Source organism: Galbibacter marinus, assembly GCF_000300875.1.
In the GTDB taxonomy this organism is placed as follows: Bacteria; Bacteroidota; Bacteroidia; order Flavobacteriales; family Flavobacteriaceae; genus Galbibacter; species Galbibacter marinus.
The window spans coordinates 1-57,671 of sequence record NZ_AMSG01000019.1 but is presented as its reverse complement, the minus strand read 5'-3'; the positions used below and the strand labels follow the sequence as shown (position 1 = coordinate 57,671).

The following is a 57,671-nucleotide window of genomic DNA, read 5'->3' as shown; positions in this document are numbered from 1 at the left end:
GAAGTCAAGTAACTGTGACTGATACCGATTATATGGAAGGGATGATTCCACATCATTCAATTGCCATATTGACAAGCGAAAGAGCAAAAATCAAAGATATAAGAGTTCGGAAACTTGCGGATGAAATTATTAAAGCTCAACGCAGAGAAATTATGGAAATGGAATGGTTGATTAAGGATATTAAGGAGAACGGAATTGTTGAAACGGAATTAGAGAAAAAGGAGAGACCAGTTCCAAATTTTAAAGGCAAGTTAGAACAAGAAACTAAAGATATTGAATAAAAAGCCAGCAGCTAACAATGTATATAAAAAATAGGCGAGATAGTAGTAAATTTAAGGGTTTTAGCTCATATCAAACTTTGTGCTTAACCGAAAGTGAAGTGCTACGTAATCGCCTACTTTTCATATACTAACCCTTTTATTAATCAGAAAGCAAACATACGAGCCGAGACCGTTTGTGGTGAAAATCGATAGACGGCTAACAATTAATTTCAATAATTTAGTTACCTTTAAGGTTAAGCCTAGAATTTTAATGTGGTAGATTTATGGAAATTCTAATCATCGGTGCAACGGGGAGGACAGGTCGTCTTATCATGAGGCTTGCTTTAGAGGAGGGTCATCATGTCACGGCATTTGTACGCTCGGCCGAGAAATTAAACAGACCCTTAACAGGGGTTCGTATTGTCCAAGGTGACTCGACAGATGAAAAGGAAATTCAAAATGTGATATTCCAACATAAATTTGATGCCGTTGTTGTTGCCGTTGGATCTGAAACCTTCAAGTCTTCTAAGGTTAGAACTCAGACAACACGAAATGTTGTAGATGCTCTTGAGAATAGAAGTTCCTCTACCAGACTATGGATTGTCAGTTCGGCAGGAAGTAACGAAAGCATGGATCAATTAGATTTTTTTAGTAGAACCTTTATAAAAAATATTTTAAAGGGACATATTTCTGACCATAACAAACAAGAAAACCTCGTTCAAAAAAGCATTCTACCATATACCATTGTTCGCCCGACTGGACTTAAGGAAACGGGAATGATTAATGACCATGATTATATAGTCATAACCAAAGGACCCATTCTCACAAATAGTATTAGAAGAGGTGATTTAGCCCATTTTATTGTTAGCAATATCGGTTCACAGGAATATATTGGAAAAGCTGTAGTAGTGACCTCAAAGCCAAAAAATGATAAGCCTAATGAGCTTTAAGGAGGTGGTGATATAGAATGTCCATAGCTTCAAGTAAAGGCACTTTTTGAAAATAATATTACCTACTAATTTTTGAGATGTTGTAGGTAACCTTTATTATTGTATTCATAGAAATAATATTATGCTCTCACGCAAAGCAAAATATGCCATTAAGGCACTGTTGTACATTTATGATCACCATGACCAGGTGCCAATTTCTGTAAAGGAAATTTCAGAAGCAAAGAAGATTCCTTATAAGTTTTTGGAATCAATAATGAATATTCTAAAACAAAATAGAATAATCAAAAGTCATCGGGGGCCAAAAGGAGGGTATAGCTTTGTTATGGATCCCAAAGATATCACTGTGGTGACCATTGTGAGAATGATGGACGGTCCAATCGCACTAACTACCTGCACCTCTGAAAATTTCTACGAAAAGTGTGAGGAATGTATCGATGAAGATACCTGTAGAGTTCGTAAGATATTCCTAGACCTGAGAGCGCAAATGATTCCTGTCTTGGAGCGATCTATTATCGAGTTGTAATCCAATCGGTTGACCATTCATTAATTTTTGATAACTCTTTCGGAAAACATGAATTAATAGCACAAAAGAAGGATCAACAAAAACTGTCTATTATCAACAAAGAAAAGATGAATCAATTAATGTATTATTATGACTGAGGAAGAAAAAAATAATGAGTTTACAGAAAAAATAATCAAAGGACTTGAACTATCCTTCGAGCGATTACTTGATTCCAAAAGGCGCAACAATGGTAAATTGGTGGTAATGCGAGATGGTTAAATTGTGACCATTAGTGCAGATGAGTATATACAGTATGAAAAGAAACTTCAAAAACCTCCTAAAAATTAAAACTGAACACATCCTAAATTGGTTATAATTTATCAAAAACAACTTTCCTTTTATATGTAGATTCTAGTCGCTTACCCTCCAATAAAACTATGATATATATTTAAAGATGAGGTTAGAATGATAACCAAACTCACCACGATCATTAACAGTCGTTTGTTTATTTTAGAAGCTACCAAAGCTCCCAGTGGAGCTGCTAACACTCCTCCGATAATAAGACCTAAAACGACTTGCCAGCTGTCGACTCCAACATAAAAGAGAAAGACTCCAGTGGCAAAAAAAGTAACAAAAAACTCAGCTGTATTCACTGTTCCAATAGTTAATCTAGGATCTTTCCCTTGGTTGAGGATATTGGAGGTCACAATTGGACCCCAACCTCCACCGCCAAGTGCATCGAACATACCTCCAACTAATGCCAAAAGACCAGCTTTTCTCACCTTTTTATGCTTTTTAAAATTGTTTCGTATCCCTTTTAGTAAAATGAGAATACCTAAAATCAATAGGTACGCTGAAATATAAGGCTTTATAAAACCACCATCCAATACTGCTGACAACAAATATGCACCCACAACAGCACCAATTACTCCAGGTATAACTAGTTTTATTAAAAGCTTTTTGTCAATATTTTTAAATTTTAAATGTGATAGTCCAGAAACTCCTGTGGTAAACACTTCGGCCATATGTACACTTGCCGAGGCTATTTTTGGTGAAACCCCAAAATGTAGTAATAGGGAACTGCTACTAGCGCCATAGGCCATACCCAAAGCGCCATCTATTAATTGGGCGCAAAAACCAATAGCGATAAAGGTGTAAAAGGTATTGTCAAAAGCAAAAAGAAATTCATCACTCTGCTGAATGATGAATACGAAATACACTATCAAAAGGAGGTTCAGGGTCAAAATAGTCCAACCGATTTGCTTAAAGCTGATTTTTTGAATATTGTGTTTTAAAAGTTGAATGCTAGTCATTGTCAATTTCTTACAATTAATTTTTGGGCTAAGGTATAAAAAATATTAATTCTATAGGGTTGGTAGGATATAAAAAAATATTCAACTATTACTTAATTTAAAAGAGTAGAACAAACCATCTTTAAATACGCCCAATCCTGCTCCAAGTTATGCTCTACTCAATTCCAGAGTAGGTTTCAGGGCCTATTAGGGTCTCACTGTTTTTCTCTGGTGGTAGGATCTTTTTAGCCCAGGGCATTTTGCTGCGGTATTGGGTGATCCAGGAACCTATGGTATTACATTAAAATATAACTTTTTGTAAGTCATATTGAGAAGGATTTTCACCATAAAGAAGAAGAATAAATACAAATAAAATAATCGGTTAGGTTTTTAAATACATCACTCTTATTTGAATTTGTATTTAGCTTCCTTAACCGATTGTTTTTTTAGTCTTAATCAAAAAAGAAGTCGTGGATACTGATAATGTCACCTCTTCCTATTTGTACTAGATCATTGGAGTGTTTTAAAAATATACCCAGTGATCTTTCATTGTAGATGAGTTTCATATCAGCGGAATAATCGCTAACCACATACATATCTCCAGATAATTTGAAGAAGGGAACTGCAAGTTTTCCACCCACCCTAATACCTTTGTTCACTACTTTTCCTTCCTTTAAAATAGATTTTAATTGTGTTTGATCTTTAATCTCAGAGGATAAACTAGCGTAAGCTATCATCATATTCATCCATTCCGTCGCATCGATAAGATGCCATTTCACTTTTTCGTAATCGATACCATATTCATTGATCCACCCATGACTGGTAAATCCGAAAAGTACTTGTTTTTTTCCATCAAGCTCTGGTTTTTCTGAAGGGGTAAACTCTTGAATTTTAAAAGAAATCACAGAGGTTGTGGACATGTCTTTTAATTTTTTTCCATCAAAATCCAAGGTCTTTAAAGAAAAACTGGTCAACTCAGGATTGTTAGCCAGTACCCATTGAGTAGCCGTAAGCTCAGCGTTCTCTTTCATCTGTTCCACAGCCGCTATGCCAACTCCAATAGCAACAAGTCCACCAACAATGCCTGCAGCGGCATCACCTTCTTGTCCATTAGAGGTTTTTGGGGTTAAATACATCACAAGAATCAATACAATAAGTAGTTTCTTCATTTCTTTGAGGTTTAATTTAAATTAGTTTTTGGCAAATTTAATTAGGCAAATACAAAAAACTTTACGGTTAACCACATTGCTTAATCCTTTAAGAATGGTGGTTGTACTATGGTTTAAACCTTAGTTTTGATTCATACCTACTTTGAAATAAAAAGCACCCTTACATTTGAGGGTGCCTGGATTTTAATGGTTTAAGTAAACTATTATTTTGAGGGAAAATTTTCGGCCTTTTTAATCTCTTCGATTTGAAGAGTATGACGCGCCGTATGACCTGCCACATAGAGTAAAGATTGATAGGTATCTGTTGCACCCATAGGAGAATCATTCACCCTGTTCCTGAGCTCTTTAATTGGGGTGTTTTTAATAAATGATAAGATTTCTTTTCGTTGTTGTTTCAAATCCATTATAGCCTTATCTGCATTGTTGTATTTACCTGTTCCAATCAAATTTTTAGGAGCTTTAAATTTTGCACTTCGATCTGTAATCATGTTGATGATGTCTTGATCGCTAAGTTTGATTTCTTTTTTGCGCTCAGGATTAGTTGGCTGCTCCATACTGGTTTTTACCATTGTAAAAAGCAAAGGTTCAGTTTTGTTTATATGTTCCAAACATTGACTTATGGACCAGCTGCTATCGGATGCTTTAAATTGTAATTGCTCTTGACTTAGTCCGTTGACATCTTGCTGAAGCTTCTCTAGAGTTTCATGAAAATAAGTTAAAACATACGCTTTGTCTTCTTGGGATTCAGCTTGTGAATTCCCTACTAAAGGCAGGCAGAGAAGAAGCGTTACAATAAGAAAGTTTTTTTTGAGGTTCATTTTAGTTGTTTTTAAGGTTGTTGGGTTATGATTCTGATAATTCTTTTAATTTGTTTAAGGCCTTTGGCCAGGTGTCATCAAAGTGGTCAATGTATTTTTCATTGGTGTCAATTTCAACTGTGACCCTTGTCAGGCCATTATTTTGAGTGTAGGTGTAGTTTTCTTTAGAACCCGCCCATTGTTCTACTTCGGGTCCTTGAGTTATTTCTTGATCATTTTCAATGATACCACAATGTTCTATGGATACAAATTTGTTTGGAATGTTTTCTGCTATTTTGGATAACATTCCTGAGGTATTCCCCTGGTCGTCTGTTCCTAGAAAGAATATTTTTGATCCCTTTTCCCAGCTACCCTCGAAGGTGGAGGTTGGATTAAAGGAAGCCGTCCAGCTCTGATAGGTTTTTTTATCTTCAAGTCCTAACATAATGTTGTACACTTTGCTAGCTTCTGCACTAATGTCAATGGAATAGGTCTTTGTTGTCATTGTTCGGTGTTTATCAATTAATTTTTTGTCTTTAATTGTAATTTATTAGATATCAGCAGTTAGGGTATGATTGTAAAGGTAAATAGATGATTGATTTTTTTTCTTGCCATAGGACAAGAAAAGAACTTTAGCGAGAAATTTCTTTTCGTATTCTACTAAATGAGGAATCCGTAATTCCCAAATAACTTGCAATGTTTTTCAAAGGTGATTGTAAAATTATCTGGGGCTTCTCTTTAATGAGTTGTAAGTATCTTTCTTTGGCAGAAACAGTCACCATTTCCAGTGAACGCTTCTTTAACTTAAATAAGCTTTTGGCCATCCAAATGCGTCCCCATTCTGAAAACCCTGGGATGGTATGGTAAAGGCTCTGAAAAACATCAAAATCTAATTCCCAGCACTGACAATTGGTCAGCGCTTGAATATTTTCTGTTGAGGGTATTCTTTGAAATAGCGATATGGCTTCAATAACGATATCCTTACTAGAGAAAAACTCCGTGGTAATGTCATTGCCTTTATAATCATTGACATATGATCGTATCAAGCCGCTTTCAAGGATTAAATATCCATTTGCGATGCTGTCTTGTTTTAATATCAAATCCCCCTTTTTGAAACTCACTTTTTTATGTGCGTGAATCAACTTTTCAAGCTCAGTACTGTCAATTAGCGGATGCTTGTAGGTTTGTGTGAGAAGTTCATTTTCCATATCGACCTAGGGTATATACTGATTCAAGTGGCTTTGATCTTGGAAATTGGGTAAGGTTATAATATGTTTGAAAGTGCTTAACTGTTTCGATATCAGGGTTTATTCCATCTAAAGGTACGATAATTTCTTATAACTCAAACCAATGATACGCATGTAAATTAATAAACATTTAGATGGATTAATTTTATAATGTTCTGATATTCAATGTAATTTTTATGATTTGTTTTTGATTTTTAGGTTGTTTTTTCTGTGATATTAGATTTTGGTCATTTTTTAAAAAATTATGGTTAGCCAAAGGGTGCATCTCTACTTTAATTTTGTCCTTAAATAATAAACCGTAGAGAACCATATTATTATGAAGTTGAAGTCAAAAACACAGAAAGTAGGCATTTATGCTGCTATAGGCGTTGTAGTCGTTCTATTAGTTTTAGCATTTATTCCAAATGGTGTAAGTGCACAAGAAGAAGGCCAACAAGCTGCCACTCCAGTTCTTGAGGTCGAAACATCCCTGCCTTTATATGAGTCCATTACAGAATGGGATCAGTATACAGGAAGATTTGAAGCAAGTAATCACGTGGATGTACGAGCAAGAGTCAGTGGCTTTTTAGAAAAAGTAAATTTCACCGACGGGCAACTAGTTAAAAAAGGACAAGTCCTTTTTGTAATTGATCAAAGACCATACAGGATTGCATTAGATCAGGCCAAAGCAAATTATGCTCAAACTCTGACTACTGTGAAAATAGCGGAAGATAATTACAGTAGGGTAGAGTCCTTAAGAGCTACAGGAGCGGTTTCCATCGAGGAATACGACCAAAGAAAACAAGCCTTAGCGCACGCAAAGGCAAGTTTACAATTGGCAGAGGCCAAAGTTGATCAGGCCCAACTTGATTTAGAATTTACCAAAGTTAAGGCGCCTATATCAGGACTCGTTAGTAGGGACCGCGTTAATCAGGGGAACCTAATTGATGGTGGTAGTGCCAATTCAACATTGCTGACAACCATAGTGGCAACAAGCCCTATTCATTTTTATTTCACTGCCAGTGAGTCGAGTTACTTAAAGTATGTTCGTTTGGCCAATAATGGAAAGCGTACAGACCCACGCAAAAAAGGAATTCCTGTAGAGATCCAATTATTGGATGAAGAAGATTTCGTGCATAAGGGAAAGCTAGACTTTATAGACAATCAGATTGATATGCAATCAGGGACTATTGAAAGTCGTGCAGTACTAGAGAACGAGGATCAATTGTTGGAACCTGGAATGTTTGGCAAAGCACGAGTTATTGGTAGTGCTATGCACGATGCTATTATGATTCCTGATCATATTATCGGAACCAATCAATCTGTAAGATTTGTATATGTTCTAAATGACAGTAGTGAAGTGGTTAGTAAAGCAGTTGAATTAGGACCCTTACACTCCAATGGACTTCGAATTGTCAGAGAAGGCTTGAGTAAGGATGATAAACTAATCACCAATAACCTTCAGAAAATTAGACCAGGAATGTTAGTACATACCTCTGAGACAAACGTAGTAAAAGGAGAATCCGAACTGGCTTCTTTGGAGCACTCACAAAACCTGTAGAGGAAGTACCGATTGACGGTTAAGGGAATTACGCTCTTATAGGGTAAAAGTTATAAAACTGTTCGTTGTTCATTTAATTCTTTTAGGCAGAACCCTCTAGTCTACAACAGAATTCCTTCAATGAAACTGCTCCTTTTTTAAATATAAAACAAGGAGCAGGGGACAGTTATTTGAAAATCTGAAACAAAAAAATAATGAAATTTAGTCACATATTTATACAAAGACCCATTTTTGCAGCGGTATTAAGCGTGCTTATTCTTATCGTGGGTGGATTGGCATATTTCACCTTGCCAACTTCTCAATTCCCAGATGTGGCACCACCGACCATTCAGGTTGTGGCAAACTATCCAGGGGCGAATGCACAGACGCTTTCACAGACCGTTGCTGGTCCTATCGAGAAAGAGATCAATGGGGTGGAAGATATGATCTATATGACTTCCCAATCCACATCCGATGGACGGGTAACTATTCAAATCGCATTTGAATTGGGTACAGATCTAGATAAAGCCCAGGTACAGGTTCAAAACAGGGTTGCCACTGCAGAACCCCGTTTGCCAGAAACAGTTAGGCGATTAGGAATCACCACCAAAAAAGTATCTCCAGATATTCTTATGGTTGTGAACCTTTATTCACCCAACCAAACTTATGACCCTACCTTTATTGGAAACTACGCAGTATTACAAATAAAGGATCAATTAGCCCGTATTAAAGGTATTGGAGATATACAACTCTTTGGTGCCGCGGAGTACGCAATGCGTATTTGGTTGGATCCTGATAAAATATCAAGTTTAGACCTTACAGCTTCCGAAGTGGTAGCGGCATTAAGGGCACAAAACGTTCAAATTGCTGGTGGAACACTTAATGCATTGCCTTCTGGCAAACAAACAGCCTTTGAGGTGAACATTCAAACTCAAGGGAAGCTCAATACTATTGAGCAATTTGAAAATGTTATTATAAAGGCTAAGGAAAATGGCCGAATCGTACGATTAAAAGATGTCGGTAGAGCTGAATTAGGCGCTCAAAACTATGCCACAAAAGGTTACCTTGGAAAGATGCCAGCTATTGCGATGCCAATTCTCCAACAACCTGGAGGTAACGCTTTGCAGACATCAGCTTCGGTGGAAGAAACCATGGAAGAAATTTCAAAGAATTTCCCAGCGGATCTCGAATATAAGATTGCCTATAACCCAACAAAATTTATCCAGAAATCCATCGACCAAGTATATACTACGATTTTGGAAGCTGTAATTCTGGTAGTGCTTGTTATTTTATTGTTCTTACAGTCTTGGAGAGCGGCGATCATTCCAATTTTGGCCATACCAGTATCGCTCATAGGAACTTTTGCTGTGATGCAAGCCATCGGATTTTCCTTAAACACCCTGACATTGTTTGGGTTGGTTCTTGCCATTGGTATTGTGGTCGATGATGCCATTGTGGTGGTAGAAAATATGGAACGGTATCTGCAAAAAGGATTTTCTCCTAAAGAGGCTGCTAAGAAAACCATGGATGAAGTTGGAGGTGCATTAGTGGCAATTGGGCTTGTGCTTATCGCCGTATTTATCCCAACTGCATTTTTAGATGGAATCTCAGGGCAATTTTACAAACAATTTGGGATTACCATCGCTGTGGCAACCTCCATTTCAGTATTTGTGTCTCTGACCTTGAGTCCTGCTATGGCAGCCTTACTGATGAGACATGAAAAGCAAAAAGAAGTTAAAGATACCTTTATACTTTTTAGACCCTTTGTTTATATAGGAGCGAAATTTAATGTTTTCATGGAATTGCTTTCCGAAAAATATGGAAACGGAGTTCGCAAATTAGTTCGTACCTCTTTAATGGTCATGGTCGTGTATTTTGGATTGATTCTGCTTACTGGGTTTGAATTCAACAAAGTTCCCAAAGGATTTATTCCCTCCATGGATCAGCAGTACTTTATTACAGTAGTGCAGTTGCCACCAGGGGCATCCCTGTCAAGAACTGATGATGTGGTGAAAGAGGTGTTAGATCGATCTTTGGATATCGATGGGGTAGAAACGGCTATCTCTTTTACAGGTCTTGATCCAATTTCATTTACAAATGCCTCGAATGCCGCGGTGGTATTTCTGACTTTGGAAGATTTTGATCTAAGAGAGGATAAGGGGCTCGAATACACAGATCTCTTGGCGACTATTCGAGGTAAATTAGCCGCAGTAGACGATGCAATTGTACTTGTTATTCCACCACCATCTGTAAGTGGAATCGGTAATGCTGGTGGGTTTAAGATGATGGTTCAAGATAGAGGGAATTTAGGTACAGACCAGCTTTTAGAGGCTACCAATGCCTTGGCCATGGCTGCTAACCAAGACCCTATGCTTAACAATGTATTTACCTTTTTCAATAACCAAAGTCCACAATTGTATTTGGATATCGATCGGGTAAAGGCAGAGAAATTGGGAGTTGATGTGCAAAACGTTTTTCAATCTTTAGAGATCTTTATGGGATCCGCTTTTGTGAATGAATTTAATTATTTAGGGAGAACCTTTCAGGTAACGGCACAGGCCGATGCTCCCAACAGACTAACTCCAGAGGATCTGACCAATATAAAAATACGAAACAGAGATGGCGCTATGGTTCCTCTAGGTTCTATTGCCACTCAAAAGGATATTTCTGGCCCAGCGAGGATTCCTAGATTTAATATGTATCCATCTGCAGCGATTAACGGGGATATTACACCAGGATTTAGTTCCGGTCAAGCCATGGAGCGTATGGAACGATTGGCTGATGAGGTCTTACCTGATGGTATTTCATACCAGTGGACAGAATTAGCGTACCAGGAGAAAGCTGCTGGTAATACTGCAGGGATGGCATTTTTTATGGCTGTAGTGTTTGTTTTCTTGTTATTAGCTGCTCAGTTTGAAAGCTTGGTATTACCCTTATCGGTAATTCTTATTGTTCCCATGGTATTATTGTTTGCCATGATAGGAGTAGACCTTGCAGGACTGGATAACAATATAATGGTGCAAATTGGTCTAGTTGTCCTAGTTGGACTTGCCAGTAAGAATGCGATTCTGATTGTGGAATTTGCCAAGCAATTAGAAGAACAGGGTATGGAGCTCAAAGCCGCGGTAATTGAGGCTTCGAAATTACGACTACGTCCAATTTTAATGACCGCTATGGCATTTATACTAGGTGTAGTACCATTAGCCCTATCAACAGGTGCTGGTGCAGAACTTCGGGTTGCCCTTGGTGTAGCTGTATTTAGCGGAATGTTAGGGGTGACGGTATTCGGTGTATTCTTAACCCCTGTATTTTATTATTTGGGTAGAAAATGGAGTCAGTCAAAAGAGAAAGTGATATCAAAAAGTGAATTAACCACATTAAAAACCACAACAAAATGAATGCAATAGTTAGAATGCTGTTATTATCTCTAGTTTGGTTAGTTGTTTCCTGTGGTGTACAAAAAAGGGATTACGAGGTTGTACTTCCACTTACTGTAAATGAGGATTTATTAAAATCAGATGTGTCTGATACATTGTTCAGTGAGTCGGATGTTACCATCAGTTGGTGGTCAGCTTTCAAGGATCCTGTTTTGGATAGCCTAATTAAAAAGGCACAACAGCACAATCTAGATATTAACACGGCGGTTGCAAATTATCAAGCCGCCAAGGCCTTAGTCAAAGAACGAAAATTTGACCGCTGGCCAACCATTACAGCCAACGCTGGGTATACCAGAGAGCGAATGGGGGAAAATGTGTTCGTTCAGGGAGAAAATCCTACATACAGCACCTATAGTGGAAGCTTAGACGCAAGCTGGGAGGCGGACCTATTTGGTAGAGTGACCAATAGAATTAAAGGTGCCTATGCCACAAAACAACAGGCTGTGGCTGACATGCACGGTGTATACCTGAGTATTTACGCTGAGGTTGCTACCAATTATTTAGCCCTAAGAGGAACACAATATCGCATTGATATTGCTAAAAGAAACCTTAAAGGTCAACAAGAAACATATGATCTCACTTTACAGTTGGCAGAGGCTGGGACTAGTAATCAGCTGGATGTCTCTAGGGCACTTGCGCAACTGGAAGCCACACGGGCTACCATACCACAATTAAAAGCCCAATTAGAGGCGCTTAAAAATAGCCTAAGTGTTCTTGTGGGTGAGGTCCCTGGTGGTTTGGAAGATGAAATTATATCACCACAACCACTACCGAGTTTGCCAAAAACCGTTTCTTTAGGGAATATAGAAGAATTGCTACGAAGGAGACCTGATGTTAGAAGGGCGGAGGCAGCCTTGCAAATAAGAATATCCGAATATAATATCTCTGTAGCTGATTTATATCCTAAAATTAGCTTCAATGGTTCCATTGGATTTTCTGCGGTAGATTTTTCAAATTTTGGAAGTAACTCCTCCTTTACCTGGAGTGTAATTCCAAGAATTAGCTGGGCTGCCTTTAACCTTGGAAGAGTTAAACAACAAATAAATAGCAATGACGCTAAAACACTTGCAGCATTAAGCCAATATGAGAAAGCTGTTTTACAAGGATTGGAAGATATTAAAACGGCTATGAGTGATTATGGGTACGAATTAAAAAGGAGAGAGATTTTAAGAACCTCTTCTAAGGCTAGTTCAGAGGCTGCTCAAATTGCTCAGCAACGCTATAACGCTGGTCTGGATAATTTTATCGATTATCTAAGTGCAGAGAACACTTTACTGGTCTCACAAAACGCATTAGCCTTAAGTGAAATTGCATCGGCAACTTCCCTGGTGTCCATCTATAAAGCACTCGGTGGAGGATGGGAATTATTAACCCCAGAGGATTTGGATCAAAAGTACGAATCCATGAAAGTTGCTGAAAAAAAATGGCAAACTCAAAAGTAATGTAAGTGTTTGAATAAAAAAAAGACCAATATAGCAGTAGATTTTTGAAGGTAACTGTGCTTTGCACATTGTAAAAAAGCAAAATAAATTAAGTTGTAAGCATTATTAATGATCGAGACCAAAATTCCAATTTTTGAAACTTTTAATGATTTTTACCAGGGTATTGGCTTAGAACATCAAAGCCAAATACCAGATTTCGATATTTTTACTATCGAAAGTTTAGAGCCTTCTGCTAGGAGATGTATGCCTCCTTATAGACAGGGGTTCTACCAGATCGCACTAATGAGTAATTACGGGGAAACCGAGTTTAATCTCAATACGGATTTACTTAATTTAGAAGGTTTCCCCTTGTTATTTGTAGTGCCTGGCCAAGTATTTTCATGGGTAAGGGACAAACGTATGACGGGTTATTTTATGTTGTTTAGAAAAGAGTTTCTTGGGAACTCTTTCTCTGATTTGATTACAGATTTTCCATTTTTGAAAATTTCTGAAAAGAACATGCTCTTACTTAATGAAGTGGAGCATAAATCCTTGGTTTTTGATATGAAGCGTATGTATTCAGTTTCTAGGAATCCACACCCATATCAAGGCAAGATGTTGGAAGGAATGTTAGCTTCTTTATTGTATTATTGCAAGGCGATTTTTGAACGAAGTAAAACACAGGAATATCAGTTATCAAGATCACAGACCATAGCCAATCAATTTGAAATACTCGTAGATAAGATGTATGTAGATACTAAGAACGTAAGCTCCTATGCCGAGGCCTTAAATATAACGCCAAATTACCTGACAACCACGGTAAAAAGCCTTACAGGTAAGAGTGCAAAGGATATTATAAATGAACGTTTATTTACCGAGAGTAAAAGTTTGCTGAAATATTCGGACCTAGATATCGCAGAGATATCGCACCGATTAAATTTTGATGAACCCACGCATTTTACAAGGTTCTTTAAAAAACAATCTGGATCCACACCTAATCAATTCAGAAAATCATAAATTAAAAAGGCCAGCTACTATGAAACCAAAAACTAGTAAACCAACCCCTTAAAATAAAAATGTATTCGTTATGGCAAAGTGTTTGATAAATTTGTAAATTAAAACATGGTGAATGTTATGGAGGAAAAAAGAATAGCTCTGGTTACAGAGGCGGGGAATGGGCTTGGTAAAATATTTGCCGACCTACTGCTTGAATATAACTATAAAGTTATACTTGCTGCAGCAGGAAAGAGTTATGAGTTACTTACAAAGACCTATGTAGAGGCGCAGGATTGTAGAGTTATTGAGGTTGATTTCTGCTCTAAAGATAGTTTATATGAGTTAAAACAATTCTTAGATTCTAAGTTTGGAAAATTGGATTTACTGATCAATAATGCCGAAACGGTAAATGGTTTTGGACAAAAAATTAGTCAAATAAAAATGGATGAGGTTAAATGCTTGTTTGATATTAACTTTTTTGCTGTCTTACGCTTGGTTAAAATAACAAAACCCCTATTAGAAAAGGGTGAATCCCCCAGAATTATTAATGTTTCCAGTGCTTTGGGTGATATTAATAAGATGAAGGATAAAACCTTTTGTTACTCAGATTACAGCCTGACAGCCTATGCTACCTCAAAAGCTGCCTTGAATATGTTTACCGTCTTACAGGCTAAGGAATTTAAACCCTCTAAGATTGCTATTCATTCTTTTGACCCTGTAATTCGTGAATATTGTACTTATAATTCTGTAACCTTTGGGGAAGATGTGCGAAATGAGTTTGTAGAACTCATATCTTAATCCATCCGCCAACGAATCCCCATAAATCCTCTAATGCCCTGATTCGGTCCATAAACATAAGAGGGGTCAAAGGTTAATCCATATGGATTTTGATCAGTCACTAGGGCCTTGCCATTGGAATCAAACTCCACATTTTTATCAAAAGGATCATGGGAACGAGCAATGATAAAAGGACTGTCCTTCCAAGGAGTCCAATTCAGTAAGTTCTTCACCCCACCATAGAGTTCAAAGCCAGTACCAATATTTTTTGTGAGCTGTAGGTTCTGAATACTCCACCATGGGGAGTTTTCTTTTCTCGGATCTGTATCACTAAGCAGCGGTAGAGCCATGGGACCGTAAAGATTTCCGGTATAGTCAAGCTTTAATTTCAATGCACTAAATTCATAGCCAACATTCCATACTGCGGTAAATTTCTCGGTAAATAACTGTGGTGTACGCTTAGATTGCTCTATGCTGTATACATCCATGAGGGTTGCACCCGCTAGTACCTTTAATCCACTAGCTAATACCCAATTTGTATTTAAAGAAATACCTTTGGATACCGCATAGCCATCAAGGTTATCATAGATGATCTTATTGGGGTCTGTATTGTAATCCGCAATGATTTTGTTTTCAAAATAGGTGTAAAATACACTTGCATCAAATTGTATAAATGTACCCTTGTCCGTGTAAAGCTTTTTTACCAAATTAATATTGGCATTCCACGACTTTTCAGGTTTTAAGTCGTCCAGAAACACCACTGACCTCGCCCCTGTTAAAGCGGCATGATCTTCGGTAAAAACATTGGCTACACGGTAGCCGTTGCCTATACCTAAACGAATAATGTTGTTTTGATCTTTAGAATGCCATTTGTAGTTTAACCGCGGTGTTAGTATACTTCCGTGAATGGAGTTATAGTCATAGCGCAATCCGACCAATATTTTGTGGTTTGAAGGAAAACTAATCTGATCCTGCATAAACAATCCTGGTAAGTGGGTATGGCTAGGTTGATTAAAATTCGGATCACTAAAGGAAGCTGTTGCAGGGGTATTGTCATCATAATAAGTGTATCGGTAGGTCAATCCAGCGAGTATATCATGCCGATTAAATATCTTATTCCAGGTGAGTTGACCAAAAGCTATTTTTTGATCAGCCATATATGAGAGATTCCCATAGGCACTATTTTGATTATGACCATTGAGGCTAAACTGAAAAAGTAACTTTTCATCAAAGGGTAACTGGTAATTTCCAAAAAGTTCCCAACGACTGGTATAAATACTTTCCCCATAAATTTCTGTTCCGCCCCGATATTCTTTAGACCAATCCATTTCTCCACCCCATCGATCTTCGTACACATAGCGACCTGCGAAAGAAAATTGACGATTATGATTTCGCTTAATATGCCATTTATTAAAAACGGAAATACGATCCTGCAAAGTAACATCAGTAAAGTTATCCCCGTTTTTATCTATGGGGTTTTGATACCTAAAGTAATTGACCCCGAGAAGCGATTGAACCTTTTTGTTTATTTGAATCTTGGATGATATATCTAGGTTGAGTTCTCCCCATGAACTACCAAAGGTATCAACAGTTAATTTTGGTGTTTGAGAAGGTGTTTTGGTAATAATATTAATAAGCCCACCTACAGCTTCACTCCCGTAAAGAGTAGAAGCTGGTCCTTTTACAATTTCTACCCTATCAATTAAGGATTGTGGAATACCACTAAGGCCGTATACTGTGGCTAACCCACTCACTACTGGCATGCCGTCGATTAGTACCATGGTATAGGGCCCCTCCAATCCGTTAATGTGTATATCACCTGTATTACACACATTACAATTAATCTGAGGACGTACTCCATTGATGTTTTGTAAAGCATCAAATATAGAAGCGGAAGGATTGCTTTTAAAGAATTTTGCAGAATAGACTTCAACAGGTACTGGACTCTCTAGTTTTGACACCTCTTTCATCGTGGCTGTGATTACCACTTCGCTCAGATGGGAATCTTCTTCACTTAATTCAATTGCTAAAGATCGATGCTCGCCAGAATTAAGAGTAAGGGTTTGAGTAACTGTTTTAAAGCCAACAGCCGATACAATAATCCGATATTCTCCTGGCGAAATGCCAGTTATAGTAAAGCTTCCAAAACTATCGGTTGCACTTCCTATTTCGGTACCTTCAAGCTGAATGTTTACAAAGGGCAATGGTGTATTATCACAGCTCACAGTACCAGAAAGCGTTGCCGTTTGAGCATAAACTATAGGAGAGAAACAGAGCAGAAACAATGGATATAATAGTCTGTTAAGCAAATTAGTTTTCATAACGCAATTATTTATTAGGATAACAAAAATACTAAGTTAGATTAATCTAACAAATAAATTTAATATATATAATTTTATCCGATTGATCATCTTTTCTCAAAGCGCTATATTTGTTTTATGAATTCATTAGTTGAAGAGAATTATCTCAAAGCAATATTTTTACTTTCCAATAGCGAAGGAGAGGTTAGTGTAAACGAACTTTCTAAGCATTTGGATATCAAAATGCCAACGGTTACTAGCATGGTGAAGAAGCTTTCAGAAAAGCAGCTAGTAAATTATCAAAAGTACAAACCTGTAAAGTTAACCATAAAAGGCAAGGGGGAAGCTGCTCAAATTATCAGAAAGCACCGCCTCACAGAAATGTTTTTAGTGGAGGTAATGGGTTTTGGATGGGAAGAAGTACATGATATAGCTGAGCAAATTGAACATGTAAATTCTCCGTTGTTCTTTTCTAAAATGGATGAGATTCTTGAGTATCCAAACTATGATCCTCACGGTTCTCCAATTCCAGATTCAGACGGTAATATTCCTGGAAAACAATACCGCCAACTGAGCCAATACAAAGCTGGAGATACTGTAACATTTATGGCTGTGGCTAAATCATCAGATGCTTTTTTAAAATATCTAAATAGTAAAGAACTATCTTTAGAAACCAAGCTTACAATTTTGGAAGTTGAACCTTTTGATGGGACTATGAAGGTGTCATATGAGAATAGACCCTCTGAAACCCTCAGTAAGGTGGTATGTGATAAGCTCCTTGTTATTTAGGGTCTAAAGGTTGTTGAAATTTAATTTTTCTTTGCTACCTTATTCTATTGTTTTATTAAGTACTATGTAGTCTAACACAGCCGTTTAAATCCTCAGTTTTTAGTACTAATGTAAAGATGAAAATTCTAGTTCCTTTTTTACTTAAAACTTTACTGATACTTGATTCAGCTAACTATAATCCAGAAAATATAGTTACTAAACCTGCCATGCTATTTTTGATTGATTAGATTTAAAACCCTTAAACCTTGTTTCTTTATTATATATTCTTGATTTGGACTCCTATGTTTATTAGGAATGGTTATTTCTAATAACCCATCTTATAAGAGGTTCAATATATCTTTTAAAGTTATCTGTATGAACTTTAAGTTTAAGAGCTTCAACTTGAACATCTTTATTAGACCTTGCTGGTTTACAATATTTTAAAACTTCAATCTGTTCTTTAGTTAGTTTATTAGCTTGGTCGTTAGCTTGGTCGTCAAATTCAGAATGAATAGGAATCTCTATAAAAAAATAAGATTTTTGAGGGCAAATTTAGAGTTCAAACTTCAAAAGGATCATATCTTTTAATCTTTCACCGTTTTCAATAATTGGTTCTGGATAGTTCTCTAGGAAAAAGTTTTTTCTAACATCAAATTTAATAAATCCGTTTTTTTCATAAAATTTGATTTGCCTAAACCCAACATCTGCTGTGCCAACAATTAAAGTTTTGAAATTTTTCTTTACTTCGGTCTTTATAAAATCTATCAAAGTAGTTCCATATTCTAACCTTTGATATTTCTCTTTTATGGCAATATTTTTTAGTTCTATATCAGTTTCATTATTTTTATATAAACAAAATATCCCTATTATTTCTGACCCTTTTTGTGCAATATAAATTTTAGATTTAAGTAAATATTTATTTATAGAATCAATGGATTCGTCTGCTAATAATAATAGTTCATAAGGAATGTGTTCGTCTTTTTCTAATAATCGGATTTCTATCACAGTTTTTAATTTGTATTACAGCTAACAATGTACCTAATATTTTAAAACTCATAATCAAATTTTGAAGTAGAATACGGCATGTCTTCAATGGCCCTTTCTAACATTTTATTTGTCAACACAACAGCGCCGTATTGTATCTTTTCCCGTGCCCATTTTGTATTTCGAACTACATTTTCTAAAATATAAAGGGCTCTACCTAATCTCAAAGCTTCCCAACCTTGATATCTAGTTCCGCTTATTTCTGTGGCTTCAATAATAAAGGTGGCCTCTGAAATTAATGCCATAGTACGATTTCTTTGTGGGAAATTCGATTTTAAAATAGGATGATTGGTCTCGAACTGGGAGATGGCCAAATGGTTTGCCTTAATAATTTTAAATAGATCTTTGTTTGATTTTGGGTAAACTACATCTAATGAAGTCCCAAGAACCGCAATTGTACGACCATTTATAATAGCGGTGTGATGCGCAATAGTATCGACGCCCTCGGCTCCAAAATCTTTTGCACGATTATCAAGTTCAAAAGTGAATAAATTAATGGCCGTTTTTGACTGTCCATAAGCGGAAAGCGAATCATAATCTCTTTTTTCAAAATTTGGATCTTCAAAATCAAAAGGAGCAAATTGGTGGCCTTGAGAGGAGATATTTAGAACTCTAGCATTTCCTGCCGCTTTTAAAGCGCTCCATAAATTTGCTGTCAACTGAAATACCGCTAAGTAATTTGTTGCTAATTGCGATTCTATACCGCGATCATTTCGTCGAAGAGGAACGAACATAATTCCGGCATTATTAATAAGTAAATCTAAAGGCCGTTTGGAATCCAAAAACTTTTGTGTAAAGTTGTTAATGGAATTAGCATCCATCAAATCCAATTGTTCTATTTCAACATTGGGTCTATTTTGAAGATTATTCTTGGCTTTATCAATGTTGCGCACCCCAGCAACGACAGTTGCCCCAGCATTTGATAATGTTTTTAATGTTTCTAATCCTATGCCTGTGCTCGCGCCAGTAACAATGGCAATCTTCCCTTTCAAGTCAATTCCATTGATCACATCATTAGCTGTTGAGCTAGCACCAAAACCTGATCCTAGAGGTTTTTGTAATAATCCGTTGTTATTGTTTTGTATCATATCTGTTTTATTTATAATTAAATTTCTTTCTAATGCACTTTGATTTATTACCTCATTAGGCTGATGTTAGTCATCCCTCCATCTGACAAAATCTCTGTGCCCACAACAAATTGAGAATCATCAGAGGCTAAAAATACTGCCGCATTTCCGATGTCTGAAGGCTGACCAGCCCGTCCAACTGGGATGATGTCTACCCATGTTTGAAGTACGTCATTCACTGACTCTGCAGGAATCATTTTATCAAATGCTGGGGTTCTAATGGTGCCAGGGGAAAGTACATTGACCCGAATATTTCTGGAAAGTAAGTCAAGCGAAATTCCCTTTGCCATCGAAATAACGGCAGCTTTAGCAGCACCATATACGGTCATTCCTGGAGCTGCACGGTGTGCTGCACTAGATCCAATAAGTATAATCGATGCACCGTCTTTTAGATAGGGTAGAGAGGCTTTTACTGTAAAGTATGCACCCTTTAAATTTAAATCCATGTATTTGTCATAATGCTCTTCAGTAATATCAGTAATGGTTTCCATAGGAACTCCGTCTACTACACCTCCAGCATTAACAACTAGTACATCGATTTTTCCGAATTTCTCGGAAGTTGTTTTGAAAATACGATCTAAATCATCTTTTCTAGTGATATCACCCTCCAAGGCTATAAAGTTTGGATTAAGTGTTTCCAAGGAACTTTTTAAGGTTTCTTTATTCCTTCCAGTTATGGCACCGATCGCTCCCTCATCACTAAAAGAGGAAGCAATACCATATCCTATTCCGCTATTACCACCAGTAATAACAGCTACTTTGTCTTTAAGTTTACTCATTCTGTAATGGATTAAATTGTTAAATATAAATTGCTCCTACAAGCCAAAAATCCCACCAGTTACCGATAGCTTCTGTCCATTGATCCAATTAGCATCATCAGAGGCTAAAAAGACTGCTACTTTTGCGATATCTTCTGGTTGTCCAGTTCGGCCAAGAGGTGTTTTATTAATCATGTCTTTTTCTACCTCACTACCAATGAAGCCTGCATTTCTTGATCCCACGGTGTCTACAACACCGGGTAAAAGTGAATTGATGCGGATATTCCTACCAGTGAGTTCCTTTGATAAGGAAACGGTAACGGCATCTAGGGCTGCTTTGCTTGCAGAATATATGGATCCTGTTGGAAGCGGCAATTTGGAAGCCTCAGAGCTAATGTTTATTATGTTACCCCCTTTTGTTCCAAAAAACTGAACTGCTTTTTGAATGCTCAAAATTGAGCCCAAAACGTTGATGTTAAATTGTTTGTGGAAAGATTCTTCCGTTAATTCATCTATTGGAAGGTACTGAAAAACCCCGGCATTGTTTACCAGTATATCCAAGGTTCCATACGCATTTTCTGTTTCTCGAAATATACGATCTACATCTGTCTGTTTAGAAACATCGCCTTTAACCGCAATGGCTGTTCCACCATCATTTATTATTGTATTTACAACCTTTTGCGCGTCACTATTACTTGAAGCGTAGTTAACTACAACCATAGCACCTTCTTTAGCAAAATGGATTGCAATTGAAGCTCCTATTCCTTTCGAAGCCCCTGTCACTAGTGCTACTTTATCTTTTAATTTATTCATGGTTTACGATTTAAAATTGATTTCTGGTACAAATGTATATTAGAATGGTTATTTTAAGTAACTTTGTACCTATTAATAACTGTAACATTGGTGTAACTAGGTAACATTATGGAGTGTAAAAGAGAGAATTTCGAACAAGAATATAAGCGTGAAATGATGGCAGTACAGGATTCTATGGACGTGCTTAATGGGAAATGGAAAATCTCCATTATATCCTCTATTTGCTATTATAACAAAAGGAGGTTCTCGGATATCTCCAAAGATGTTGTTGGGATTTCAAATAGAATGTTGAGTAAAGAATTAAAGGAATTGGAATTTAATCAGCTCATCAAACGAACTGTGTTGGAGACCCAACCCATTACAGTACAATACGAGCTCACGGATCATGGACGCTCCCTGCAGACGATTATTAAAAATCTTACTGCTTGGGGCGTGGAACACCGTAAGAAAATTATTGGTAATTGATCTAGAAAATCATGGAGAGACTCAGAAAACACATTGAAGAAATACTTCCACTAAGTGATGAAGAATTTTTATTAATTACAACTCACTTTACTAAGAAGCGCTTTAAAAAAGGGGATTATCTAGTGCGAATAGGAGAAACTGTGCCACAAATGTTTTTTGTAGTTAGTGGGCTTTTGAAACTCTTTTATACGGATGAATCTGGAAAAGATCACATTCTTTCTTTTCCAAGAGAGGATTGGTGGGAAACCGATTATTTAGCTTTTAATACCATGGCCAGAGCCAAAATCAATTTACAGTGTCTTGAAGCTTCAGAAATTTTATGTATAACCCTTAAGGATTATCAAAACCTCTGCAACAAATTACCGAAACTCGAACATTTCTTTTTAGAAAAGGCAACCGCTGGTCATATTGCCTCACAGCAGCGTATCTTATCCTTGCTTAGTTCTTCCACGGAGAGTCGGTATGAACATCTTTTACGGCGATACCCTTCACTTTTGCAAAGAGTTTCTAAAACACTATTAGCTTCTTATCTTGGAGTCTCGAGAGAAACATTAAGTAGGTTGTCTTCGTAGTTTAGTCTTTACTTTTTGTGATCTACATCACAGGTGACAGTTACTACATTTTGCGAAATTTGTTGTCTTAATAAGTAAAGATTATATACATGGAAAAGAGAGTAGTGAATCCCTGGAAATGGCAAGATCAGCGCAGCTATAATCAAGCAGTTGAAGTTAAAAATGCTGAAGGTACGTTATATGTCTCAGGTCAAACAGCAATTGACGATCACGGAGTATCTAGTACAGCTGATATGAAAACACAGTTAGAACTTGCTATCAAAAATTTAGAAAAAGTAATTGATAGCGCGGGCTATGAGAGTAAAAATATTGTTCGACTAAATATCTACACTACTGCAACGGCAGAACTTTGGCCTCATTTTGACATTGTTCAGAGCTGGATCGAAGAGCATAAAATGCAACAATCTCTAACCCTTATGGAGGTGGTGAGTTTGTTTGAAACTTTAAAAGTGGAGTTGGAAGCAACAGTTGTTAAGTAATAGAGGCTTCAAAACTAATATGTAGATACAGGGGGCAAAAGGCCCCCTTGTTTTACTAATATAAGAACGTTTAAAACCGCAATACAACATTTGTTTACCGATCGTTTGGTAAATTACTTAAAGTTTCATACATTTGCCCTATGAGACCACAAAAAGCGTTAGACAAAGAGGTTATTAATGGGTTAACAGAAGTATTTTGTTCCAAAGGATATGAAGGTGCAAGTCTTCAAGATCTTGCCGCAGCTTCTGGCTTAAAGAAAGCCAGCTTGTATCATCGTTTCCCTGACGGGAAAAAAGAAATGGCTGATGCTGTGTTTTTACATTTGCATGATTTTATTCAGCAAAATGTTTTTGATGTCTTACAGGATGATAATTTAAAACCCGAGGTACGTTTACAAATTGCTCTAGATAATATTGCCGTGTTATACGATGGAGGGAAACGAACATGTATTTTAAGAGCGTTATCCATGGAAGCAGGAATTGATTTGTTTGGTAAACAAATTCAGGATGGAATGAAGCAGTGGATCGAGAGATTTGAGCGAATTGGGGTGGAACTCAATCTATCAACTGAAGTAGCTAATGACTATGCTTTACAAACACTCATTGATATCCAAGGAAGTCTTGTGTTAACAAGAGGAATTGGGAACACTAATATTTTTGATAGAACTTTAAAAAATATTTCCAAAAGGTACTTGGAGTAAAAAAAATTACCTAAGTAATTTATCGAACGGTCGGTAATAAAACTTTTAATTTTTACATCATGCGAAACACTAAGTTTAAACAAGATAATGTAGATGGGGTTACCATCGCTTATCGTGAAGCAGGAAACGAAGAAAATCCGACAATTGTACTTTTACATGGGTATCCGTCTTCTTCACACCAATACAGAAAGGTATTAGATCAATTGTCTGATTCTTACCACTTAATTGCGCCAGATTATCCTGGATTTGGTTTGAGTGATTTTCCTGATCCGAGTAGTTATCAATACACCTTCGATAATATAGCAAAAACAATTGATGCTTTCTTGGACAAACGTGGGATCAAATCATATGCTATTATGATGCAAGATTATGGTGCTCCTATAGGATTTAGACTTGCAACGGCTCATCCTGAGCGTATTACTGCAATTATTACTCAGAATGGGAACGCTTACCTTGAAGGAATTGGAGAAGTTTGGAAAGGGATAAAAGCTATGTGGGCTGATCGGAATCCTGAAACAGAAGCACCTTTGTTACCAGCATTTACACTTGATGGATTAAAATGGGATTATACGCACGGAACCAAAGATCATCAAAAAATTAATCCAGACTCTTGGCATTTAGATTATCTGCGAATGCAGCGTCCTAATGCTCATAAGGTAAATTTGGATTTATGGTATGACTATCAAAATAACTTAAAACTATACCCAAAGTGGCAGCAGTATTTAAGAGACTATCAACCGCCAGTTTTAGTTGTTTGGGGTAAAAATGATGAGTACTTTCCAAAGAGCGGTGCTGAGGCCTTTAAAAAAGATGTCAAAAACCTTGATTATAATCTTTATGACACTGGACACTTTGCTTTAGAGGATCATGGCGACCAAATCATTGGTAAGATAAGGGAATTTATGAGTAGACTTGACTACTAAATTATTGCTTAACCTTAGGGATTATCCTGAAAATTAGATTAATGAGCAGCTTTTTAAATGGTAAAGGGCTGCTTTTTTGGCTATTATTGATAAGGGTTAATTTATTAATAAGTTAAGTGGTCTCTCCCAACCTTTATATTGGTTAGGCTAATTAGAGTATAACAGTGAATTTTTTCCTTTATTATTTTTAAACCAAAGCGTAAATTACCCTTATTCTGTTACAAATATTTGGGAATATTACCCTTATCTTGTGACATGAAATGAAAATATTACCCTTATTTTGTTACAATTATTTTGAAATATTACCCTTATTTTGTGACATGAACTTCAAATAATTTTTTAAATTTGAAATAAATCAGTGACAAAGATGAATTTCGAAAGGCATATAACAAGTCATTTAGAGGACTGGAAAGCTAGAGAGCACAGGAAACCACTAATATTGCGAGGGGCAAGACAGGTCGGTAAAACCACTCTTGTGAAAACTTTTTCCAAAGGGTATGATTTTTTTATTCATCTAAATCTAGAAAAGCCCTCAGATAAATCACTTTTTGAAGCTTATGATGATGTACATTCTATAGTAGAATCTTTATTTCTTCTAAACAGGATTGGCGTTGATAATCAGAAAAATACACTGCTTTTTATAGATGAAATTCAAGAACTTCCAAAAGCAATTCATTTTTTGCGATATTTCTTGGAAGAGGTTCCAGATCTTCATGTTATAGCAGCTGGATCTTTACTTGAATTTGCAATGAAAGATGTGGAAAGCTTCCCAGTTGGTAGAGTTGAGTTTCTATATTTACATCCACTAAATTTTGCTGAATATCTCCAAGCAATTGGTCATGGTGCCATTTTAGAACAATTAGTCAAAATACCTGTAAGTCCTGTTGCGCATAACTTAGCACTGAGTCTATTCCATAGGTATGCAATTATTGGGGGAATGCCTGAAGTAGTAAAGAGAGATATCAAGGATAATAGTTTAGCCAGTCTTCCTCGCGTGTATGAGAGTATTTGGGGCAGCTATAAGGAAGATGTGGAAAAATATGCTTCTTATCCAAGTCAGCGGAATATTATTCGTCATATTATGGATGCTGCTCCACTTTATATGGATCAAAGAATTAAGTTTCAGAGCTTTGGTAATTCTAATTATAAGTCTAGGGAGGTAGGTGAAGCCATGCGTAATTTAAATGCTGCTAAAATAATACAGCTTATTTATCCTACCACAGATATGGTGCCACCCATCAAACCCGATCTTAAAAAGTCCCCAAGATTACAATTCTTAGATACTGGCTTAGTAAATCACACTTTAGGGATACAAGCACAACTACTTAGTATGAATGATTTAAGTAATGCATTCAAAGGAGCAATGATACCGCATATTATTATACAAGAATTACTGTCATTAAATACAATCGCAAATATTAAACCTTATTTCTGGGTTAGAGAAAAGCTTCAAGCATCATCAGAAGTTGATATTGTATTCCCTTATGGAGATAAAGTTATTCCTATTGAAGTGAAATCTGGTTCAACAGGGACTCTAAGATCATTACATTTTTTTATGGATGGAGTAGAACACCCTTATGCTGTTAGAATTTACGCTGGTGAGTTTAAAATAGAAAATTTGGAGACTCTTAATGGTAAGCCGTTTCTTCTGATGAATCTTCCCTACTATTTAGGTACTCAAATCCCCAAGTACTTAGACTATTTTCTGAATAATTACACCGCGGATTAATACAATTCAATGCAGGAATTGATGCCATCTTCTACAACTTTCTTAAATTCGTATGAAAAATTATGAAGTCCATCAAATTATAACACTTTTTAAAGCTTGGATATTTTAATTTTGAACTATGAGCAGTTCAAAACATTTTAGTTTAAAAAACCTTCTTATTTTTTTCTTGTCAACCTTGACTTACGCCCTGTGTCAAATGCTATTTAGTAGCATCCTATTGAAGGAAAATGTGTGGAGTAATTTAGATGTTCAAATACTTGCACATTACCTTGTGGTCATTACCTTATGTATGGCGGATTTTCGATTGGTGATGTTTCTCAATAAACACCTCCCCTTTGCAAAAAACATATTCTTAAGAGTCTTTGCTGAACTTATTGGACTTGTACTAATCTGTTTAGTGCTGTTGTGGGTTTTTAATTTTATGATATATGATGTGCTTCTAGTCCCTGAAACAGGCTTACCATCATTTCTTATAAAATTTGCATTCTTTATGATCACCAACATTCCCATACTATTGGTATTTGAACTGATATACTATTTTCAGTCAGAACAAAAAGCAATAGCAGATTCAGAAAAAGCCAAACGCGAAGTTTTGTCATTTCAACATGACACCCTTAGGGCGCAAATGAATCCACATTTTTTATTCAATTCACTAAATGTTCTTTCTTCGCTGATCTATCTGAATCCCGAAAACGCTAATAAATTTACCAAAGCACTTTCTAAAACCTATCGTTATGTGTTGTCTTTAAACAGACAGCCACTTGTAACCGTGGAGCAGGAGTTAGACGCCTTGGATTCCTATCTTTTCATGATGAAAATGCGATTTGAAAATTCATTTATCCTAGAACTACATAAGACTCCAGAGCTAGAGCAAAATAAAATAATCCCATTAACCCTACAATTACTCATAGAAAATGTCTTTAAACATAATATTGCAACAGAGGAATTTCCACTTCATATAACTATCGATAACGGAGAGAAATACCTGACGGTTGAAAATAATATTCAACGCTCCAATAGCGTTGAAAGGGGAGGGATTGGTTTAAAATACTTGAGTAAACAATACGAATTGTACTCCAGAACAGTTAAGGTTGAACAAACAAATGAAACCTTCAAAGTAAGAATCACCTATATTTAAATTATGGAATACTTAATTGTAGAAGATGAGCGATTTGCTTATGAAGAGCTTAAGCGAATGATGACAGCTTTACGACCTAATTATGTATTAGTAAAACGAACTTTATCCGTTACAGGAACAATAGAATTCCTAAAATCAAATACCGTCGATTTAATTTTGATGGATATTCGCCTAGCAGATGGAAGCTGTTTCGATGTATTCAACCATGTTGAGGTAGTGACTCCCGTAATATTTACCACTGCCTATGACGAACATGCCATTAAAGCTTTCAAGCTTAATAGTATAGATTACTTGCTTAAACCTTTTGACGAAAAAGAGTTGGAAGGAGCGCTCGTGAAGTTTGAGAACTTTCATCAAAACCCTAAAAAGTCTACATTGGTTCCTCACATTTTGGAGCAGTTAGTGCCCAATAAAACCAAAAACAGGTTTTTAATTTCAAAAGGTGACTATTACCATTATGTAGAAACAAAAGACATTGCCCACTTTTATAGCGAGCAGGGAGTGGTGTTTTTACATACCTTTCAAAACAAGCGCTACATTGTAAATTATACTTTGGATCAGTTAGAACCCCAACTAGATCCACAGAGCTTTTTAAGGGTGTCTCGTAACTGTATTGCACAGCTAAAAGCGATTGAAAATATTGCCAGACATTTCAACAGTCGGTTAAAGCTTAGCTTTTCTCCAATATGTCCACACGAAGTACTAGTGAGTCGAGTACGAGTTCCTGACTTTTTAAAATGGATCGACGGTAGTATAGAGTAAAAAAACACCTGGTAAGGGAAAATTATTGCTAACAAACGATCGGACTTAATAATTCAGGTTCTTTCTTTTAAATTCCATCAAGGAAATTCTAAACTCCATAGTTTGCCGATTTTCAATGTCTTGTATTAATTATTTTTTTGTGTTGAATTACAATCAAACATAAAATCAGATCACAAGACAGATGAGAACCATATCAATAATAATGTTAGCAAACCTCACCTTATTAATAGGGGTAAAAGTTCAAGCACAAGAACTCTCTTTACGTACGGAGTACATTGGAAATTCTGGTTACTACTATTTACCTCCAGGCGAAAAGCCAAAAGAAAAAATTGGAAATGCAGAAGGCTCAGCCATAATTTACAAAGGTGCGCTAAAAATACCTTTAGCCAAAAGAGTAGATCAATATAATCGTCCTCAGCTCTGGGGGATGGGACTTGGTGCTGCCTATGCTAAATTTAATAATGATCATTTTACCCAAGAAATGGTATCGGAGATTATGAATCTCGAACTAGGCTTCTATCACGCACGTTCTCTTAGTGAAAAATGGTCACTTAAGGCAAGTTTAGGAATGGGCTTATTTATGCCTACCACCGATTTTTCTGGCCTTAATTTTAGGCATATACTTTTTAGTGGTGGAGTTGTTTTAATAAGGCATTTAAATTCAAATTTGGATTTGGGAGGGGGAATAGCTATTAATAGTTCTTTAGGGTACCCCATGGTATTCCCAACGTTTTACCTCCGCTGGGATTTTCGAGGGAAATATGATGTGAACATTGAATTGGTTGAAGGTCTAGACGCTTCTATTGGGTATGAATTCACAGATAGGTTTACCCTAGCTTATGCATTTGAAATGAACGGTCAAGTTGCTCTGTTAAAACGCGGTGGAGAAGATTTGATATTTTCCCACCAATATATCGTTACAGGATTTCGACCGGAGATAGAAATTAGAGAATCTCGATTTTCTATTATGGGTATGGCTGGGTTAAACTTATATCGTCCAGCTTCTTTTAGTGAGAGAAGCCTAAAAGGAGTGTTTGCTTCAGATAATGATTATTACTTCTCTGTGTCGCCATATGTTTCGATTGGTCTAAAAATGAAGTTTTAATAGGTTGTTATTTAGGTAATTAAAAAAAATAGAAAGAATAATTTAAATGCAATGTCACACTTTTGAGAAATTATAGTAACTTTGTCCATATCTATGATGGACACAAAAACAAGAATAATAGAATCAGCTATTGAGATCTTTGGTGAGGATCTATCTGCTCCCTTGCAAAAAGTGGCGGATAATGCTGATATCACTCGACGAACATTGCATCGCTATTTTGCGGATCGCAATGAGCTTGTGGCTGTATGTAGACAGGAGATAGAATCCAGTTGTAAGAAAGCCATGCTCACGGCTATACAAAGTAGTAATGAGCCACTGGTTCAGTTGGAGTCCATGCTTTATGCTGGAATAGATTGTGGTTCAAAATATGCATTATTTAAAAGGCTTCATCAAGGTGAAGACCATTATCATAACCCGGAGAACAAAAATTGTGCGGATTATGATGCTATTTTTAAAGCCTTTCACAAGATCATTATCCAATTGCAAAAACAGGGTAAAGTAAATTCTGAGATGTCATCACAATGGATTCAGGTGTTGCATAGGGGTATTGTGGAGAGTACTGTTCATGCTAAAGCTCATACCACAAAAAGTGAAGAGGAAATAAAAAAACTTGCTTGGGCGTCTTATATAAAGGCGATTAGTCCATAAAAAAATTTCTAACAATATGTCACAGTTTTGAGACAAAAATAATTTAAACAATGAAATCTAATTACGAAGTAATTATTGTTGGCGGAAGCTACGCAGGCCTATCAGCAGCCTTGGCACTAGGTCGATCCTTAAGAGAAGTTTTAATTGTTGACAGTAGTTTACCATGCAATCGGCAGACCCCGCATTCTCATAATTTTATAACTCAAGATGGTGTACCTCCAGCTGAAATAGCCGCAATTGCTAAAGAACAAGTACTCCAGTATAAGAGTGTTGATTATATAACCGACCTTGCGGTTACTTCCAAAAAAAGCCAAGGAGGTTTTGAGGTAAAAACAGAATCCGATAAAATCTTCTGGGCAAAGAAGGTTATTTTTGCAACAGGACTTAAAGATGAAATTCCCCCGATAAGTGGATTTGCTGAATGCTGGGGGATTTCATTAATACATTGCCCGTATTGCCATGGTTACGAGTTTAGAAATAACAAAACAGGAATTATTGCCAATGGCGACCGTGCTTTTCATTTGGCTTCACTTGTTGGTAACCTTACTTCTCAATTGTATATTCTGACCAATGGTAGAGCCGACTTCACATCCGAACAACTTAAGAAACTCGATCAAAACCATATCAACATAATTGAATCAGAAATTTCACAGGTTAAACATCATAATGGGCACCTGCAAAAGGTAGTTTTTAAAAATCAAGAAATGATGGGATTTGATGCTCTTTATGCTGGATTCCCCTTTAGTCAACATTCGGGGTTACCGGAAGCACTAGGTTGTGAACTCACCCAACATGGGCATATTAAGGTTGATGAATTTCAAAAAACCACTGTTGAAGGTATTTATGCCTGTGGTGACAATTCAAATATGATGCGATCTGTAGCAAACTCAGTAGCTAGTGGAAATCTTGCTGGTGCTATGGTTAATGCAGAATTAACCAAGGAACAATTTTAATAGTAATTAGACTAAAAGCAGTACCGATGTATGGTCAGACACAGGTTATACAAAAAAATGTTATAAAACTGAAAGTTTGAGTGAATTTTGGGAACAAAGCTTTAAGGACAACCAAAAGATGTGGGGTGAAGATCCCGCTGAGGTTACAATGGAAGTTAAATCTCTTTTTCAAAAAAACAATATCAAAAGTGTTCTTATTCCAGGTTTTGGATATGGAAGAAATGCCAAAACATTTATAAATAGTAATTTTAGTGTCACGGGTATAGAGATATCGAAAACAGCAATTGAAATTGCCGAGCACTCTATTGATGGAAGTTATTACCTTCATCATGGATCTATTACGGAAATGCCTTTTGATTCAGGAGTATACCAAGGAATCTACTGCTACGCCTTACTTCATTTATTAAGCGCCGCAGAGAGAAACAAATTTATTAACGATTGTTTCAATCAACTTGAAGTTGATGGAATCATGGTATTTGTGACCCTTTCCACAAAGGATCACCGATTTGGAAAAGGGGAGGAGATTGATAAAAACACTTTTTTAACAAATCATGGAATCTCTTTATTCTTTTTCGATTTAGATGCCATTGAAAGGGAATTTAGTGATTATGGGCTCTATGAAGCCGTTGAAATAGATGAACCAACCATATATACAGGTGGCAAACCATCACAGAAATTTTGGAGAATTAGCTGTAGGAAGGTCAAACTAATGTAAATAAATAATCCATGGATTAGCTTTATTTTTCAAATTGATTCTAGAACAGAAATCCTAAAAAAAGGCTTTAGTACAAATTACTACTAGGGAGACACTTTTTTGGTAAAGAAGTGGCCTTCGGTCCTTTACTTCAACGGGTTTTAAATAAAGCTTTTTTAGACGAGTCAAAGCGTTCCAATTGTTTTTATTAGCTTCTATTTCATGAAAATTTCGTTCGTTTTTCGTCATCAATCAGCATTAGTTTTTAGGTAATGAGACCAGCTTAGTTTAAATTCAACAGATGCGGTCCGCTGAATTGTTTTCTCGGTTTTAACAGACACTGTCTGCTGTTTTTGATGTGTGAGATAAAATTTATATCGTCATTAAAAATGTTATAAGAAGTCATTTTTACCAAATGATAAAAGAAGCTTAAGAGGATTTTTTTAACTTGTAGCTCATGGAAGAATTCATAGCATATATCTTACAGTTCGGGAACTTAAACAAGCATCAAATTGACCTTGTCTTAAGTAAAGCCCAAGAATTACACCTACCAAAGGATAGTTATTTTTCAGAGACGGGGAAAGTTCCATCTAAGGCTGGTTTTGTCGTTAAAGGAGTGCTTAGAGGTTGTTATTACAATAATCAAGCAGAAGAAATCACCCGTTGCTTTATCAGTGAGAACAGTATAATATTTGATTATATCAATTTTCAGGGAAATTCTGTTTCTTCAGAATACATTCAAGCGTGTACAGATTGTAAACTAATAGTGTTTTCAAAAAAGGATTGGGAAGAGCTCTCTCAGATTATTGTCCAATGGGATGCCATGAAAAACAAAATGATACAACTTTGCATGCATCAAAAATCGAGGAAAGGACCGGTGGTCTCTCAAGACGGAACCACGCGTTATTTAGAGTTTTTGAAAAACTATCCCTTATTGGTCAATCGTATTCCTTTGATTTACATCGCGTCTTATTTAGGGGTGACCCAACAATCGCTAAGTAGAATAAGGAAAAATATTACTTAAAAGCACTAGTAATTATCATTTGGTAATTTTTATAGTTTTTTATTCACTAACCTTTGTCTTGTAATTGTAAAACAGAAAGACATGAATAAAGCATTCATTACAGGAGCTAACAAAGGCATAGGCTTTGCGACCGCCAAACAATTATTAGAAAAAGGGTACTATGTGTTTTTAGGAAGTCGGGATTTAAAAAAAGGTGTCAAAGCAGTGGAGAAGTTAAACCATCATGGGTTTACTAATGTAAAAGCAATACAATTGGATGTTACTGATAATGATTCTATAATGGCAGCTTTTAATGAGATAAACAAGAAAATTTCCGCGCTTGATATCCTTATTAATAATGCAGGTATCAATGGCGGGAGTCCTTATACCGTTTTAGAGGCCAGTCCAGAGCAATTTAAAAATACCTTTGACACCAATGTCTTTGGAGTTGCGAGCGTTACAAAGGTTTTTATTGAACTCTTAGGTAAATCAGATCAACCTAGAATTGTAAATGTAAGTAGTAGTGTTGGCTCGCTTACCTTACAAAGTGATCCCACTTGGCCAGCCTATGATTATGCTAAATATGGGGTGTATAGTGCCTCTAAAGCTGCATTGAATATGTATACAGTTAATCTAGCATATGAATTAAGAAATACGCCATTTAAGGTCAACGCTGTATGTCCTGGATATACTAGTACGGATTTTACGGATCGCAATGGTGGTGAGGTGGAGATAGCAGCACAACGTATTGTGAAATATGCCTTGATTAATCACAATGGTCCAACTGGTAAATTTTTCAGTGAGGAAACAAATCCTCAAACGGGAGAGGTGCCTTGGTGAGCGCACTACCCTAGTAGTGTAGTTTAGAGGATGTCAGCTTTTAATTATTCAAAAGAAATATCCCAATATTCACCGCAATATGATACATGACACAAAGTAGTAAGGAATCTGTTTTGTAATATAAATACCCAGCGAAAACACTGAATATAAAGCAGAACAACATGTAATCCAACTCACCATAATGAATAAACATAAATAATAAAGATGAAACTAAAACACCTACTCTCCAGTTATACGATTTAGTTATACGGCTTTGGAAAACACCTCTGAAAACCAATTCTTCTAAGACTGGAATTATAAGAAACATTTGCAGTAATCTAATTTTAGTCGTTCCAGCTGCAGTATTTGAACTATCATTAGTCAGGTAATGTAGTAGTAAATTAATGGCAATAAAAAAAAGTAGTAAGTACAGGTGATAAGGTTTAATATCACCCGCTTTTCTAAAAAACTGCCAAAGAAGCGAGGTAGACTTGGTGATGATAAGTACTGATAGTAGACCTGCGCTTAGACTAATGAGTTGAATTAAATCTTTGTGCCAAAATAGCGAAGGTTTAATAAAATATGAGAGAATCACAGTAAATGTGGCGCCTATTAGTAGTAAAACTATTGTAAGCAATAAAGCGTTAAATGTTACATTCTTCATGATCTCAGATTGGCATTTTGTCATAATTCTTTTGCTTGATCACTGCGTTTATAGAATTTCATCTTTAGTTAAGTAGTTATCAATCATTTCTCGGATTTCTTTACTATCAGGCCCAGGAGCATTCTGGTGTACGAGTTCCCCTTTTTTATTATACAGAAGGTACCTTGGAATGGTTTTGATTTTTAGTTGCTCGGTGAATTTAGACTGATCGTGATTTAATACTAAATAGCTGTGATCATGAGCATCAAGTTGCTCAATGGTAGAAGCGTTTTGCCATTCATCTTTATTCTTATCAATTGATAGGTAAATGAAAACCACATCCTCTCCCATGTATTGCTTATGTAATTCTCTCGAAGCTGGCATAGCCTTTCTACATGGGGCACACCAACTAGCCCAATAATCGACATACACGACCTTGTCTTTTAAATACCCCATTATAGTATCAAGACTGGTAACTTGATTCGTATTATTAATAAGGTTAACCCCATCGGCAGTGCCATACATTGCTTTTAAATTCAATAAATTGGTGGATTCAAAATAATCTTTGAAATCTGTTTCTCCATATTCATTATTGAATTTATTAAAATAGGCTGTGACCTCCTTAAGTGAATTCCCTTGAGAAATCATTTCTTCCAAACTCATTATCCTAGCATATTTTGATAATTTGTCTGAGAAGTAAACTGGGATAGAATCATATCTCTTGGTCAAATTAAAATGTGCCATTGATCTAGAATACTCTACATCATCCTTAAAGTAAACCTCTGCCATGGCCGTATTTAAGTAGCGCCAAGCATTTGGATAAAGTAATGTAGAATCTGAGATAAACAAATCTGAAATTAAAAGTTTCTGAATCTTAGGACTTCCACTATGTCTTGATAATGTGGATAAAGCAGTATGTAATTTGTTTCTAAATATTTCATTTAAAAGCAACCGCTCCTTATCGGAGAAATTATTTCTAATCCCCTCTTTAAACTTTTCAAACAACGACATGTAATTCTCCAATAATAAATGTAATGAGGTTGTATCTTTTTTAAACATTTCAAAATTTGGAAGTACTTGGTGGAGCTCAATTCTAGAATAGTCGTTATATAAGGGCATTAAATTGGAGTAATTATTGGTGATATATATTCCATATAAGGAGTCTATAACCTCTTTTAATTCATAGGAATCAACGATAGAATCAAAAGTTGAGATTTGTATTGGGTTAACTACATTACTTATCAACTCAGTCTCAAATCGATCCTCATGAACCGCTAACTTGATCGTGTCACTTGGATAAACAATTAAACTATCGGTTAAGATATTTTGATTTTCAAGAGTTATAATCTCTGGTTTTTCAAGGGGTATAGTTAAGGTGTCGCTTTTCGAATATGACACTGCGCGATTGGTAGGAGGATAGGTGAAATAAAAAGGTGTAACCACGGAAGTTGGAGTAGATTGCTGAGAGTCAATAATAACCGTAACAGTATTGGCTTTTTGGGCCTTAAGTGATTTTTGATCTTTTTCCCCTTTACAATTACAAAAAAGAAAAGTTATTAAAATAGCCGATAAAATGGAAGTGATTCTATTCATGGTGTGTATAGATTGGTGTTTTAAAAATTTAATAGGGGGCTGAATTTAGAACAAGTCCAACTCTTTTTATTCTATACGGTTCGTTAATTCCGTTATTTGATTTGAACTAAGTCATTTGTTGGTTATAGCAATTTTCTGGTTTAAAGGGTGACTATAACATGTGGATTATCATACAATTATGAGATTAAAGATACAAAAATATTATTAATTGTGTTTTGTTATGATTTTAATCTTTAAATAAAATAATTGAAAAAATAAAATCCTAGATCACCAAACTCTATTGCGAGAATGATTTTTTTAAGCATTTTAGGTAGGTAACCTAATGTTCGCTTAAAGGCCGTTGTGAAGTGTTGTGGATTGTTGTAACCTACCTCGTAAGCTGCTTCAGCAATGGTAAAACCATCCTCTCGTATAAGTGATATCGCTTTTTCCATTCGTAGCTTTGTTATGTATTTAAATATAGTGCTACCATAAACTAGCTTAAAATCCCTTTTTAGTTTGGATTCATTAAACCCAGCTATAACTGAAAGCTCGGCAATAGTTAGGTTCTTATTAAGGTTCTTTTTTATATGATAATCCACTTGCTGTAATGCATCCAAGTCTGATTTTAATAGAACGTTCTTAGCATCGGTTTGCTCTATTTCATCCGCCTTCACAAGGACATCAACCATTAGAGAGGTCACCTTAGATTGTAAGTAGGTTTTTTTCAGGTGCCCACATAAAGAACAGACCATTAATTCCTGTAAGGTCTTTTCCATTTCCGGCAGGATAGGAGTAGAGCGTTTCCAAAACGTATATGGCTCCCCCTTTTTAACTGCCATGTCCACCTTTTTAAGAACCTCTTTATAATCCTCACCTACTATTTTTTTAATCCTATCTAAGGTAAAATAAACTTGAAGCGTTCGATGTGGGTTTCCTTTAAATTCGAGTACTCCATTTAGACTTGGGAGATACAAAATATTGTATTGGGAATCTGAAATTTCTACTAAGGCATCCGTAGTCTGATGTGGAATATATTTAAAATCACCACTAAATTCAAAATGTAAAATAAAGACAGGGAAGTTGTTGTGGATTTCAAATTGGCACCCCTGGGGAGCGGTGATGTTGGTGTTGGTTAGAAAAAGGCCATCCAACTGGAGCTCCTTAATGATCCCGGATGCTTGTTTGTCATTTACCTCGATGTGATTCTCAATAATTTCATCGGTCAAAAAATCCCTCGAGTATTTTTTCTGGTAAATACTATTTTCGAATAGTTCACTTTTTATGATTGATTCCATGACTTCCTTTTGCGTATGTAAAACTTCCTTTTACGGCATTGAAACTTACAAGACTATATTAGATTTGCAAATCTAAAATAATTTATATTAAATCTAAATAAAAATTGAACTCAAACCTAAAAATAGGCAAACTTATTTTAATCACCTTGTTTTTGAATGTCCTATTTCTGCAGGCTCAGACTAACAAAGACAGTGCTGTCCATGGTGTAGTGACCACTTCTCAGGGTGAATCTTTAGCATTTGCTACCGTTATGGTAAAGGATACAAAATACGCTACCCTTACAAACGAAGAAGGCGAATTCGAGTTAGAGCTCCCTTACGGGACTCATACTATCACTGTTTCTTATATTGGATTTAGCGACACTTCGCATACGGTGGAAACATCTCCAAGTATCCAGAGGACAAAAGTAGATTATATTCTGAAAGAAAACGCAGAAAATTTAGATGAAGTTACTGTAAATGGAAAGAGTAAAGCAACTGCGATTGAAACTGAAGGTTTTGCAGTCAACGTGATAGAGACTAAGCAAGCAAGTCAGCGAAATATTCAGACCAACGAGTTGTTAAACACAACAGTAGGAGTTAAGATTCGTCAAAACGGAGGTTTAGGTTCTCAGGTTGAATATAGTTTGAATGGATTATCAGGAAGTGCCGTACGGATATTCATCGACGGAATTCCAATTTCTGTATACGGTTCATCCTTTAGTTTGAACAGTCTTCCGCCATCGATGATTAAGCGTATAGAGGTATACAAAGGGGTTGTTCCAGGTTATTTAGCGGACGATGCATTGGGAGGTGCTATTAATGTTGTTCTTCAGGAATCTGCTCGAAACTATTTAAATGCTTCTGTATCCTATGGATCATTCAATACCTTGCAGGCTAATGCAAATGGTTTGTATCGCTTTTCCAATTCAGGATTCACTGTAAAGGGATCTTTGTTTCATAACTATTCTGACAATGATTATGAAGTATCTGGAAGGAGTGTTGTGGTAACGGGTCTTGGTGGTAAACAAACTCCAATTACCGCGAAACGTTTTAACGATTCCTACAGGTCCACAGGTGGAACTGCACAAATTGGTTTCACGGATGTGAAATGGGCAGATCAATTTTTAGTCGGTGTTACCGCATCAGATGATTATAAAGAAATTCAACATGGTTCTTTTATGACCATTACCCCTTATAAGGGTAGGTTTATGGAATCAGAAGCCTTGCTTGGAAATATTACTTATCAAAAGTCAGACTTTTTAATTAAAGGATTATCGCTTAATGTTCACGGTATATATGGTAAGCGTAACCGGGTGGTAAACGATACCGTTCCATGGGCCTATAGCTGGAATGGAGAAAGAGCTATCGATTTTAAAGGGGATGAATTTAAATATTCTTGGGGTTCGCAACAAGAAGGTGGACCTACCTTGGCTAAAATTAAAAGAAATGTAGCCTCAGTTAGATCTGGATTGTCCTACACCATCAACGATCATCACAAGATACTATTAAACCATGCCTATAGTGGTATTGATAGGGAAGATAGTGATGAGCTAAGATCCGTTAGAGAGAATACATTTAAAGGGACCAGAGATTTGTACAAAAATATACTATCCGCCACTTATGAATTAAATGCCTTTCAAGGAAAATTCCGCGGTAGTGTATTTGGTAAATACTACCAACAAAAAACAGTCAATACAGATCCCTTTATCAATTCTCAAACCAATGAAATAGAAGATGAGGTTACCACTGCTAAGGTAAATGATCAGGGGTATGGTTTTGCTGTGTCTTATGCCATTCATCCCAAAATTACACTGCTTACCTCTGCTGAAAAAGCAATTCGTTTGCCAAACGAGTCCGAAGTTTTCGGTAATGATGGAGATAATGTGGTTGCAAACCCAAGTATAAGACCAGAGCTTAGCAATAACTATAATTTAGGTTTTCGCTTTGGATCCTTTAACATTCAAAAACATGAATTTACCATTTCTACCAACTTTTTCGCCAGAAATATAAAGGATAGAATTGGTCTACCTATTGAAACATCACTTAATGTAAATGATGAAACCATCCTCTATGAAAACCAAGGAGATGGAACATCTAAGGGAATAGAAGCCCAGTTGAACTATACTTACAGAAAGAACTTAGGTATTAATTTCAACTTAACTCGTTTCGATCTGACTATCGAAAATCGCGGTGCAGAAATAGATGTGCCCAACACTCCATTTTTCACCATGAATGCCGGGGCCAACTATACTTTTGAAAATCTACTTCAAAAAAATTCACTTTTAAACTTCTTTTACAGTGTTTACTATACGGATGAGTTTTCATATTTGGTGCCTCAGGGTAAAAATACCGTAGGAGATGAATTTTTTAAAGTACCCGAACAAGTTGTTCATGACTTTGGACTTAGTTACACATTCCCAAACAAAAATTTTGTGATGAGTTTTGATGTGAAAAATTTATTTGACAAACCGGTTTACGATAACCTGTCTGTTCAAAAGCCTGGGCGCGCATTTTATCTTAAATTAAATTATATAATCAATTCTATTTAACCAAATTAAATACATTCAACAATGAAAATAAACTTTTTGACCTATAGAACAATGGTGGCTACCATCCTAACGGTTGGTCTTATGACAGCATGTAGTAGTGACGATAGTCCAGGGGATTTAGATCCACAACCAGACCCAACAGATCCAGTAGAGGACTCTAGATGGATTACCATTGCAGCTGCAAAAATGGGAGAAAATCCGGGTGATGGAAACGGTGGAACTTTAATTTATTCCGTAAGTAGCGAAGATGCAAAGGACCCAACTGTTTCAATTGAGCCATTTGATAATGGTTTCATAGTGCCTTCAAACAGAACCGCACGTCTACAAGCTTCAGAAGATGGAAGTACAATTTTCAATATTAGTTATGCTGGGGATACTGGAGGGAACTATACCAAATACACTGTTGAAGGTGGACAAAACTTTGCGCCAACTGGATCACAGGTGAGTATTGCACAATATGTAGGATCTGCACCAAGATGGATTAAATTATTTGATGGTGATAAAACAGGTGCCGCTGTTTATGTTTCAACTGAACATCAATTTGATGATAACGGAACACCAGAAGATGCCACAGATGATACCTATCTTCGTACTGAGGCTACTATGGGTGTTGTGACTTTGGATTTACAAAATTCAACTATTGTAGAATATCAAGAGCAAAGTGTAGGGTTAAGCCCAGAAGAGGAAGCAGACGGATATTATATCTCTAGAATTGATATGCCTACTTTGAATGCTGCTGGCGATAAATTGTATATAGGGGCACGTCTTAGTAAGGTGGATCCTGCAACTGCAGAAAGTGATAGTGATGGTGAAATCTTAGGATCTAAAACGATCGTATTGGACTACCCTTCACTTTTAAACCCTACAGTTATAACATCTACAGTAGGTCATGGAAATACCAACGGATATCGTAGCATAAATTCCTTTGAGTTCGAAGGAAGCGTTTATCAAGCTAATCAAGGAGACCCTCAAGGTTCACATATTCTAAAAATAGGAGAAGACAACCAGTACGATGATTCTTATGTCTTTAACTTAGACCAAGCTTTAGGTGTTCAAGATGCGTACATCTTAGCTTGGAGACCAGCTGAAAACGGGAAAGCAGTACTTGCTTATCGTCATGCAGGATCTGCGGAAGGTGTAGCTGGAGAGCAAGGATTTTTTGCACTAGTTGATCTAAAAGCTAGAACGGCAGAACAAATCACTGAGATTCCTTACGATCCAAATTTTTACTTATTCCAATACCAAGGTTTTGCAGTTGATGGAACTGAAATATATCTAACTCAAGCTCCTGTTGGAGAAAACGGGAACATTTATGTTGTCGATACAGAGTCAGGTGAAGTAACTAAGGGTGCAGAACTAGTTAATGTATCGGGAAGTCATTTTATCGGAGCATTTTAAGCTCATTTAAAAAGTCATTAATTACAGTAATTCCGGGGAGTTCCCCCGGAATTCTTTCAATATTAGAACATACGCTTTAAAAACCTAAGAAATGAAAAAACAAACCATTAAGATCTTCTTTCTAAGTATGGTTACATCCTTAGCCTCACTAACGAGTATTGCTCAAAATAAGGGAGAAGAAAATCCATTTATGGATAGAGACTACTGGGCTGCAAAACCTAGTATAGAGGATATTGATGCGAAAATCGCTCAAGGACATTCTATCACTGAGTCCAACCGCGGTGGATATGATCCGACTTCTTTCGCCATTTTTGGTGGAAATTCTAAGGCCACGATTGCACATCTTTTAGCCCAAGGGAATGATGTAAACAAAAGAACGCATGATTCAAGAACTTATATCTTTTGGGCAGCCTCTAGAGGGCATTTAGACATCGTAGAGGTGTTACTTGAAAAAGGAGCTAAAACTGATCTAACTGATTCTCACGGCTATACGGTATCTCAATTTACCGCAGCTGCTGGGCAAGATAATACGGATGTGTATGAATTCCTTATCAAAAATGGATCCGACCTTATCAATGAAAAAGATCAAGATGGTCGCAGCGTCATTTTAATAGCGGCTCCTAGGGTTAAGAATTTAGATCTAATCGATTACTTTATCAGCAAAGGACTAGATATTAATGCTACAGATAACCGTGGTAATGGTATATTTGCCTATGCGGCTCAAGGAGGAAATATCGATGTGTTAAATGCACTTATTGATCGTGGTGTTTCAACAAAGGCTAACGCCAAGACTAAGGAAAATGCAATATTGTTTGCTAGTCGTGGAGGTAGAGGTAGTAGTAACTCATTAGAGGTATTTAAATATTTAGAAGAACTCGGTGTTAATCCTAATGTTACTTCCGACCAAGGTATTACTCCACTACACAATCTCTCTCGTTCTTCAAAAGATCTAAAGATCTATGATTACTTTATCGAAAAAGGAGTAGATCCTAATGCTGTTGATCACAATGGTAATACAGCCTTACTAAACGCTTGTTCTCGGAATAATTTGGAGATCATAAAATACCTAAGTGAAAAATCAGATGATATCAATCATTTAAACCAAGACGGTCATTCAGCTCTTAGTATAGCAGTTCAAAACAATAGCAGCGAAGTAGTTGCTTACCTTCTATCAAAGGGAGCAGATGCTAAACTCATAGATAAAAACGGCAATAGCCTAGTGTATTATCTACTAGATACTCGTGGATTACCTAAGGATTTTGAAACCAAGGTAGCGGCTTTAAAGGAAAAAGGTGTGGACTTTACAAAAGCTCAAGAAGACGAAAAAAACATTTGGCATTTAGCAGTTCAAAAAAATAATTTAGCGCTTTTACAGACCGTAAATGGTTTAGGTGCTGATATTAACGCTAAAGATAGTCAAGGAAACACACCTTTACACTATGCGGCTTTACAGACCGATAATGTGGAGGTTTTACAATACTTACTATCAGAGGGTGCGGATGTAAATCTAACTACTGAGTTTGGAGAAACTCCTTATGAATTAGCTAGTGCAAACGAGCTATTAGTAGCGAAGAATGCAGATTTGACTTTTCTAAAATAATTATAGAACACACAATATAGAACCATGAAACTTTTAGGTAAAATAGTAGCATTATTAGGGATATGCTTTATCACTCAGGCTCATTCTCCTCTTGCGATCGGGAATACTAGCAGTAGTATCAACACTCCACCTGTTACTTATAAATGTCTCATTCAAATGATGAACTACACTGGTGAGCGTGCCTATGTGGTGGTGTCACTTGTAGATCCCAATGGGGATTATGTGAAAACGCTTTATGTCCAAGGAGATGATAAAGAATGGTTTCCAGATCTAAAGAATTGGTGGAGTTTTAGTAATGGTTCCAGTGAAAGCATTGATGCCATCACAGGGGCTACTATAGGTAATGGTCAGCGCAATATTATTTCATTGTCTTTTGATCAGTCACAGGTCGATAGTGGGTATACCATACGTTTTGAATCGGCTGTAGAGAATCAAGAGTACTATGCTATTGATGCTGAGGTTGCCATTGAATCAGCAACCATTAGAAACACAGTAAATGGTAAAGGTTACATTCGCCATATTCGTATGATGCCAAATTAAACGCCCAATTATGACCCTTTCTATATGGCGATACAGCCACTTTATATTAGCCTTAATTTCGTCCTTGTTTCTGTTAGCAGTATCCATAACAGGGACGATTCTGGCTGTTGAACCCATATCGAATAAATTACATCCATACAGTGTTAAAGACGCTGGTGATCTTACATTGTCGCAGACACTGATTAATTTGAATTCGAGCTATGATGAAATTCTTTCAATTTCAAAGGATCGAAATGAGTTTGTCAGTGTCTCGGCTATTATTGACGGGCAAACCCAGCAGTTCTATGTAGATCCTTTTACAGGTGAGGCCTTAGGGCCTCTTATAGAAAAAGCGCCTATTTTTCAATTTAGCACCAATTTCCATCGATCTCTATTTTTAAAATCGACAGGCCGCTTTTTAATCGGTTTAGTTTCTTTTTTATTGCTTTTAATAGCTGTCTCTGGTATTGTGTTAATAGCCAAACGCCAAGGGGGAATTAAGCATTTCTTTTCTCCTGTGGTCCGTGAGAACTATTCTCAGTTTAACCATGTGGTGTATTCACGTTTTACCCTTATTCCGATTCTGATTTTATCTTTATCAGGGATATACTTATCACTACTGCGTTTTAACATTATTCCGGAGAAGCAACTAGTTCACCAGATTGATTATGATTCTTTATCTGAGGAGCCAAGATTGGCTTACGAAGATTTTGAACTTTTTAAAAACACACCTTTAAGTGAGCTTAAGGAGATAGAATATCCGTTTTCTGAATTTGTAGAGGATTATTACTTGATCCGACTTAAAGATAGGGAAGTGCTACTGAATCAGTACACAGGCGAAGTGCTTGCTCAGGATAAAAATCCTATGGTAAATACAATTTCTTCCTGGGCTACTGTATTACATACAGGGGAGGGTAGTATCATATGGAGTGTTATCTTGGGTCTTGGCAGTCTTGCCATTCCTTTTTTAATGGTGACTGGTTTTATTATTTATTTTAAACGCCCAAAGAGTAGTGTTAAAAATAAATACAAAAACAGTGAATCTGAATATATCATCTTAGTAGGAACAGAAGGTGGGACAACACTACAATACGCCCAAGAGTTTCATAAAAACCTACTTAAAGCTGGTAAACGAAGCTTTTTAGGTCAGATGAATCATTACAATAGCTTCGAAAAAATGAAGCACCTTGTCATAATCACTGCGACTTATGGTCAAGGGGAGGCTCCAATTAGCGCCAACAATTTTATAAAACTACTTAGAAGTCACCCTCAAAAGCAGTCTTTTTCTTTTTCAGTTGTTGGATTTGGATCGACCTCGTACCCTAAGTTTTGTGAATTTGCTTACCAGGCACATAATGCGCTGCGGGATCTTGAAACAGCGGAATCAACCGAGGAGGTGTTTACGGTGAATGACAAATCTTTTGAGGCATTTTCAAATTGGGCTTTTTCATGGGGATCTAAGCAAGGGGTGAACCTGCAGCTTGATAAGAGTGCTATTAATCTTCCGAAGAAACAAAGCACTGATTTTGTGGTGGTGGATCGATTAACTAAACAAGATACGTTTCTATTAACTTTAAAAAACACCAACGGTATTGAGACCGCATCAGGAGATTTATTGTCTATTACTCCAAAAGAGGATGGACGTGAGAGATTGTACTCTATCGGTGATCTTGGAGGGGGGACCTTAGCTATAAGTGTAAAAAGACATCCAAATGGGGTGTGTTCTAATTGGCTAGGGGATCTAAATCAAGGAGAGGTACTCTCTTGTGGGGTTGTAAAGAATCCACATTTTCGTTTACCTAAAAAGGCAAAGGAAACAGTGCTTATTGCAACTGGAACGGGAATCGGTCCTTTTTTGGGAATGATCCATTCTAATACCCCTAAAAATGCGCTGATTAAAAAGGGGAATCAAAATAGTAAACCCAAACAAAAACTTCGTCTTTATTGGGGTGGTAGAAATCCAGAGTCTCTAGAGCTATATGAATCTTTTATTGACAAGGCGATTAAAGATAAGAAGTTGGATCGTTTTACACCAGCGTACTCAAGGCTGGATTCAGAGAAGGTTTATGTGCAACACTTGATAAAAAAAGATGGTCAAGAAATAGCTCAAACCCTAAAATCAGGAGGCTGCGTTATGATTTGTGGATCTATTGCTATGCAGCGTGAAGTCACCAAAGAATTACAGGGTATTTGTAATTGTTATCTAAAGAAAGATTTAAGTCACTTCCAAAATCGCAAGCAGATAAAAATGGACTGTTATTAGTGTTGGTCCTAGGTATTTTCAATTCGCTATTTTTGTGCCTTTGGGTACCTTAACTAATTGCAGCAAGGATCCCCAGCAAAAAATACCTATCGCGAAACACCCCAATAGGTCAATGTATATGATCTGTTAGTGCATTAAACTTCAGTAAATTGATCAATGGGTGCATGGTTTAAACATCACATTTTTTTAAGTCGTCTCAGATGTAGCGTAGATTCGCTTTACCTAACTGGTTTATCAATTTTTAAAATTTCTAATTCACCTAGTTTCTTTGTCCACTTCGCGTCATCTATTAGAATTTGTTCATCTCCATCTAAAATTACATACCGCTCGTATTTGGCTGGATATAGACCAAGTAACTTCTGTTGGATATCCATGATATTTCCGAGCTTCATGCTTTTAGTACCGTAAATCCGGTACACTAAATTTTCATTTTCCAAGATGGAATGATTATTTACAATTTTACTGATGTGTTTTTTAATATTTTCAGGTAGAATATTGACATGATTATTAACGCTTACCGTTTTCCCAGGTGAAACTAGGATATTAATATATAGGGGTTGATCGTTACCACTTACATTATTTTGGCTGTAGGTGCTAATTGAAAATATCAGACTAAAGAGTAATAAAATTGTTGTTTTGGTCATTTTGATTTGTTTAGATGGGTTTGCATTTAATTACAGGTTATGATTGGCTTTATATAATGTAAATTTAGGAAACAATGCTTGAGTTATGCCCCACGTGATGGAGCCTAGTCACCCAAATATATAAGATTATATTTGGCACTAATTCATTATTGTTATCTCTTTTTAGTGAGATCTATTATCTGCTTTGACCTTAATAAAAACCAAATTCTAAGCTTCTTCAGAATTCTCCGAGCTTAGATTTTGTATGTATTTAGTGGGTACTTCACCAGTTCTGATTTTGAAAGAGCGAATAAAAGTGTGTACATCACGAAATCCACATTCATCTGCCAGGTAATTAATTTTAACTGTTCTGTATCTTTTGTTTTTTTCAATCTTTCCAATAATATAATTCATTCTGAGGTCTGTTATATATGCTTTAAAAGCTTTTCCTTTTTCTTACCGTTGACAGGGTTGCGGCCAACACCTTTTAAAATATCACTGAACAGGCTTATGGTGGTGGAATCAACGATTTTTAAATGCTTGACGGGCAAGGAAAACGGACTGCTGTCCGATAAAAATGAACGGTAAGTCCTAAACAAGCTATAGTAGATATTGGCAAAGACTTTGCTACTACGATTTTTGTTGGCATCGGACAAAGTGCTGCGTTTTGGAAAATGTTTAAGGTTCAAATGACCTATTCGCCCCTCGCAGGCCAATAATATAGTGGATAGCTCACGCAGGGAGCTAACACCGCTCAAAGTTGCGTAAAGCATCGTTACCAAATGATCGTATGTTTTAAAACGCTTGTAATACCTGTCGCTGTTGTGTTGGGATACTGTCCGGGTAATTATTGATGGGGAAAGCAATTTTAATAGTTGCTTAATGATGGGCTGTCAGCTAATGTTGTTACTTTTGTTCATAGTATTTAGTTTGTGGAAAAACCAAATTACTATAAAGCGGGAAATCCATCAAGGAAATCCCGCTTTTAAAAAGTTTTATCGGACACTACTGTTATTTAATGACGATAGTCAAATAGGTTGCTTCTGTCAATTAAATATTTTCGTTAACTTTGAAGAAATTGGGTAAATCAGTCTAATATGAAAAGGAAGTTAAGCTGTTTGGGCATTATAATGGTATTCTTATTGGATACCCCCATCCAGGCCCAAAGCTTTATTGAAGCTATTTTAAAAGAGCCCATTCAAAAAGCGATTACAGAAAGTGCCGAAGTTGATATACAGCAAATGCAAGCTGAAAACACACAATTTGATATGGAGATCATGAAGGGGAAAAGATTGCCCCAAATTTCAATTTCTGGCGGCTACGGATTTTTATATTCACAATTGAGCCCAAAGTTTCCCACCCAATATTTACCTATTAGCGGCACTCCTTTTTTAGAAGATCCCCTCGTCTCCAATTTTCAAACCCAGGTTTTTCTAGGCTCGCTATCGGCAAGGCAGCTTATTTTTGCGGGTAACCAAATTAATAATGGCATAAAGGCATTAAAAGAAAAAGAAAAAGCAGAACGTTTTTTAGCTGAAGCTGGTAAAGAAGAGATTGCTAAGGAAGTCATTACTACTTTTGACCAATTGATGCTCTTGAATGAGGTGGATAAATTAATTGAAGATTCTGAAAAGCGGCTCGAAACAGAACATAAAAAGGTTTTAAAAGCTATAGAAAATGGCCTAGCCATTCCTTATGACCGGGATAAAGTAAAATTAGCAATGCTGGAACTGAAAGAGAAACAGCTTGAAGCCGAAGGAAATAGAAATGTATTACTTGCCAAGCTTGGTTACCTTACTCGAATGACCAAACAAGAATTACAGTCTATTGCCTATGAGTTAAAAACCTTTATGATAAGCACGGCTTCCCTGGATGCAGAAAAGAGAGTAGAGTTAAAAGCCCTGGAAGCGGGAAAAAAAGCAAAGGAATTTGCTTATAAAAAAGAAAAGGGAAGTTTTTTCCCAAAAGTTTTTGCTTTTGGAAATTTGGCGTATTTAAATGCCTTCGACACCAGTATGGACTTTAAAGATGTACCCATTGCCGGCGATGTAACTTTAGAAGCAGAGCACATACGCATGGAGCCGGCAGCTTCGGTTGGCGTTGGTTTACAATGGGATTTGTTTAAGGGAGGTGAAAACAACAAGAACATAAAAAAGGCCGGGATCGAACTCGAGATAAGTAAAACCAAGCTAAAGGATACCCGTGAGAAATTTGAGCTGCTGTTATTTAAAAATCAATCTGATTTAAAAACAGCAGAGCAAAAGGTTTTAGTGGCAGACCAACGCGTTAAGATAGCCAAAAACAATTTACAGCTGGCTACCAAACAATACCGCGCCGGTTTAGTTGATTTAACAGAACGTCTGGAATCTGAAAATAATTACTACAAAGTAAATTTAAATTATTACAATCAAATTCTCAATCAAAGGGCAGCGACAATAGAACTTTTGCTGGCCACCGGGGAGTTGTTGGATAAAATTTATAGCAAAAATGAAAATTAAAAATAGTTTATTCTTAGCGATTCTGGTTGTTTTTGCCGCTTGCTCCGACAAAAAAATTGAGCCAGCCTTTATGGGGAAAATTGAGCGGACGCAAATATCAGTGGTTACCAAAGTGCCTGGTACTGTTGAAAAGATATTGGTCTCCAAAGGGGATCTTGTAAAAAAAGGTGACACTTTGGCTATTTTAGATATTCCCGAAGTCGATGCCAAAAAACAACAGGCCGAAGGTGCTTTTAAATCCGCAGAAGCGCAGTACCAAATGGCCCAAAAGGGAGCTACAAGTGCCCAATTGCGCCAATTACAAAACAAGGTAAACGGACTTAAGGAACAATTTGAATTTGCCCAAAAATCTAAGAACCGGTTAGAAAAGATGTTGCAGGACAGCCTCATACCCCAGCAGCAATTTGACGAGGTTTATGCTAAATACCAGGGAGCTAGAAATCAATACGAAGCTGCCAAAACCGAATTGGAAGAAGCTCGCACCGGTGGGCGTCTAGAACAGCAAACCATGGCCCTGGGACAGCAATTGCAGGCCTCGGGAGCAATCTCTGAAGTAGATGCCGCTGAGCGGGAAAAATATATGACCGCACCCCAGGATATGTCTGTAGAAACCATCAACCTGGAGATTGGGGAGCTTGCCCTGGCTGGCTATCCCGTGTTTAGCGGTTATGTAGATCAATCGGTCTATTTCAGGTTTACCATTGCCGAAAGTAAATTGGGAGAAATTAAACCGGGTAAAAAAGTAAAAATAAAAGTGCTTTATAAAGATACTGAACTTATTGATGGTGAAGTAGTCATGGTGAAGGCATTGAGTTCATACGCCAACATCGCCACTGCCTATCCCGATTTTGACATGCAACAAGCCTTGTTTGAAGTAGAGGTGCAACCCGCAAATCCCGCGGAGGTAAGAGGATTGATAACCAAAGCATCGGTTTCCCTGGAACTCGACAAATAGATTGAAGTGAAGAAATTTATACATTTAATAAATCGGGAATTCAGGCTGTTCTTTAGCAATAATGTCCTGCGATTACTGTTTATAGGCGCTCCCATTTTATACGGTGTGCTTATAGGTGCTGTTTATCAAAAAGGGAAAATCACAGATTTGCCCATAATTGTAGTCGATCAAGACCAGAGCCCAATGAGTGTTAAATTCATTGATATGCTCGAGGAGACCGAAAGTATTGAGGTAGCAGCAGTTTTACCCTCTCTTAATGATGCAGAAAATAAAGCTATAGATGAGGAAGCCACTGTTATTGTTAATCTCCCAAACGGATTTACTTCCGGAATCCAACAAAACAGGTTGCCCGAGATTACCATTTTTGTAGATGCTTCCAACACCCTTACTTCCAATACTGCTTTAATGGCGGTAAATGGGGTTGCAATGACGATGAAAGCGGGTATTCAAATAGAATCCCAATTGAAAAAAGGAGTCCCCGAATATATAGCCGCACAAAATTACGAACCTTTTAAAACCACCATCATAAAACAAAGTATCCGCAGTGGAAACTATCTATATTTTATGCTTCCTGGAGTCTTGCTAACGGTTTTTCAGCAGGTTTTACTCCTGGGGCTGGCTCTAACCTTTGCTGCCGAATATGAAAACGGAACCTTTAAAGAATTGGTGCGAAAAATGCCCAATCCATTTGGAATGTTGGCCGTTAAAATTATTCCCTATATGCTTATGTCTATAGGCATACTCCTACTCTATTATGGTTTTTCAAAATATTACAATATGATTATTGGTGGTGCTTTTTGGGCATTTTCATTAAGCACTTTTGTCTTTATTTTGGCCGTTTGTGGCATAGGGGTCCTGGTGAGCATTGTTTTACCCAATCAATTAAAAGCTACAGAAGTATTGATGGTCGTTGCTACGCCAAGCTTTATCCTTAGCGGATTTACCTGGCCTCTAAGCCAAATGCCAGCCTGGGTACAATTTATCGCCGAGTTAATTCCGCTAACGCATTATTTAAAAACCTTTCGATTACTGTATCTCAACCACGCCGAAATTTCACATATTTATGGGCCGGTGATCGCCATGGCTATTATAGCGCTAGTTTGTTTATCGCTATCAGCAGTTATTTTATATTTCAAAATTAGAAAGACAAAAATAGCTCTGGAAGAAAATGCTTTGTAAGCCAGGTTTAAGCCTTGCAAAATAAAAATCACCTATAGAAATATAGCTCTAAAAAGTTATTGATCTTACAAAAATAACGGGTTTATTTTTTAAAACCATTGATGTCCGGTAAAAATATAACTAATTAGCTTATTCTCTTTTATAGCAATGCCTAACCGGACGATAGTGGATCAAAAACAAAAAAACCGGAGCAAGTCCGGTTTTTATCTTTCGATTTTTTTAAGTGCAGCACCAATGCGTAATGACTGGCTGGGCACTATCTACCTGCAAATTAATGAAAATTTATCAACTTATATCTTTTTTTACTTAAGATAAGTCATTAAAAATGATTTTATTGCATAAAGCCTTTTGGCATATTGGAGGCTCACGCGGTAGCGTGAGAGTTTTGTAGATATGCTTCGGGGCTTTTTTTTATTTAGGCACACTTCCCTTTGCTTTAAATTTCCAATGCCTGTAGGGCATAAACCATAAATTTTCGAAATTTTCCTTTGTCCCAGTTGTTATGCCAATGTTGAAATTTGGATAAATATCCCTAATTCTTAAATTAATATGTTTATATACTTTGTTTTTGGCGAGCGTTCTTTTACCTCTCTTTCCCGTTTCAGGATTTCGATTATCACTTAATTTGTTTAAACGATAGTGATTACGTCGGTTTACTTAAAAATAAAAGGTTATTTATATTATCGACAAGAGGAGATAGCGGATACGGCCTAGGTGAAAAGAATGAAAATATGAACTATCAAACGAGTTATTTAAAATTTGTGTTTTCAATGATGGGAGTGAAGGATACAAATGTAATCTCATTGGACAATGAAGAATATGGTGGTGCTATTTTTGAACAATCCAAGCAGTTTATTTTTGAGAAGATCAAGTGTATGGAATAAGCTTACATGGTTCTATGAAACTTAAGAGGTTTTCCGTGAGCACTGTTAATCCTGTTTATCACTATAATCCACGACTATAGTGATAAACGGAACGGTTTTTTATATGGAAGGATGCACTTGAGGAGAGAATGTTATAGTACAGTATAAAAAATAGTTTTCGGGTAATGGATCCATGATGCTGTACTTATTTTTGTTCATCCTTTACGAGGTAAAATTTGTTTTCACCACAAAAGCTATTTCATTTCATAAGGTATTTGGCATTAGCTGAAACTTCCCCTAAACTCTAATGGGGACAGATTAGTCTTGGACTTAAAGAGTTTATTAAATGACTGAACATGTTCAAAACCTAATTCGAAAGCTATCTGGCTCACCGTAAGATTTGTTGTGGAAAGTTTTTCCTTGGCGAACTCAATGAGCTTTTCATGTATGTGCTGCCGGGTATTTAAACCAGTAAGGGATTTTAGCAAACTACTCAAATAGTTTGGAGAAACATGAAGCGCATCGGCAACGAATTGAACAGTGGGCAATCCTTCGTTGATGACATCATCATTTGCAAAATAATCATGTAAAATAACTTCCAATTGACTCAATATTTGATGGTTGGCCTTCTTTCTGGTAATGAACTGTCGGTTGTAAAACCGTTCGCAGTAGTTAAGGAGTAATTCAATTTGTGAGATGATGATATTTTGGCTGTAGGTATCTATATTGGAATTGATCTCTCGATTAATATTTTGAAATACAGTATTGATAATCTGTTGTTCTTCATTCGATAAAAAGAGTGCTTCGTTTATAGCATACAGAAAAAAATCATATGTTTTAATTTTAGTAGCCAACGAAGTATTCCAAATAAAGTCCTTGTGAATAAATAGAAGCCAGCCCTCTCGATTACTATTTGTTGTTTGATCCTCGACCACAATATTTAATACCTGATTAGGAGCTAGAAAAGACATAAGACCTTCGTCAAAATCATATTCCTGCTGACCGTATATCATTTTAACATCCAGATTTTTTTTTAGTGCTATTGAATAAAAGTCATGTAACCAATGAACATCATTGTGCTTAGGTAAATCGACAATTTGGGAGTAATCTATTAGACTGATTAATGGGTGTTTGGGTTTTTCCAAATTCCGTTGTCTATGATATTCGGAGATTGTCTTTAATTTTCTGAGTTCTTTAGCCATAATACAATTTTTGGACTAGCTATTGAGTTTCTAAATTTACCAATTTAATCAGATTCCAAGCAGTTCCTAGTGCCAATTTAGAAGAAGAAACATAATTTAAAATTAAATTTCGGGTTCGTAATTCCCTTGGTAGTGCCGGTTATCAGTACTTTTTCCTTTCATTTCTTAATCTATATTTCCTAGAATTAAGTTGGTTGGAATATCGTCTAAGGATTTACTTATAGCCCCCCAGTAGACCATGCACCACTTTGCATTAACAGTCCAAACCAATCCTCCAAATGCCAAGTGTGCGTAAGTTTTCCGTCTTTCAGATGATGAAACTCGTGAAGAGCGATGGCTACTTTGTTATTTGTTGAAGGAATGCCTAGTAACTCCTTATGATGTGTGAACTTTAATTCTGCTCTTACGGCTGCTTTTTCATGAGTTCCATATATTTCATGAATGACCACCTCTATATCAGGAAAAGCATCGATGAGTCTTCGCATTATTATTTGTAACCCGATTGGACCCCCTTGCTGATCTGGTGCTAATGGAATGTCCTTCCATTCAGGGGTGCAAACCTCATTAAGTAATTCAGGTTTATTTCTTTTCCAAGCGCTGTAGAAAACCTCTAATGTGTTAAGTTCTTCTTGGGTCAATCCTTTGACCATATTAGTATTTCTTTTTTGCATTTCGATATTTTTTAATATTATAAGTTAGCACCGCCAGAAACCTCAATCCGTTGAGCATTTATCCACTTGGCATCATCAGTACATAAAAATGCCACAACGCTTCCTATGTCGTCTGGCAATCCTACACGTCCCAATGCTGTTTGTGAAGCTAAAAGGGAATTCATTTCTTTATTATCCCTTACTACACCACCCATTATATCGGTTTCGATGGCTCCAGGAGCAACGATATTTGACCTAATCCCTTTCTTGCCTAATTCTTGGGCTTGATATTTGGTGAGTGTTTCCATAGCAGCCTTCATGGCTGCATAGGTAGCGAATCCAGGAGTAGTAAAACGCGCAAGGCCAGTAGAGATATTGACAATGCCGCCTTGATCATTCAAAAGAGACTGATTAAGTAGTTTTTGAGTAAGGAAAAAAGGGCCTTTAAAGTGAACATTAAGCAGCTCCTCAAACTGTTCTAGTGTTGCCTGGGTGTAATTGGCGTAATGGATGAATCCCCCATTATTTATTAAGTAATCTATTTTTTCTGTTCCAAGAGTTTGAGTTAAAGAATCGGAAAGGGATTCAATAAAAGAATCAAGTCCATTGAAATCTGTTAGGTCAAGAGGGATAGCAAACCCTTTTTGTCCATATTTCTCGATTTCATTAATGACTGATTCCGCAGCTTCTTTGTTGGAATGGTATGTGATCACTACATCCAAACCTTTTTTGGATAGACTGATAGCCATATCTCTTCCTAGACCACGGCTTCCACCGGTGACCAATGCAATTTTGTTGTTTGACATTTTCTTTTTTGTATTAAAAATTCAATACAAATATCCTGGGATAACTCGTGAGGGATTTATCTAAAACAATGATTGATTTAGCCAAAACAGGTTTTCTTGAATATATGTGGGGAGGAGTCGTTAGATATTCGAATCACTAGTAAAATAAACCATATCAAAAGCATTGATAATCAGCGCTATTTGTATACAGAATTAAGTGAGTATATTGTAAGGGTTTAAATAAAGTCGTAAGCTGAAAACATAATTATAAAAAGTGTGAAAAATAATCCAACTTCTCAATTCTTAAGGGAAATGAGTACAGTAAAGGAATTATATTTTTTTAAGATGTTTGTTATTAATGTTTTATGTGAATTATTATATTTGATAATAAGCTGGTTTCAACGCAATTTTAATTTTAATGGTTAATAAAATGCCTTCGTATTATGTGTTATTCGGTGAGTCAAACTAAGTCTGTTCAAACATTGGAGCATCATTATGATGTAGAAAATATATTGGGTAGTGTAAAGCCAGAAAAGGATCTAAGATACTACCATGCCAACGGCTTTTCGCACCCCTTAATGTGGATCCTACCTCAAGAACAAAGAAATAGTATCATACCCTCTCTTTGGGGTATAATGCCAAGTAATAAATTAGGTGCTGGGCATGTTGAGTACTATAAGAATGCCGTCCGGTTTGGCGGAGGATTGAACGCACAGTCTGAAAAACTTTTTCATCACTTCATTTATAAATTCAGTGCCATGGGTAGACGGTGCATTGTTCCAGTCACTGGTTTTTTTGAACCCCATACGGCGCCTAAAAAGTTTAAGGTTCCATTTTATTTTGATAGGCAGGATCAAAACCCTATCAGCCTCGCTGGAATTTACAATGTTACAAAGGATGGTTATAATACCTTTACGATACTCACAAAACCTGCAACACCTCTGTTTGCAAAAATCCATAATACCAAACTAAGACGACCAGTTATTTTAAATGATTCTGATATTGACGTTTGGTTGGATGGCTCCTTGAGTGTAAGTACTATTAAAGAGGTTATTAAGGACGACATGCCAGATGAACTTTTAAGAGCCTACCCTGTGAGTAAGGATGTTTATAATCCTAAAGCGCACTCTGATCATAAGGATATTGTTTTGCCAGTGGAATATGCAGAGGTTGCAATTGATTATTAGAAGTTTTTAAAATTAGCAAAGGGGATGACTGCTTTCCTCCCATCCACTAAAGATGAATGGGTTTCCGCAGTATGGTTATGAAATCCAGTCAATCGTACTGTCGGATCTTAGCACCCCTGTGAAATTGCCAGAACTGGCAAAAAGGCTTGGGATGAGTGAGACAAAGATGAAAGCACTATTTAAGCAAATATTCGGAGATAGCTTTTGGTTGATAAGTAATTCGGGTAAAAATGATTTCAGTAATTCTATATGGGTCTCCAAGGATTCTTATTTTGAAGACAAAAGTCGAAATAATATTTTAATATAAACACAACTTTTGTGATTGATCCTTAAATAATCCTAAGGCATAGAAAAAACTGTTCCAATTTGTAATTGAAACAGTTTTAAATCGTTTAGGAGATCAGCACAATTAAATCAGAGTGAATTCCCCAAAAATGCTAATCCTTATTTAATAAAATTTATACATTTACATATAATAAGCGAAAGCACCTACTACAGCACCTATAGACATCCCAACAATAAAAACGTACATTTTTAAATTCGAAGTTCTATTTTTCTCTTTATTTTCCATTTTTATATTTTTCATTTCAAATTTTATTCAAACCATCCTTCTATACCTTCAATAGCGGCCGATGCTCCATAACCGATAGCAGCGCCAACTGCTATGCCTCCTAAAAAATAGCCTGCTACTGCCAATCCAGAAGCAATTATGATACCTCCGTTAGTTTCCTCTAAATTCTTTGGACTTAGTTCGATAATTCCTGAGTCAATGTACAAGTTTTTCATATGCTTATAAAAATATATTTAGTTAAAATTTCATTATATATTAATCTCCATAATATGCTGCCACACCAATGCCTGCGCCAATTGCAATTCCTGCGGCGGCAGCGGCTACATAATGGGAAGCGATGACAACCCCGAAAATGGTAATTGCAACGAAGCCTCCGTTATTTTCTGTTTTTTCTGCTTTGCTAATTTCATTAACACCATAATTTGATAAGTTAAAATTTGTCATGATTTTAAAATTTAAGTGATTATATTTTGTTTATAAAACATATCTATGCGCTTAGATTGGTTTTGATAATGCTAATATACTGTCAGACACTGCACAAACCATGCACGATAGAATTTTTTTGAGAAAAATAGCTGCCTGCAAAAATCTGGGTTACTTCGCTATTACTTATTATAGTAATAGATATATTGACTTCCAGTTTAAAGTCACCTTCATAATAGTATGTTTTTCGACTACGGCTATATGAGATAGTGCACATTGCACGTCACACTTTTGGTAATATTTCTGGTGATAGAATTCCTATTCAAATGTTACAGAAGCTATATCGTCATTCTTCGGTAACTACCACTATAAATTATCAAGCTAATTTTATGAAAAAGGAAGCTGATACGGCTTTGGATAAAGTGATTAATTTTTTAGTGCTTTTTATTTTTTATGGGATTAAAAATCAAATTATATTGGGATTGAATATCTTCAATTTCTTTTTCTGTAAGCATTGAAAATTCTTTCCCTTTTGCCCGTTTAGAAAATTTTCCATTGTTTTGCTCCAAAAAGCGTACTAATAATGATACCATATCATCAGGCATTTCATATGTATTATCAATATAATACTTGAACTCTTCGTATTTGATCAAATAATCAACTTCTTGAGGAATAATATTTTCAATGGTATCCTTGACACAACCATATAAAAACTCCGCATGTGCAGTTGCATCAAAATAACGGTAGTAATCAATAGTTTCACCGATAACTTCAACACTGTGATCAGCAGTCTCCTTCCATTCAATAAAATCCAATAAAGGGATGGAATAACGCTCTAGTACTTTGTGATAGTCTCCGATATGGTCAAGAATAGAGGCGGAAACAGGGAAAATAATTCCTTGCTGCGAAAAACTTTTTTTTGCTAATATATGATGAACCAAATAACGATGAATACGTCCATTTCCATCTACAAAAGGGTGGATGTTTACAAAACCAAATGCAATAATGGTTGCAGCAAGTACAGCATCTATCTCATCGTCTAAAAGCTTACGATTGGTTTCCAACAATCCCGTTATCAGTATCGGAATATCTTCATGTTTTGCGGAAATGTGGTCTGGAATGGGAGAAAAAGTATCCTGATCTCTTTCACCAATAAAACCTCCTTTTTTACGATAGCCCATGTCAATAAAACGGGGGTTTTCTATAACGAGTTGCTGTAGACGTTCAAATTCCTCATGGCTTAAGTCTTTCATGCCTGCTTGTCCTATGGCTTGTCCCCAACGCGCAGTGCGTTTGCTTTTTGGACTTTCCCCTTCAATGGTAAAAGAAGCCTTGGAATCTTTTAATAATAAAAAGGAAGCAGCTCTTTGTAAAATACTTTTTCGTATACCCTTTAGATAGATTTTGTTTCTGGCGGATAAATTTTCCTGAATATGATGCTCCAATATAGTTGTTTTACGAACCAGTGGGCAGAAGTCAACGGTTCCGGGTAAATTGTTATTGACCATTTGACGGGGTGACCGTATTCCTTTTACACCATATTGTAATTGGGTGTTGATTACGTCAACATAGCTTTTTTTACTAATGCTGGAAATACCCGTAAGTTCCGATCCGAGTAACCATTCTATTAAAAACCAAATTCTTCTTGAATATTGACCTGTAGGCTCAATACTGACCAATTGAATCAGCTCCTCTTCACTATAATGTTTTACTGGATACTTCGGTTCGATTTGCGCCACGCAT

56 protein-coding genes and 1 pseudogene (1 of these 57 running past the window's edge) are annotated in these 57,671 nt (G+C 36.5%); 36 read left to right on the top strand and 21 right to left on the bottom strand.

Features of this window, described 5'->3' with window-relative positions:
• The 4 genes from I215_RS12015 to I215_RS16585 form a co-directional block, all read left to right on the top strand.
• On the top strand, positions 1–281 hold the 3' portion of the coding sequence (locus tag I215_RS12015; RefSeq protein ID WP_008992243.1) for a DUF305 domain-containing protein. It extends 280 nt beyond the left edge of the window; only the last 281 of its 561 coding nucleotides appear in the window; its start codon lies off the left edge, out of view; its stop codon occupies positions 279–281.
• Positions 282–544: 263 nt separating this feature from the next.
• Positions 545–1,210 (top strand): NAD(P)-dependent oxidoreductase, encoded by a 666-nt coding sequence (locus I215_RS12010; RefSeq protein WP_008992242.1) that lies wholly within the window; start codon positions 545–547, stop codon positions 1,208–1,210.
• Positions 1,211–1,331: 121 nt separating this feature from the next.
• Entirely contained in the window at positions 1,332–1,733 is a 402-nt protein-coding gene (locus tag I215_RS12005) for an RrF2 family transcriptional regulator (RefSeq protein WP_008992241.1), read from the top strand.
• Positions 1,734–1,862: 129 nt separating this feature from the next.
• Complete coding sequence (locus I215_RS16585) at positions 1,863–1,991, top strand: hypothetical protein (protein ID WP_262486291.1); 129 nt, start codon at positions 1,863–1,865, stop codon at positions 1,989–1,991.
• A 140-nt stretch (positions 1,992–2,131) separates the two neighbouring features.
• On the opposite strand, the gene I215_RS12000 is transcribed toward I215_RS16585, so the two are convergent.
• The 5 genes from I215_RS12000 to I215_RS11980 form a co-directional block, all read right to left on the bottom strand.
• Positions 2,132–3,025: a sulfite exporter TauE/SafE family protein gene (locus I215_RS12000; protein ID WP_008992240.1), complete on the bottom strand. Its 894-nt coding sequence runs from the start codon at positions 3,023–3,025 to the stop codon at positions 2,132–2,134.
• A 431-nt stretch (positions 3,026–3,456) separates the two neighbouring features.
• Positions 3,457–4,173: a hypothetical protein gene (locus I215_RS11995; protein WP_008992239.1), complete on the bottom strand. Its 717-nt coding sequence runs from the start codon at positions 4,171–4,173 to the stop codon at positions 3,457–3,459.
• A gap of 203 nt (positions 4,174–4,376) precedes the next feature.
• Positions 4,377–4,991 carry a DinB family protein gene (locus tag I215_RS11990; protein WP_008992238.1) on the bottom strand — a complete coding sequence of 205 codons (615 nt, stop codon included), beginning with the start codon at positions 4,989–4,991 and terminating at the stop codon, positions 4,377–4,379.
• 25 nt (positions 4,992–5,016) lie between these two features.
• Complete coding sequence (locus tag I215_RS11985; protein WP_008992237.1) at positions 5,017–5,475, bottom strand: tungsten formylmethanofuran dehydrogenase subunit C; 459 nt, start codon at positions 5,473–5,475, stop codon at positions 5,017–5,019.
• 127 nt (positions 5,476–5,602) lie between these two features.
• A complete protein-coding gene (locus I215_RS11980) occupies positions 5,603–6,178 on the bottom strand; it encodes a Crp/Fnr family transcriptional regulator (RefSeq protein ID WP_008992236.1) in 576 nt (191 codons plus the stop codon).
• A gap of 355 nt (positions 6,179–6,533) precedes the next feature.
• Here I215_RS11980 and I215_RS11975 point away from each other — a divergent pair, with 355 nt between their 5' ends.
• The 5 genes from I215_RS11975 (at position 6,534) to I215_RS11955 (ending at position 14,388) form a co-directional block, all read left to right on the top strand.
• The gene (locus tag I215_RS11975) at positions 6,534–7,757 is read left to right on the top strand and encodes an efflux RND transporter periplasmic adaptor subunit (protein ID WP_008992235.1); all 1,224 of its coding nucleotides are present in this window, start codon (positions 6,534–6,536) and stop codon (positions 7,755–7,757) included.
• A gap of 194 nt (positions 7,758–7,951) precedes the next feature.
• Positions 7,952–11,134, top strand: coding sequence for an efflux RND transporter permease subunit (locus I215_RS11970; RefSeq protein WP_008992234.1), 3,183 nt, complete (start codon positions 7,952–7,954; stop codon positions 11,132–11,134).
• Complete coding sequence (locus I215_RS11965; protein ID WP_008992233.1) at positions 11,131–12,615, top strand: efflux transporter outer membrane subunit; 1,485 nt, start codon at positions 11,131–11,133, stop codon at positions 12,613–12,615. The genes I215_RS11970 and I215_RS11965 overlap by 4 nt, the downstream gene beginning before the upstream one ends.
• A 108-nt stretch (positions 12,616–12,723) precedes the next feature.
• A complete protein-coding gene (locus I215_RS11960) occupies positions 12,724–13,611 on the top strand; it encodes a helix-turn-helix domain-containing protein (protein ID WP_008992232.1) in 888 nt (295 codons plus the stop codon).
• A gap of 117 nt (positions 13,612–13,728) precedes the next feature.
• Positions 13,729–14,388 (top strand): SDR family NAD(P)-dependent oxidoreductase, encoded by a 660-nt coding sequence (locus tag I215_RS11955; protein ID WP_040460351.1) that lies wholly within the window; start codon positions 13,729–13,731, stop codon positions 14,386–14,388.
• Here the strand turns inward: I215_RS11955 and I215_RS11950 are convergent.
• Entirely contained in the window at positions 14,385–16,688 is a 2,304-nt protein-coding gene (locus I215_RS11950) for a TonB-dependent receptor (protein ID WP_008992230.1), read from the bottom strand. The two genes, I215_RS11955 and I215_RS11950, sit on opposite strands and share 4 nt — an antisense overlap.
• Positions 16,689–16,805: 117 nt before the next feature.
• On the opposite strand from I215_RS11950, the gene I215_RS11945 reads away from it, so the two are divergent.
• Positions 16,806–17,456 carry a metal-dependent transcriptional regulator gene (locus tag I215_RS11945; protein ID WP_008992229.1) on the top strand — a complete coding sequence of 217 codons (651 nt, stop codon included), beginning with the start codon at positions 16,806–16,808 and terminating at the stop codon, positions 17,454–17,456.
• Between the two features lie 531 nt (positions 17,457–17,987).
• Here I215_RS11945 and I215_RS11940 read toward each other — a convergent pair.
• The 4 genes from I215_RS11940 to I215_RS11925 are packed head-to-tail and all read right to left on the bottom strand — an operon-like array spanning position 17,988 to position 21,177.
• Positions 17,988–18,440: a GNAT family N-acetyltransferase gene (locus tag I215_RS11940; RefSeq protein ID WP_008992228.1), complete on the bottom strand. Its 453-nt coding sequence runs from the start codon at positions 18,438–18,440 to the stop codon at positions 17,988–17,990.
• Between the two features lie 41 nt (positions 18,441–18,481).
• Positions 18,482–19,567: an SDR family NAD(P)-dependent oxidoreductase gene (locus tag I215_RS16300; RefSeq protein WP_008992227.1), complete on the bottom strand. Its 1,086-nt coding sequence runs from the start codon at positions 19,565–19,567 to the stop codon at positions 18,482–18,484.
• Between the two features lie 47 nt (positions 19,568–19,614).
• Positions 19,615–20,385, bottom strand: coding sequence for an SDR family NAD(P)-dependent oxidoreductase (locus tag I215_RS11930; RefSeq protein WP_008992226.1), 771 nt, complete (start codon positions 20,383–20,385; stop codon positions 19,615–19,617).
• Positions 20,386–20,421: 36 nt separating this feature from the next.
• Positions 20,422–21,177: an SDR family NAD(P)-dependent oxidoreductase gene (locus I215_RS11925; RefSeq protein ID WP_008992225.1), complete on the bottom strand. Its 756-nt coding sequence runs from the start codon at positions 21,175–21,177 to the stop codon at positions 20,422–20,424.
• A 108-nt stretch (positions 21,178–21,285) separates the two neighbouring features.
• Between I215_RS11925 and I215_RS11920 the strand changes: the two genes are divergently transcribed.
• From I215_RS11920 to I215_RS11855, 14 genes are all read left to right on the top strand, one after another.
• Positions 21,286–21,642, top strand: coding sequence for a winged helix-turn-helix transcriptional regulator (locus I215_RS11920; protein ID WP_008992224.1), 357 nt, complete (start codon positions 21,286–21,288; stop codon positions 21,640–21,642).
• 11 nt (positions 21,643–21,653) lie between these two features.
• On the top strand, positions 21,654–22,214 hold the full coding sequence (locus I215_RS11915) for a Crp/Fnr family transcriptional regulator (protein ID WP_008992223.1): 561 nt from the start codon (positions 21,654–21,656) through the stop codon (positions 22,212–22,214).
• Between the two features lie 89 nt (positions 22,215–22,303).
• Entirely contained in the window at positions 22,304–22,693 is a 390-nt protein-coding gene (locus I215_RS11910) for a RidA family protein (RefSeq protein WP_008992222.1), read from the top strand.
• Between the two features lie 140 nt (positions 22,694–22,833).
• A complete protein-coding gene (locus I215_RS11905) occupies positions 22,834–23,394 on the top strand; it encodes a TetR/AcrR family transcriptional regulator (protein WP_008992221.1) in 561 nt (186 codons plus the stop codon).
• A 59-nt stretch (positions 23,395–23,453) separates the two neighbouring features.
• Entirely contained in the window at positions 23,454–24,317 is an 864-nt protein-coding gene (locus I215_RS11900; RefSeq protein ID WP_008992220.1) for an alpha/beta fold hydrolase, read from the top strand.
• A 367-nt stretch (positions 24,318–24,684) separates the two neighbouring features.
• Entirely contained in the window at positions 24,685–26,046 is a 1,362-nt protein-coding gene (locus I215_RS11895; RefSeq protein ID WP_008992219.1) for an ATP-binding protein, read from the top strand.
• Positions 26,047–26,242: 196 nt separating this feature from the next.
• On the top strand, positions 26,243–27,184 hold the full coding sequence (locus tag I215_RS11890) for a sensor histidine kinase (protein WP_202802604.1): 942 nt from the start codon (positions 26,243–26,245) through the stop codon (positions 27,182–27,184).
• A 3-nt stretch (positions 27,185–27,187) separates the two neighbouring features.
• Positions 27,188–27,946 (top strand): LytR/AlgR family response regulator transcription factor, encoded by a 759-nt coding sequence (locus I215_RS11885; protein ID WP_008992217.1) that lies wholly within the window; start codon positions 27,188–27,190, stop codon positions 27,944–27,946.
• Between the two features lie 181 nt (positions 27,947–28,127).
• Positions 28,128–29,051 (top strand): DUF6268 family outer membrane beta-barrel protein, encoded by a 924-nt coding sequence (locus tag I215_RS11880; protein ID WP_040460333.1) that lies wholly within the window; start codon positions 28,128–28,130, stop codon positions 29,049–29,051.
• Between the two features lie 93 nt (positions 29,052–29,144).
• A complete protein-coding gene (locus I215_RS11875) occupies positions 29,145–29,699 on the top strand; it encodes a TetR/AcrR family transcriptional regulator (protein WP_008992215.1) in 555 nt (184 codons plus the stop codon).
• A gap of 50 nt (positions 29,700–29,749) precedes the next feature.
• Positions 29,750–30,652, top strand: a complete 903-nt coding sequence (locus I215_RS11870) for an NAD(P)/FAD-dependent oxidoreductase (protein WP_008992214.1) — start codon at positions 29,750–29,752, stop codon at positions 30,650–30,652.
• A 76-nt stretch (positions 30,653–30,728) separates the two neighbouring features.
• The gene (locus tag I215_RS11865) at positions 30,729–31,367 is read left to right on the top strand and encodes a class I SAM-dependent methyltransferase (RefSeq protein WP_008992213.1); all 639 of its coding nucleotides are present in this window, start codon (positions 30,729–30,731) and stop codon (positions 31,365–31,367) included.
• Between the two features lie 436 nt (positions 31,368–31,803).
• Positions 31,804–32,370 (top strand): Crp/Fnr family transcriptional regulator, encoded by a 567-nt coding sequence (locus I215_RS11860; protein ID WP_008992212.1) that lies wholly within the window; start codon positions 31,804–31,806, stop codon positions 32,368–32,370.
• 81 nt (positions 32,371–32,451) lie between these two features.
• A complete protein-coding gene (locus I215_RS11855; RefSeq protein ID WP_008992211.1) occupies positions 32,452–33,189 on the top strand; it encodes an SDR family oxidoreductase in 738 nt (245 codons plus the stop codon).
• A gap of 40 nt (positions 33,190–33,229) precedes the next feature.
• Here I215_RS11855 and I215_RS11850 read toward each other — a convergent pair whose 3' ends face one another.
• The 3 genes from I215_RS11850 to I215_RS11840 form a co-directional block, all read right to left on the bottom strand.
• A complete protein-coding gene (locus I215_RS11850) occupies positions 33,230–33,832 on the bottom strand; it encodes a CPBP family intramembrane glutamic endopeptidase (protein ID WP_008992210.1) in 603 nt (200 codons plus the stop codon).
• Positions 33,833–33,880: 48 nt separating this feature from the next.
• Entirely contained in the window at positions 33,881–35,404 is a 1,524-nt protein-coding gene (locus I215_RS15745) for a TlpA family protein disulfide reductase (RefSeq protein ID WP_008992209.1), read from the bottom strand.
• Positions 35,405–35,637: 233 nt separating this feature from the next.
• A complete protein-coding gene (locus I215_RS11840) occupies positions 35,638–36,681 on the bottom strand; it encodes a helix-turn-helix domain-containing protein (RefSeq protein ID WP_008992208.1) in 1,044 nt (347 codons plus the stop codon).
• Between the two features lie 104 nt (positions 36,682–36,785).
• On the opposite strand from I215_RS11840, the gene I215_RS11835 reads away from it, so the two are divergent.
• From I215_RS11835 to I215_RS11815, 5 genes are all read left to right on the top strand, one after another.
• Positions 36,786–39,212: a TonB-dependent receptor gene (locus I215_RS11835; protein WP_008992207.1), complete on the top strand. Its 2,427-nt coding sequence runs from the start codon at positions 36,786–36,788 to the stop codon at positions 39,210–39,212.
• Between the two features lie 21 nt (positions 39,213–39,233).
• Positions 39,234–40,610: a hypothetical protein gene (locus I215_RS11830; protein WP_008992206.1), complete on the top strand. Its 1,377-nt coding sequence runs from the start codon at positions 39,234–39,236 to the stop codon at positions 40,608–40,610.
• A 91-nt stretch (positions 40,611–40,701) separates the two neighbouring features.
• Complete coding sequence (locus I215_RS11825) at positions 40,702–42,210, top strand: ankyrin repeat domain-containing protein (protein WP_008992205.1); 1,509 nt, start codon at positions 40,702–40,704, stop codon at positions 42,208–42,210.
• Positions 42,211–42,234: 24 nt separating this feature from the next.
• Positions 42,235–42,750, top strand: coding sequence for a DUF2271 domain-containing protein (locus tag I215_RS11820; protein ID WP_008992204.1), 516 nt, complete (start codon positions 42,235–42,237; stop codon positions 42,748–42,750).
• Positions 42,751–42,760: 10 nt separating this feature from the next.
• A complete protein-coding gene (locus I215_RS11815; protein ID WP_040460332.1) occupies positions 42,761–44,992 on the top strand; it encodes a PepSY domain-containing protein in 2,232 nt (743 codons plus the stop codon).
• A gap of 218 nt (positions 44,993–45,210) precedes the next feature.
• Here the strand turns inward: I215_RS11815 and I215_RS11810 are convergent, their stop codons facing one another.
• Positions 45,211–45,636 (bottom strand): hypothetical protein, encoded by a 426-nt coding sequence (locus tag I215_RS11810; protein WP_008992202.1) that lies wholly within the window; start codon positions 45,634–45,636, stop codon positions 45,211–45,213.
• 404 nt (positions 45,637–46,040) lie between these two features.
• Positions 46,041–46,499, bottom strand: coding sequence for a DUF4372 domain-containing protein (locus I215_RS11800; protein WP_262486293.1), 459 nt, complete (start codon positions 46,497–46,499; stop codon positions 46,041–46,043).
• Between the two features lie 213 nt (positions 46,500–46,712).
• On the opposite strand from I215_RS11800, the gene I215_RS11795 reads away from it, so the two are divergent.
• From I215_RS11795 to I215_RS16510, 4 genes are all read left to right on the top strand, one after another.
• The gene (locus I215_RS11795; RefSeq protein WP_040460331.1) at positions 46,713–48,113 is read left to right on the top strand and encodes a TolC family protein; all 1,401 of its coding nucleotides are present in this window, start codon (positions 46,713–46,715) and stop codon (positions 48,111–48,113) included.
• Positions 48,103–49,068: an HlyD family secretion protein gene (locus I215_RS11790; protein WP_008992197.1), complete on the top strand. Its 966-nt coding sequence runs from the start codon at positions 48,103–48,105 to the stop codon at positions 49,066–49,068. The genes I215_RS11795 and I215_RS11790 overlap by 11 nt, the downstream gene beginning before the upstream one ends.
• 6 nt (positions 49,069–49,074) lie before the next feature.
• Positions 49,075–50,247: an ABC transporter permease gene (locus I215_RS11785; protein WP_040460330.1), complete on the top strand. Its 1,173-nt coding sequence runs from the start codon at positions 49,075–49,077 to the stop codon at positions 50,245–50,247.
• Between the two features lie 557 nt (positions 50,248–50,804).
• A complete protein-coding gene (locus I215_RS16510; protein ID WP_083852503.1) occupies positions 50,805–51,131 on the top strand; it encodes an NAD(P)H-dependent oxidoreductase in 327 nt (108 codons plus the stop codon).
• 260 nt (positions 51,132–51,391) lie between these two features.
• Here the strand turns inward: I215_RS16510 and I215_RS11775 are convergent, their stop codons facing one another.
• The 3 genes from I215_RS11775 to I215_RS11765 all read right to left on the bottom strand — a co-directional run bounded on the left by I215_RS11775 (position 51,392) and on the right by I215_RS11765 (position 53,768).
• Positions 51,392–52,312, bottom strand: a complete 921-nt coding sequence (locus tag I215_RS11775; protein ID WP_008992195.1) for a helix-turn-helix domain-containing protein — start codon at positions 52,310–52,312, stop codon at positions 51,392–51,394.
• A 218-nt stretch (positions 52,313–52,530) separates the two neighbouring features.
• The gene (locus I215_RS11770) at positions 52,531–52,983 is read right to left on the bottom strand and encodes an ester cyclase (RefSeq protein WP_008992194.1); all 453 of its coding nucleotides are present in this window, start codon (positions 52,981–52,983) and stop codon (positions 52,531–52,533) included.
• 17 nt (positions 52,984–53,000) lie between these two features.
• Positions 53,001–53,768, bottom strand: coding sequence for an SDR family NAD(P)-dependent oxidoreductase (locus I215_RS11765; protein ID WP_008992193.1), 768 nt, complete (start codon positions 53,766–53,768; stop codon positions 53,001–53,003).
• Between the two features lie 422 nt (positions 53,769–54,190).
• On the opposite strand from I215_RS11765, the gene I215_RS11760 reads away from it, so the two are divergent.
• Positions 54,191–54,934: an SOS response-associated peptidase gene (locus tag I215_RS11760; protein WP_008992192.1), complete on the top strand. Its 744-nt coding sequence runs from the start codon at positions 54,191–54,193 to the stop codon at positions 54,932–54,934.
• A 52-nt stretch (positions 54,935–54,986) separates the two neighbouring features.
• Complete coding sequence (locus I215_RS11755) at positions 54,987–55,241, top strand: AraC family transcriptional regulator (protein ID WP_008992191.1); 255 nt, start codon at positions 54,987–54,989, stop codon at positions 55,239–55,241.
• A gap of 287 nt (positions 55,242–55,528) precedes the next feature.
• On the opposite strand, the gene I215_RS11750 is transcribed toward I215_RS11755, so the two are convergent.
• Positions 55,529–55,720, bottom strand: coding sequence for a hypothetical protein (locus I215_RS11750; RefSeq protein WP_008992190.1), 192 nt, complete (start codon positions 55,718–55,720; stop codon positions 55,529–55,531).
• A gap of 40 nt (positions 55,721–55,760) precedes the next feature.
• Entirely contained in the window at positions 55,761–55,949 is a 189-nt protein-coding gene (locus I215_RS11745) for a hypothetical protein (RefSeq protein ID WP_008992189.1), read from the bottom strand.
• A 248-nt stretch (positions 55,950–56,197) separates the two neighbouring features.
• Between I215_RS11745 and I215_RS16505 the strand changes: the two are divergent.
• Positions 56,198–56,362 (top strand): annotated as a pseudogene (locus tag I215_RS16505) (site-specific integrase); the annotation flags it as partial.
• Here I215_RS16505 and I215_RS11740 read toward each other — a convergent pair.
• On the bottom strand, positions 56,363–57,671 hold a 1,309-nt coding region (locus I215_RS11740; protein ID WP_008992187.1), incomplete at its 5' end, for a Fic family protein. It lies immediately after the preceding pseudogene.

Bases quoted from the DNA above. Each gene is read 5' to 3' on its own strand.
- I215_RS12010 (WP_008992242.1), top strand. From the start codon at position 545: ATGGAAATTCTAATCATCGGTGCAACGGGGAGGACAGGTCGTCTTATC.
- I215_RS12005 (WP_008992241.1), top strand. From the start codon at position 1,332: ATGCTCTCACGCAAAGCAAAATATGCCATTAAGGCACTGTTGTACATT.
- I215_RS16585 (WP_262486291.1), top strand. From the start codon at position 1,863: ATGACTGAGGAAGAAAAAAATAATGAGTTTACAGAAAAAATAATCAAA.
- I215_RS12000 (WP_008992240.1), bottom strand. From the start codon at position 3,025: ATGACTAGCATTCAACTTTTAAAACACAATATTCAAAAAATCAGCTTT.
- I215_RS11995 (WP_008992239.1), bottom strand. From the start codon at position 4,173: ATGAAGAAACTACTTATTGTATTGATTCTTGTGATGTATTTAACCCCA.
- I215_RS11990 (WP_008992238.1), bottom strand. From the start codon at position 4,991: ATGAACCTCAAAAAAAACTTTCTTATTGTAACGCTTCTTCTCTGCCTG.
- I215_RS11985 (WP_008992237.1), bottom strand. From the start codon at position 5,475: ATGACAACAAAGACCTATTCCATTGACATTAGTGCAGAAGCTAGCAAA.
- I215_RS11980 (WP_008992236.1), bottom strand. From the start codon at position 6,178: ATGGAAAATGAACTTCTCACACAAACCTACAAGCATCCGCTAATTGAC.
- I215_RS11975 (WP_008992235.1), top strand. From the start codon at position 6,534: ATGAAGTTGAAGTCAAAAACACAGAAAGTAGGCATTTATGCTGCTATA.
- I215_RS11970 (WP_008992234.1), top strand. From the start codon at position 7,952: ATGAAATTTAGTCACATATTTATACAAAGACCCATTTTTGCAGCGGTA.
- I215_RS11965 (WP_008992233.1), top strand. From the start codon at position 11,131: ATGAATGCAATAGTTAGAATGCTGTTATTATCTCTAGTTTGGTTAGTT.
- I215_RS11960 (WP_008992232.1), top strand. From the start codon at position 12,724: ATGATCGAGACCAAAATTCCAATTTTTGAAACTTTTAATGATTTTTAC.
- I215_RS11955 (WP_040460351.1), top strand. From the start codon at position 13,729: ATGGAGGAAAAAAGAATAGCTCTGGTTACAGAGGCGGGGAATGGGCTT.
- I215_RS11950 (WP_008992230.1), bottom strand. From the start codon at position 16,688: ATGAAAACTAATTTGCTTAACAGACTATTATATCCATTGTTTCTGCTC.
- I215_RS11945 (WP_008992229.1), top strand. From the start codon at position 16,806: ATGAATTCATTAGTTGAAGAGAATTATCTCAAAGCAATATTTTTACTT.
- I215_RS16300 (WP_008992227.1), bottom strand. From the start codon at position 19,567: ATGATACAAAACAATAACAACGGATTATTACAAAAACCTCTAGGATCA.
- I215_RS11930 (WP_008992226.1), bottom strand. From the start codon at position 20,385: ATGAGTAAACTTAAAGACAAAGTAGCTGTTATTACTGGTGGTAATAGC.
- I215_RS11925 (WP_008992225.1), bottom strand. From the start codon at position 21,177: ATGAATAAATTAAAAGATAAAGTAGCACTAGTGACAGGGGCTTCGAAA.
- I215_RS11920 (WP_008992224.1), top strand. From the start codon at position 21,286: ATGGAGTGTAAAAGAGAGAATTTCGAACAAGAATATAAGCGTGAAATG.
- I215_RS11915 (WP_008992223.1), top strand. From the start codon at position 21,654: ATGGAGAGACTCAGAAAACACATTGAAGAAATACTTCCACTAAGTGAT.
- I215_RS11910 (WP_008992222.1), top strand. From the start codon at position 22,304: ATGGAAAAGAGAGTAGTGAATCCCTGGAAATGGCAAGATCAGCGCAGC.
- I215_RS11905 (WP_008992221.1), top strand. From the start codon at position 22,834: ATGAGACCACAAAAAGCGTTAGACAAAGAGGTTATTAATGGGTTAACA.
- I215_RS11900 (WP_008992220.1), top strand. From the start codon at position 23,454: ATGCGAAACACTAAGTTTAAACAAGATAATGTAGATGGGGTTACCATC.
- I215_RS11895 (WP_008992219.1), top strand. From the start codon at position 24,685: ATGAATTTCGAAAGGCATATAACAAGTCATTTAGAGGACTGGAAAGCT.
- I215_RS11890 (WP_202802604.1), top strand. From the start codon at position 26,243: ATGCTATTTAGTAGCATCCTATTGAAGGAAAATGTGTGGAGTAATTTA.
- I215_RS11885 (WP_008992217.1), top strand. From the start codon at position 27,188: ATGGAATACTTAATTGTAGAAGATGAGCGATTTGCTTATGAAGAGCTT.
- I215_RS11880 (WP_040460333.1), top strand. From the start codon at position 28,128: ATGAGAACCATATCAATAATAATGTTAGCAAACCTCACCTTATTAATA.
- I215_RS11875 (WP_008992215.1), top strand. From the start codon at position 29,145: ATGATGGACACAAAAACAAGAATAATAGAATCAGCTATTGAGATCTTT.
- I215_RS11870 (WP_008992214.1), top strand. From the start codon at position 29,750: ATGAAATCTAATTACGAAGTAATTATTGTTGGCGGAAGCTACGCAGGC.
- I215_RS11860 (WP_008992212.1), top strand. From the start codon at position 31,804: ATGGAAGAATTCATAGCATATATCTTACAGTTCGGGAACTTAAACAAG.
- I215_RS11855 (WP_008992211.1), top strand. From the start codon at position 32,452: ATGAATAAAGCATTCATTACAGGAGCTAACAAAGGCATAGGCTTTGCG.
- I215_RS11850 (WP_008992210.1), bottom strand. From the start codon at position 33,832: ATGAAGAATGTAACATTTAACGCTTTATTGCTTACAATAGTTTTACTA.
- I215_RS15745 (WP_008992209.1), bottom strand. From the start codon at position 35,404: ATGAATAGAATCACTTCCATTTTATCGGCTATTTTAATAACTTTTCTT.
- I215_RS11840 (WP_008992208.1), bottom strand. From the start codon at position 36,681: ATGGAATCAATCATAAAAAGTGAACTATTCGAAAATAGTATTTACCAG.
- I215_RS11830 (WP_008992206.1), top strand. From the start codon at position 39,234: ATGAAAATAAACTTTTTGACCTATAGAACAATGGTGGCTACCATCCTA.
- I215_RS11825 (WP_008992205.1), top strand. From the start codon at position 40,702: ATGAAAAAACAAACCATTAAGATCTTCTTTCTAAGTATGGTTACATCC.
- I215_RS11820 (WP_008992204.1), top strand. From the start codon at position 42,235: ATGAAACTTTTAGGTAAAATAGTAGCATTATTAGGGATATGCTTTATC.
- I215_RS11815 (WP_040460332.1), top strand. From the start codon at position 42,761: ATGACCCTTTCTATATGGCGATACAGCCACTTTATATTAGCCTTAATT.
- I215_RS11810 (WP_008992202.1), bottom strand. From the start codon at position 45,636: ATGACCAAAACAACAATTTTATTACTCTTTAGTCTGATATTTTCAATT.
- I215_RS11795 (WP_040460331.1), top strand. From the start codon at position 46,713: ATGAAAAGGAAGTTAAGCTGTTTGGGCATTATAATGGTATTCTTATTG.
- I215_RS11790 (WP_008992197.1), top strand. From the start codon at position 48,103: ATGAAAATTAAAAATAGTTTATTCTTAGCGATTCTGGTTGTTTTTGCC.
- I215_RS11775 (WP_008992195.1), bottom strand. From the start codon at position 52,312: ATGGCTAAAGAACTCAGAAAATTAAAGACAATCTCCGAATATCATAGA.
- I215_RS11770 (WP_008992194.1), bottom strand. From the start codon at position 52,983: ATGCAAAAAAGAAATACTAATATGGTCAAAGGATTGACCCAAGAAGAA.
- I215_RS11765 (WP_008992193.1), bottom strand. From the start codon at position 53,768: ATGTCAAACAACAAAATTGCATTGGTCACCGGTGGAAGCCGTGGTCTA.
- I215_RS11760 (WP_008992192.1), top strand. From the start codon at position 54,191: ATGTGTTATTCGGTGAGTCAAACTAAGTCTGTTCAAACATTGGAGCAT.
- I215_RS11755 (WP_008992191.1), top strand. From the start codon at position 54,987: ATGAATGGGTTTCCGCAGTATGGTTATGAAATCCAGTCAATCGTACTG.
- I215_RS11750 (WP_008992190.1), bottom strand. From the start codon at position 55,720: ATGAAAAACTTGTACATTGACTCAGGAATTATCGAACTAAGTCCAAAG.
- I215_RS11745 (WP_008992189.1), bottom strand. From the start codon at position 55,949: ATGACAAATTTTAACTTATCAAATTATGGTGTTAATGAAATTAGCAAA.